This is a genomic window from Pseudomonas sp. AC169 (assembly GCF_979258515.1).
Genome location: NZ_OZ409866.1, coordinates 5,929,807 through 5,986,524, shown reverse-complemented (window position 1 = coordinate 5,986,524; position 56,718 = coordinate 5,929,807). Strand labels below are relative to the sequence as shown.

Here is a 56,718-nt window from a genome sequence, read left to right as displayed (position 1 = left end):
TGATGCCGGTCATGAAGTGGGTTTGCATGCGTGGGATCACCACGGCTGGCAAGCCAATGCCGGGCGCTGGAGCAACGCGCAATTGATCGAGCAGATCCGTCAGGGCGTCGACACCTTGAGCGACATACTCGGCGAAAAAGTCGACTGCTCGGCCGCCGCCGGTTGGCGTGCCGATGAACGGGTGATCGAGGCCAAGCAAGCCTTCGGTTTCCGCTACAACAGCGATTGCCGAGGTACGCGGCTGTTTCGTCCACTGCTGGCTGACGGTACGCCGGGCACCCCGCAGATTCCGGTGGACCTGCCGACTTTCGACGAAGTCGTCGGCCCCATCGTCGCGGCGCGGGACTACAACGCGTTCCTCCTCGATCACTTTCGCCCGCAGCAGCTCAACGTCTACACCATTCATGCCGAAGTGGAAGGGATTCTCATGGCCGAGGACTTTCGCCAACTGCTCGCCGACGCGCGAAAGCGCAACATCGACTTCACACCGCTGGGCGATTTGCTACCCGAGTTCTTCAACACCTTGCCCGTGGGTCGCGTGCAACGCGGCGCCCTCGACGGCCGTGAAGGCTGGCTGGGAGTGCAAGGCGCATGACTAAACGCTGGACGCTGCCGCTGCTGTTGCTGGGCATTTGTCTGCTGGCCTATCTGCTGCCGCTGGGCACGCACGGCTTGTGGATTCCCGATGAAACCCGTTACGCGCAGATCAGCCAGGACATGCTGCTCAGTGGCAACTGGGTGTCGCCGCACTTCATGAGCCTGCGCTATTTCGAGAAACCGATTGCTGGCTATTGGATGATCGCGTTGGGTCAGGAACTGTTTGGGCAGAATCTGTTCGGCGTGCGTTTTGCCTCGGCGCTGAGCACCGGGTTAAGCGTGGTGCTCTGCTACTTGATCGCCCGGCGTTTGTGGAACGAGCCGCGCAAAAGCTTTGCCTGCGCCCTGCTCTACATGAGTTTCACGATTGTTGCCGGTCAGGCCGGGTACGCCAACCTCGATCCGCAGTTCACTTTCTGGGTCAACCTGAGCCTGGTGGCGCTGTGGTTTGCGGTCGACACCCAGACCACGGGTAACCGCATGGCCGCGTGGGCCGTGTTGGGACTGGCTTGCGGCATGGGTTTCATGACCAAGGGGTTTCTTGCCTGGCTGCTGCCAGTGTTGATCGCGGTGCCGTGGATGCTCTGGCAAAAGCGCTGGCGTGAGCTGCTGATGTTCGGCCCGGTGGCGATTGCCATCGCGATCATCATCAGTTTGCCGTGGGTGCTCTCGGTGCATGCACAGGAACCCGACTACTGGCGATTCTTCTTCTGGCACGAACACATCCGCCGTTTTGCCGGTGACGACGCCCAGCATGATGCGCCGTGGTGGTTCTACCTGCCGCTGCTGATCGCATTCAGCCTGCCGTGGGCCGGATTGTTGCCCGCCGCATTCAAACAGGCGTGGCAGACCCGCGCGCAGCCGAAAGTGATTTATCTGCTGCTGTGGCTGCTGCTGCCGTTGCTGTTCTTCAGCCTGAGCAACGGCAAGTTGCCGACCTACATCCTGCCGTGTCTGCTGCCACTGGCGTTACTACTCGGCAACGCGCTGGCCGATCGCTTGCGGCTGGAACAAGGCCGGGCACTGGCCCTCAACGGCATGCTCAATCTGCTCCTCGGCGCCGTCGCCCTGTTCGTCGTGGTTTACCTGCAATTGAACCGGCCGCTGTACGACCACGAACTGCACAGTCTGGTGTTGGTATTTATCGGTTTGATCGGCTGGATCATCGCCAACCTGCTGCAAACCATGCTGCCGCTGCAATGCTGGGCGGCGCCGGCGTTCGGCAGCCTGTTGCTGATCGCGGTGCTCCCGGCGGCACTGCCCAAATCGGTGGTCGCCAACAAGATGCCCGACCAATTCATCCGGCATCACGTCACCGAACTGGCGCAGACCAGCCATCTGCTGAGCAACGACCTCGGCGCTGCTTCAGCGCTGGCCTGGCGCCTGAAAACCCCGCAAGTCGCGTTGTACAACACGATAGGCGAATTGAAATATGGCCTTGCCTATCCTGACGGCATTCAACAGCGGGTCGATCCCGATCACGTGCAACAGTGGATGCGCGAGGCACGCCGCAGCGGTGCGGTCGGCGTGGTGATGCGCGTCAAGGGGCAGGACGAACTGGACGAAATCGACAAGTTGCCAAAGGACGGCGTCCGTTATGAGCAGGGCAACCTGGTGATCATGATCCTGCCCAAGGAGGCGTCATGAGCCTGGTGCTGCTGTTGGCCGCGTGCCTGCTGACCTGTCTGGGCCAGATCGCACAGAAGTACGCCGTGGAGAGCTGGCGCGGGGTCGACTCTTCGCTGACCGCCAAACTGCGTTCGCCGTGGTTGTGGCTGGCCCTGTTCGCCCTCGGTTCCGGTCTGTTGGTCTGGTTGCTGGTGCTGCAACGTCTGGAAGTCGGCATCGCGTATCCGATGCTCAGCCTCAACTTTGTCCTGATCACGCTGATCGCGCGCTTCGTCTTCCGTGAACCCATCGACCGCCAGCATTGGCTCGGTGTGGCGTTGGTGATCGCTGGCGTGGTTTTGCTGGGGCAGCAGTCATGAACCGGCGCCGTGGAATGACCTTCGCACTGGGCAGCGTGTTGTTGGCCAGCGCGGCGCAACTGGGCATGCGCTGGAGCATGACCCGTCTGCCCGTGCCGGAACAATGGCTGACGCTGGACAGCCTCGACCTGCGCGCATTGGCCGTGGTCGTTACGGCGATCTTCGCCTACGCCCTGTCCATGCTCTGCTGGCTCGCCGCCCTGCGCGATGTGCCGCTGGGCCGCGCTTACTCGCTGCTGAGCATCAGCTACGCGCTGGTGTACCTGTTGGCGGCCAGTCTGCCGCTGTTCAACGAATCCTTCAGTTTCACCAAATCGCTGGGCGTGGCGCTGGTCATGCTCGGGGTCATCACCATCAACACGCGTCCGGCTCGTGCGCCCGCATTCAGGAGTGCTCCATGAAAATCACAGTGTTTGGCAGCGGTTACGTCGGTCTGGTGCAAGCGGCGGTATTGGCCGAGGTCGGCCATGATGTCGTGTGCATGGACGTCGACCAGAAGAAGGTCGAGCTGTTGCGTCAGGGCCACGTCAGTATTTTCGAACCGGGGCTGGCCAGTCTGGTGCGCGAAGGGCTGGACTCGAAACGCCTGCAATTCACCACCGATGAGCAACTCGCGGTGCGGCACGCTCGGGTGGCGTTTATCGCGGTGGGTACGCCGTCGCGTGAGGACGGCTCGGCCGATCTGCGTTACGTGCTTTCGGTCGGCGACGCGATTGCCCGGCATCGTGAGCAGCCGTTGATCATCGTCGAGAAATCCACGGTGCCGGTGGGCACGGGCGATACCCTGCGCACGCACATTGAAAAAGCGCTGATCAAGGTCGGCCGCCTGCTGCAGTTCGATATCGTCTCCAACCCGGAATTTCTCAAGGAAGGCTCGGCGGTTGCCGACTGCCGTCGTCCAGACCGTATCGTCATCGGCTGCGAAGGCGATGAGGTGCGCGACGTGATGCGCGATCTGTACTCGCCGTTCAACCGCAACCATGACCGCATCATGTTCATGGACCTGCGCAGTGCCGAACTTACCAAGTACGCCGCCAACTGCATGCTGGCGACCAAGATCAGCTTCATCAACCAGATCGCCGAACTCGCTGAACACCTCGGCGCCGATATCGAATCGGTGCGCCAGGGCATCGGTGCCGACACGCGCATCGGTTACCACTTCATCTATCCAGGCTGCGGTTATGGCGGTTCGTGTTTCCCCAAAGACATGCGCGCGTTGATCCACAGTGCCGAAGAGGCGCATTGCTCCAGCGATTTGCTGCAAGCGGTCGAGGCGATCAACCAGCGGCAGAAACACAAACTGTTCGAGCGTATCAACGCGTTCTACCGCGGTGATCTGCGTGGCAAGACCTTCGCCCTGTGGGGCCTGGCGTTCAAACCCAACACCGACGACATGCGCGATGCGCCGAGCCGCGTGTTGCTGGAAGAGTTGTGGGCCGCCGGCGCCAGCGTGCGCGCCTTCGATCCGGAAGCCATGCAGGAAACCCAGAACCTCTACCCGGACGAATCGAAACTGATGCTGATGGGCACGCCGGAATCGGTCTTGCCCGGCGCTGATGCGTTGATCATCTGCACCGAGTGGCAGCAGTTCAAGGCGCCGGATTTCGACCTGATCAAACAACGCCTCAACAGCCCGGTGATCTTCGACGGCCGCAATCTGTACGACGCCGAGCGTCTGGCGCGCAATGGCTTCCAGTACTTTCCGATGGGCCGTGGCGAATCGCGTAGATTGCCGATCCCGCTACAACAGTGGCCACATGAATCTGACGTGGCTTGAAATCAGCCGATAGAAAACGCAGCCTGTGTACAGATTTTTACTGAGAGAACGGGATGATCTGCATACGTCAGGCCCACGCACGCGATGCCACAGCCCTGCCCGCTGTCGAGCGATCGGCTGCCGCGTTGTTTCGTCTGGACCCGCAATTGGCCTGGCTGGCGGATGCCGAAGTGGCGGAGGTTGCGCAACATTTGCGGGCTATCGAGGAGGCGCATGTGTGGGTCGCCGAAACTACCGAACTGGCGGGTTTTCTGCGCGCAGTCGAAATCGACCGGCACTTGCACATTGAAGAGCTGTCCGTCAGTCAAGCCTTTCAGGGGCAAGGCATCGGTCGACAGTTGGTTTCGGCGGCGATTGAACACGCGCGACAGCGGCACTTGAACGCCGTGACACTGACCACGTTTCGCGACCTGCCGTGGAATGCGCCGTTCTATCAGCGCATGGGGTTTATCGAGCTGACTCCTTCAGAAGTCGATCAGCATCTGCGCGAAGCACTGCAAGCCGAAATCGCCCACGGCTTTCCTGCTGACCGCCGTTGTGCCATGCGCCTGCTCCTGAGTTGAAAGCAATGAAAATCCCCTGTGGGAGCGAGCCTGCTCGCGAATGCGTTGTGTCAGATACATCAATGTTGACTGACACTGCGCTTTCGCGAGCAAGCTCGCTCCCACATGGGTTGTGGGTGTGATCGCTTGACCCGTGCTGCATGCGCAGGGAGGATAACGCACGCCCGCCAGGCATTTTCAAATAAGGACATTGACCCTTCGTGGCCACCTACTCGCGCCTCATCCGCCGGTTGATGATCAGCTCGCTGACCGTCGTTATCAGCCGCGCGCTGATCAGCCCGCTGTTGACGCTGTTCCTCAGCAACAAGCTCGGCCTCAACCCGCAAGACGTCGGTCTGCTGTTGGGCATCGCGGTATTCAGCGCCACGTTGCTGTCGCTGTACGGCGGTTACATCATCGATCGGCTCGACAAGCGCCGGTTGCTGATCCTGACCATGCTCTCCAGCGGCATCGGCCTGATTCTGCTGACCTTCGCGCAGAATCTGTATCTGGTCACGCTGGTGCTGATCATCAGCGAAACCGCGTCGGCGCTGTTCCTGATCTGCTCCAAAGCCATCCTCAGTGAAAACCTGCCGGTGGGCCAACGGGTCAAGGCGTTTTCCCTGAACTACACGCTGACCAACATCGGTTACGCCGTTGGCCCGATGATCGGTGTGGTGATCGCCGGGGTTCAGCCGTCAGCGCCGTTTATCGTCGCGGGCGCGATTGCCATCGGCAGCCTCTTTCTGCTGCTTGGTGCCGGGCGCGAAGTGAATCCGGTCGCAGCGGTCGCTCAGCCACAAAGCTTTCTGAAAACCCTGATCATCCTGAAAAACGACCGCACGATGATCCTGTTTACCTTCGGTTGCCTGCTCAGCACGCTGGTGCACGGACGTTTCACCCTGTACCTGTCGCAATACCTGCTGGTCACCCACACCCAGCAACAGACGCTGGACACCATGGCCGCCCTGCTCGCCTGCAATGCAATCACGGTGATTCTGTTGCAGTACCAGATCGGCCGTTTGCTCAGGCGCGAACACCTGCGCCACTGGATTGCTGGCGGCACCGCGTTGTTCATCATCGGCCTGATCGGCTTCAGTCTGGCCGACAGCCTGATCGGCTGGTGCGTGGCGATGTTCATCTTCACCTTGGGCGAGATGATCATTTACCCCGCCGACTTTCTGTTTGTCGACACCCTCGCGCCTGAAGAACTGCGTGGCAGCTATTACGGCGCGCAGAACCTGGCGGCCCTGGGCGGTGCGGCGAGTCCGGTGATGTGCGGGTTTCTACTGATGCACACGCCGGCGCCGAGCATGTTCTATGCCTTGAGCGCTCTGGCCGCTGTGGGCGGCTATTTGTGTTTCGTCAGTGGCCGTCGAGTCGCTTCAGTTCAAAATTAATGCACTAACTCTGCATTAATATGAATTTGTCAGCATCGAGTTTGCCCGGCACACTGTGCGCGTTCCTCCCCCAATGTTGGAACACTTCGAGGGCTTTCCGGATATGCCGGACAAGTCCTTTTTTTTGTCTTGAATTTGCTGCAAGGATCGGATTCACATGCTCGCTCGCTGGTTGCCCGCCGCCATCAATACCCGCCCGACCGAATGGAGCCGCGCCGCTATCGGCATGGCGCTGGGCACGTTGTTCAGCGTGTGGTTGTGCGCGCAGGTGTTCGGTCATGACGTCGCCTATCACCTGATCGGCCCGCTGGGTGCGTCGGCGGTGTTGCTGTTCGCCGTGTCGTCCGGTGCCCTCGCCCAGCCATGGTCGATTCTGGGGGGGTATTTGTGTGCCGGCGTCGTCGCGTTGCTGGTGGCCCATGTGCTCGGGCGCACGCTCGGCAGCGCCTGTCTGGCGGCGGGCATGGCGCTGATTCTGATGTGCTGGTTGCGTTGCCTGCATCCGCCAGCCGGGGCGTTGGCATTGACGCTCGTATTAGCCGATCCGGCGACCATCGCCATGGACTGGAAGGCCATGGAACCGGTGATGCTCGGCGCGGCGTGCATGCTGCTCAGTGCCTTGGCCTACAACAACCTGACGCGCATCCGTTACCCGAAACGCCCGGCAGAACCGGCGCCGGTCGTTGCACCCGTCGACAGTCAGGCGATCACCGCCGAAGACCTGAAACTGGCGCTGGCGGACATGGAGGCGTTCATTGATGTGACGCCCGAGGATCTCGAGCGGTTGATCCATGCCAGTGAAATGCACGCCAGACGCCGCAGTATCGGTGAGGTTTTTTCCAAGTAATCCTGTGCATATCGTCTAAGGTAAAAACGCAGACAGCGCCTGCACATATCCCGGTTGTACAGGGCAAATTTGCACTGTTACGATCCGGTAACGCTCGCGCGCGAGTTTTTCAAATAAAGACAATAAAAGCAGGGAGTTACTGATGACAGCTCAGGCTTCATCCCAGCGGACACCGTCCATGGATGCCACGCAGAACGAAGTGCTGGCCGACGTTCGCAACCACATCGGTCACCTGACCCTCAACCGCCCCGCCGGTCTCAATGCCATCACCCTCGACATGGTGCGCTTGCTGCAACAGCAACTCGATGCCTGGGCAACTGACGCCAATGTTCAAGCCGTGGTTCTGCGCGGAGCCGGTGAAAAAGCCTTCTGCGCCGGTGGCGACATTCGTTCGCTGTACGACAGTTTCAAAAGCGGCGACACGCTGCACGAAGATTTCTTCGTCGAGGAATACGCCCTCGACCTGACGATTCATCACTACCGCAAACCTGTATTGGCGCTGATGGACGGATTCGTCCTCGGCGGCGGCATGGGTCTGGTGCAAGGCGCCGATCTGCGCGTGGTCACCGAGAAGAGCCGACTGGCGATGCCGGAAGTGGCCATCGGTTATTTCCCGGATGTCGGTGGCAGTTATTTCCTGCCGCGCATTCCCGGTGAGCTGGGGATTTATCTGGGGGTCAGCGGCGTGCAGATCCGTGCCGCCGATGCGCTGTATTGCGGGCTGGCCGACTGGTATCTGGACAGCAGCAAACTGGCCCTGCTCGACGAAAAACTCGACGCGATGGAATGGCAGGACACGCCGCTGAAAGCCCTGCAAAACCTGCTGGCCAAACACGCCGTGCAAACCCTGCCTGATGCTCCGCTCGAGGCCTTGCGCCCGGCCATTGATCATTTCTTCGCCTTGCCGGATGTGCCGAGCATGGTCGAGCAACTGCGCGCGGTGACCGTCGCCGACAGCCACGAATGGGCGACCACCACGGCTGATCTGCTGGAAACCCGCTCGCCGCTGGCCATGGCGGTGACGCTGGAGATGCTTCGTCGTGGTCGTCATCTGAGCCTGGAGCACTGCTTCGCGCTGGAACTGCATCTGGATCGTCAGTGGTTCGAGCGCGGCGACCTGATCGAAGGCGTGCGCGCCTTGCTGATCGATAAAGACAAGACACCGCGCTGGAACCCGCCGACCCTCGCAGCGCTGGACGCAAAGCATGTCGCGAGTTTCTTCCACGGGTTTGCTGAGAGCGGGAGCTGAGCCATGCACGATCTCGAACTGACTGAAGAACAAGTGATGATCCGCGACATGGCCCGGGACTTTGCCCGTGGCGAAATCGCACCCCATGCGCAGGCGTGGGAAAAGGCTGGCTGGATTGACGATGCCCTTGTCGCGAAGATGGGTGAACTCGGTTTGCTCGGCATGGTGGTCCCCGAGGAATGGGGCGGCACTTACGTCGATTACGTTGCCTACGCCTTGGCCGTGGAAGAGATTTCCGCCGGTGACGGCGCGACCGGCGCCTTCATGAGCATCCACAACTCGGTGGGTTGCGGCCCGGTGCTCAATTACGGCAGCGAAGCACAGAAACAGACCTGGCTGGCGGATCTGGCCAGTGGTCAAACCATCGGCTGCTTCTGCCTGACCGAACCGCAGGCCGGTTCCGAAGCGCACAACCTGCGCACCCGTGCCGAACTGCGTGACGGCCAGTGGGTGATCAATGGCGCCAAGCAATTTGTCAGCAACGGCAAACGGGCGAAACTGGCGATCGTGTTTGCGGTGACGGATCCGGACCTGGGCAAGAAAGGTATTTCGGCGTTTCTGGTGCCGACCGATACCCCGGGTTTTATCGTTGATCGCACCGAGCACAAGATGGGCATCCGCGCCTCTGATACCTGCGCGGTGACGCTGAACAACTGCAGCATTGCCGAGGCCAATCTGCTTGGTGAGCGTGGCAAAGGTCTGGCGATCGCCCTGTCCAACCTTGAAGGCGGGCGCATCGGTATTGCCGCGCAAGCACTGGGCATCGCCCGTGCGGCATTTGAAGCGGCGCTGGTGTATTCGCGCGAGCGTATCCAGTTCGGCAAACCGATCAATGAGCACCAGAGCATCGCCAACCTGCTGGCTGACATGCACATGCAAATCAACGCCGCACGCTTGATGATCCTGCATGCGGCGCGACTGCGCACGGCGGGTAAACCGTGCTTGTCAGAGGCTTCGCAGGCCAAGCTGTTTGCGTCGGAAATGGCCGAGAAGGTCTGTTCTTCGGCGATTCAGATTCATGGCGGGTATGGGTATCTGGAGGATTATCCGGTCGAGAAGTACTACCGCGATGCGCGGATTACCCAGATCTATGAAGGGTCGAGCGAGATTCAGCGGATGGTGATTGCGCGCGAACTGAAGAACTATCAGCTGTGATTGTGGTGGCCCCTTTTCCCTCACCCCAGCCCTCTCCCGGAGGGAGAGGGAGCCGACCGAGGTGTCTGGCGTGATGCATCGACGTGAAAGATTGAGTCGATTATGGACTGGATAAAACCAAGTCGATTATGGATTCAGTAAAGCTCTTTCAGGACGGCGTACATCTAAAACATCCCGCAAACAGCCTCCTCGCCCTCCGGGAGAGGGAGCCGACCGAGGTGTCTGGCGTTATACATCGACCTGAAAGATTGAGTCGATTATGGACTGGATAAAACTAAGTCGATTATGGATTCAGTAAAGCTCTTTCAGGTCGGCGTACATCTAAAACATCCCCCAATCAGCCCCCTCGCCCTCCGGGAGAGGGAGCCGACCGAGGTGTCTGGCGTTATGCATCGACGTGAAAGATTGAGTCGATTATGGATTTACTAATGCTCTTTCAGGTCGGCGTACATCTAAAGCATCCCCCGATCAGTCCCCTCTCCCTCCGGGAGAGGGTTAGGGTGAGGGGCTTTTCGCTCTGGACGCGTTACTTGCCTTTAAACTCAGCCTCACGCTTGGCAATAAACGCCGCCATCCCCTCCTTCTGATCCTGCGTGGCAAACGCCGCATGGAACACCCGACGCTCAAAACGCACGCCCTCAGTCAGGTTCACTTCAAAGGCACGGTTCACACTTTCCTTGACCATCATCGCAATCGGCAACGACTTGCTGGCAATCAGCGCAGCAACCTTCAGCGCTTCATCCAACAACTCATCACTCGGCACAATCCGCGCAACGATGCCGCAACGCTCAGCCTCCACCGCATCAATCAAACGCCCGCTCAGGCACATTTCCATGGCCTTGGCCTTACCGACGGCGCGAGTCAGGCGTTGAGTGCCACCCATGCCCGGCAACACACCAAGATTGATTTCCGGTTGGCCAAATTTGGCGTTGTCACCGGCCAGAATGAAGTCGCACATCAACGCCAGTTCACAGCCACCGCCAAGGGCGAAACCGTTGACTGCCGCGATGATCGGCTTGCGGCGGTTGGCCACACGATCACTGTCGCTGAACAGGTCGTCCATGTAGATCTGCGGGTAAGTCAGCTCGGCCATTTCCTTGATATCGGCACCGGCAGCAAAAGCCTTTTTCGAACCGGTGAGGACGATGCAACCGATGTTCGCGTCTGCTTCCAGCGCATCGAGTGCCTGGTTCACTTCGCTGACCAGTTGCGCGTTCAGCGCGTTCAGCGCCTGCGGCCGATTGAGGGTGATCAGACCAACGCGGCCGTGGGTTTCCAGCAGAATGGTTTGGTAAGTCATGAATAAAATTCCTTGTTAAAGATTGCGCGAAATAACCATGCGCTGAATATCGCTGGTGCCTTCGTAAATCTGGCAGACGCGCACGTCGCGGTAGATGCGCTCCAGCGGGAAGTCGTTGAGGTAACCGTAACCGCCGAGGGTTTGCAACGCCATCGAGCAGACCTTTTCGGCCATTTCCGAAGCAAACAGTTTGGCCATCGACGCCTCGACCAGTGCCGGTTGCCCACTGTCACGCAGGGCCGCCGCGTAATGCACCATCTGCCGGGCGACGGCGATTTGCGTGGCCATATCGGCCAAGCGAAACGCCACGGCCTGGTGCTCGATGATCGGCTTGCCGAAGGTGTCGCGCTCTCGGGCGTAATCACGCGCAGCTTCGAATGCCGCGCGGGCCATGCCCACCGACTGCGAAGCGATGCCGACGCGGCCGCCTTCAAGGTTGGCCAAGGCGATCTTGTAACCCTCGCCCTCTTCGCCCAAGCGATTGGCCACCGGCACTTTGACGTCTTCGAAGAGAATCTGGCAGGTGTCGGACGCGTGCTGGCCGAGCTTGTCTTCAACGCGAGCGACTTTGTAACCCGGTGAATCGGTCGGCACGATAAACGCAGTGATGCCGCGTTTGCCTGCACTCGGATCGGTCACCGCAAACACAATCACGATCCCGGCGTTTTGCCCGGAGGTGATGAACTGCTTGCAGCCGTTCAGCACATAGTGATCGCCTTCCAGCCGTGCGCGGGTTTTCAGGCTGCTGGCGTCGGAACCGGCTTGCGGTTCGGTCAGCGCAAACGCGCCGAGCATGGCGCCGCTGGCCAGCGGCTTGAGGAAACGTTCGCGCTGGTCGTCGTTGCCGAACTTGAGGATCGGCACGCAGCCGACCGAGTTGTGCACGCTCATGATCGTCGAGCAGGCGCCATCGCCGGCGGCGATTTCTTCCAGGGCCATGGCGTAGGCCAGGTAGCCGGTGTCGCAACCGCCCCACTGCTCCGGCACGAGCATGCCGAAGAAGCCCAACTCAGCCATCTCGCCGATGGCTTCCTTGGGGAAACGGTGCTCGCGATCCCACTCGGCGGCGAACGGCTTGAGGCGTTCCTCGGCAAACTGCCGGGCCATGTCACGGATCTGGGTTTGGTCTTCGTTGGGAATCATGGTGAATCCTTAAAATCCGGTTTACCACAACCCCCTGTAGGAGCTGCCGCAGGCTGCGATCTTTTGATCTTGATCTTAAATACAAGATCAAAAGATCGCAGCCTCGTTGCACTCGTCAGCTCCTACAGGGGGAGTGAGTTTAGTAGAGGCATTCCACGGCCATGGCCGTGGCTTCACCGCCGCCGATGCAGATCGCCGCGATGCCGCGTTTGAGCTTCTTCTGGCGCAGCGCCGAGAGCAATGTCACCAGAATCCGCGCACCCGAAGCGCCGATCGGATGGCCCAGCGCACAGGCACCGCCATGCACATTAAGCTTGTCATGGGGAATTTCCAGGTGAGTCATCGCCGCCATGCCCACCACGGCAAACGCTTCGTTCACTTCGAACAGATCGACGTCACCCAGCGACCAACCGGTTTTCTTGATCAACTTCTTGATCGCACCTATCGGCGCCACCGGGAACAGGCCCGGGGTATCAGCGAACGCGGCATGCCCATGAATCACCGCCAACGGTTTCAGCCCGAGTTTCTGTGCCTGCGACTGACGCATCAGCACCAGCGCCGCCGCACCGTCGGAGATTGAACTGGAGTTCGCTGCTGTCACCGTGCCGCCTTCGCGGAACGCCGGTTTCAGCGAGGCGATCTTGTCCAGTTTGGCTTTCGGCGGCTGCTCGTCGTGGCTGATCAGCACCTGCTCTTTGCCGACAGTCACGGTCAGCGGGACGATTTCGTCCTTGAAGCTGCCGTCCTTGATCGCCTGCTGCGCGCGGGTGGTCGAGGCGATGGCAAAGGCGTCCTGCGCCTCACGGCTGAAGTCATTGGTTTCGGCGCAATCCTCGGCGAAGGTGCCCATCAGGCGGCCCTTGTCGTAGGCGTCTTCGAGGCCGTCGAGGAACATCGAGTCAAGCACGCGGCCGTGGCCCATGCGGTAACCGGCGCGGGCACGATCGAGCAGATACGGCGAGTTGGACATGCTTTCCATACCGCCGGCGATCACCACATCGGCGCTGCCCGCAACCAGCATGTCGTGGGCCAGAATGGTGGTTTCCATACCCGAGCCGCACATCTTGTTGACGGTGGTGCAACGGGTCGACTTATCCAGCCCGGCACCCAGCGCAGCCTGGCGCGCAGGTGCCTGACCGAGACCGGCGGGCAACACGCAACCGAACAGCACCTCGTCGACGGAGTCACTGGCAACACCGGCGCGTTCAACCGCAGCCTTGATCGCCGCAGCACCGAGTTGCGGCGCGGTGAGGCTTTTCAGTTCGCCCTGGAAGCCGCCCATGGGCGTGCGCACAGCGCTGACGATAACAATCGGATCGTTGGAAATAGTCATGACAAATCCTCTTACTTGGCGGCCATGCGCAAGGCGCCGTCGAGACGGATCACCTCGCCGTTGAGCATGCTGTTTTCGATGATATGCCGAACCAGTGCAGCGTATTCGGCGGGCTTGCCCAGGCGCGGCGGGAACGGTACGCCGGCGGCCAGCGAGTCACGGACTTCCGGGGTCATGCCGGCCATCATCGGCGTTTCGAAAATACCTGGAGCGATGGTCATTACGCGGATGCCGAAACGCGCCAGTTCACGGGCGGCTGGCAAGGTCAGGCTGGCAATCGCGCCTTTGGAGGCAGAGTAAGCCGCTTGGCCGATCTGACCGTCGAACGCCGCGACAGATGCAGTGTTGATGATCACACCGCGTTCGCCATCGGCATTTGCCTCGGATTCGGCAATCGCGGCTGCGGCCAGACGCAGCATGTTGAAGCTGCCGATCAGGTTGACGTTGATCACCTGGGCAAAACTGCTCAGCGCATGCGGGCCGTTCTTGCCGAGGATCTTCTCGCCACGCACGATGCCGGCGCAGTTGACCAGACCGTTGACGCTGCCAAACGCGGCGACGGTCGCTTGCACGGCGGCTTCGGCGGCGGCTTCGTTGCTGATATCCGCGACCACGCTTTGTGCGCCGAGACGCTGAGCCTGCGCGGCGACCGCTTCGGCGTTCATGTCCACCAGCATCACTTTGGCGCCGGCACTCACCAGCAATTCAGCGGTGGCCGCACCGAGGCCGGATGCGCCGCCAGTGACGATAAAAACCTTGTTCTCGATCTGCATGACTGTAGTTCCTGATCTTCAAGCTGAAACGTTATGCGCCGCGGCCTCTTGAGCCTTGGCGATTTCCTGGTTGCGCAAGATAAAGCGCTGCAATTTGCCACTCGGGGTCTTGGGCAACTCGCTGACAAATTCGATTTCACGCGGGTACGAATGCGCGGCCAGACGCTTGCGCACCTGTTGACGCAGCTCCTCCGCGAGTTCTGGGGCAGCGCGGTATTGCGCACTGAGCACGACAAAGGCTTTGACCAGTTCGGTGCGCTCCGGATCGGGTTTGCCGACGACCGCCGCCTCGACCACCGCAGGGTGTTCGATAAGTGCGCTTTCCACGTCGAACGGGCCGACGCGGTAGCCGGAGGTGGTGATCACGTCATCGCTGCGGCCGACGAAACTGATGCTGCCGTCCGGATTCCATTCCACGGTGTCGCCGCTGAGGTAGTAGTCGCCGACGAAGGCCTTGGTCGGCGCGCCTTCGTAACCACCGAACCAGCACATCGGTGATTGCGGTCGGTCGATGGCAAGAATGCCGGGCTGGCCGACACCGAGTTCTTTGTACTGATCATCGAGCACAACGATGCGGTGGCCCGGCGAGGCGAAACCGGCGGCGCCGACGTGAACCGCGTGGTCGAGGCCATGGTGGTTGCACAGGACCATGCCCAGTTCGGTCTGGCCGTAATGGTCGTGGATGACCACGTCGAGGTTGTCGGCGAACCAGCGAATCACTTCCGGGTTCAGCGGCTCGCCGGCGCTGCTGACGATGCGCAGCTTGCCTTTGATCGACTTGGCGAACTCGTCACCGCCGGCAATCAGCAAACGATAAGCCGTCGGCGAACCGGTGAGGTTGGTGATGCCGTACTTGTTGATCACCCGACAGGTGCTTTCGAGGGTAAACGGGCCATCGTAGAAGGTGATCGGGTGGCCCATCGACAACGGCCCGGTGACGCCGAAATAGATGCCGTAGGCCCAGCCCGGATCGGCAACGTTCCAGAATGAATCTTCCGGGCGCAGATCAACGGCGTCGCGGGTATAACTCTGGAAGGCGACGATGGCTTTCAGCGGTACCGACAGCGCTTTCGACGGGCCGGTGGTGCCCGAGGTGAACATCAACAGAAACGGGTCTTCGCCGGTCAGCAGCACCGGTTCGCAAACGTTGGAATAATTGGCCAGTTCGGCCCAGAAACTGAAATCGCCACGGACGATGCCCTGACCTTTGGCGCCGCCGACGGTGACGAGGGTCGGGCAATCGGCGATTTCAGCGAGTTTCGGCCGGTTGACCGCGTCTGTGACCACGACTTTGGCGCCGGAGCTGTTCAGGCGATGTTCGAGGGCTTTGGGGCCAAACGCGGTGAACAGCGGCTGATACACCGCGCCGATGCGCCAGGTGGCGAGCACGGTGATGAGCAATTCGATATTGCGTGGCAGCAGGCCGGCGACTTTGTCGCCCTTCTGCACGCCCTGGGCGAGAAGGAAATTGGCGAAACGCGCGGCTTTGTCCTGCAGATCGCTGAAGGTGTACGTCGCACTGGCGCCATCGCGACCTTCCCAGAACAGCGCGATGCGCCCGGGCAAGGCGTGGCGGTCGCAGCATTCGACGCAGGCGTTAAGCGCCTCCAGCGTGCCGCTGAGCGCGGCTTCCACGGTGTGCTGATAGTTGAACTGTTTGGTGGCAGACAAGTAATCGCGCATTGCCAGAATCCCTCTGTGTTTTTATTAGGCTGGGAACCGTAAACAACAGAGGGATAGTCGCGCTGTGGGGCAGCGCCGGCAATGGTCAAAGCCATCAACATGGCTGACTGGTTTGGCCAAGGTTCAAGTTTTGCCGATCGTTCCCACGCTCCGCGTGGGAATGCAGCCCCGGACGCTCTGCGTCCACTTAAGAATTGGAACGCGGAGCGTCCCATGAGGCATTCCCACGCGGAGCGTGGGAACGATCAAGCGGCGGGATGTGTTGGGTCAGACAACCTCATTCAAAATCAGCGTCCGGTAATGCCCCGGATTCGACCCCGACCACTTGCGAAACGCCTTGTAAAACGAGCTCGCATCGGCAAACCCCAACCGCGCCGCAATCTCGACAAAACTGATCGAAGGCTCCGCCAGCCAGACGATCGCCAACTCCTTACGCACGCTGTCCTTGAGGCCTTGATACGTCTGCCCTTCTTCCGCCAAGCGTCGGCGCAAAGTCGAGGCCGACATGCACAACTGCTGCGCCAACGCCTCGGTTTCCGGCCACTGCTCGGCAGGCAGTTGCCGCAAATCCTGCTTGATCCGACTGGCCAGGCTTTCCGGGTCGCGGTACTTGACCAGAATGTTGGCCGGGGCGTGGGCGAGAAAGCGTTTCAATTCCTCGGCGGTGCGCTTGATCGGCAAATCGAGGCAATCGGCAGAAAAGATCATCCGCGTGCGTGGCCGATCGAACCGCAGGTTCTCGGAAAACATCACCCGGTAGTCATCGGTGAAGTCCGGTTCAGGGCAGCGCAATTCAATCGCCAGAATCGGAATCCGCCGCCCCGCCAGCCAGCAGGCGACGCCGTGGACGATCATCCAATAGGTGAAATAGGTGAAGGCGCGGCGCGGTTCCGCGTCGTCCTCCAGCAGCACGATTTCCGCCAGACTTTGCTGGTGCACCAACTGCGCCGGCATGCGCTCCAGCATCAACGACAGAAAGCTCAGGCCAGTACTCAAAGCCGCCGCCAGCGTCGGTTGCGCCATTGCGCTGCGACAGAGGAATTCGAGGCTGCCGGACTTGAGCTTGCGCGGGTCCATGCCAAAGAACTCGTCATCGCCCCGTCGAGCCAACAGCCGCCAGAGCTTGGCGTACTGCGAGGCCGGCACCCGGCCCTGCGCGGTTTGCAGCAGCGCCGGCGCAATGCCGACCTTGCTCAAGACTTCGTCCGTGGCCACGCCCGGCGCGCAACTTTGCAACAGCGCTTCACGCACCAGTTGAACGGCGATGGTGTCTTTTTCCGACATGGAGCGCGGTGAACCTTGTTGTTTTTTAATTGGCAGGCATCTTACCTCAAACACCACAAATCCCATGTAGGAGCTGCCGAAGGCTGCGATCTTTTGATTCCAAAAAACCAGGATCAAGAGATCGCAGCCTTCGGCAGCTCCTACAGAGTTCCGGTGTCACCCGCATGAGAATGGTTGTTCTTTAACTTGTTCAGCTTCTGTTCAGGTTTGTGTCAATGATTGTCATGTGAGAATGGTTGTCATTATGTTACAACTTGTAACCTCTACAAATGACTTACTGGACACCGAATGCTCGTTCCCTTTCTGATCATGCTGCGCGAAGGCATTGAAGCCGCGCTGATCGTTGGCATCATCGCCAGTTACCTTCAGCAAACCGGCCGTGGCCAGTGGATGCCTGCGGTGTGGATCGGGGTTTTCCTCGCCGCTGCCCTCGCCCTGCTGGTCGGTGGTGGCCTGGAACTGGTCAGTGCCGAATTCCCGCAAAAACAGCAGGAGCTGTTCGAAGGCATCGTCGGTCTGGTCGCCGTGGCCATTCTCAGTTCCATGGTGTTCTGGATGCGCAAGGTCGCGCGTTCAATCAAGCATTCGCTGCAAGCCTCGCTGGATCATGCGCTGACTTCTTCGAAACATCAGGTCATCGCACTGATCGCCATGGTCTTTTTCGCCGTCGCCCGTGAAGGCCTGGAAACGGTGTTCTTCCTGCTCGCGGTGTTCCAGCAAAGCGAAGGCCCGGGCGCGCCGATCGGTGCCCTGCTCGGGCTGATTCTGGCGATCATCGTCGGCTTCCTGATCTACAGCGGCAGCATGCGCCTCAACCTTTCGGCGTTCTTCAAGTGGACCGGCCTGTTCATTCTGGTGGTCGCCGCCGGGATTCTCGCCAATTCCGTGCAGGCCCTGCATGAAGCCGGGCTGTGGAATCACCTGCAAACGGTGCTCTTCGACTTCAGCGCGACGCTGCCGATGGATGGCCCGTTGGGCTCGGTGCTAGCCGGCATGTTCGGTTATCAGGATGCGCCGACCGTCAGCACCCTAGGCGCGTATCTGCTTTATCTGCTGGTGGCACTGGTGATGCTCTTCATCCCAGCGCCCAAGCCTTCCACGCAAACGTCTTCCGTTTCCAGCCAATAAGGGCATTCATGTCAAAGCCTAATACTCCTCAGGCCTCCCCTCCCCGCGCCTTGCGCTGGGCGGTGGCCGGTTCGGTGGTGGTGATGATCGCCGCCGGCGGTCTGTTTTATTACGCCTCGAAAATGGCCGCAGCCAAGCGTCAGCACAACCACGATGAAGTGGTGGTGAATATTCATCCGGGCAGCTGCGAGCCGAATGCCCTGACGGTGCCGGCCGGCCGCGCCAGTTTCCGCATCGTCAACCGCTCCGAGCGCGCCGTGGAATGGGAAATTCTCGATGGTGTGCTCGTCGTCGAAGAGCGCGAAAACATCGCGCCGGGCCTGAGCCAGGTGATCAACGCCAATCTGCAACCGGGCGACTACGCGATCACTTGCGGTTTGCTGAGCAACCCGCGCGGCACCTTGCATGTGACGCCAACTGCCGCGTCTGACGCAGCGGCCAAAGCCAAACCATCGATGGTCGCCTTCGTCGGGCCGCTGTCGGAATTCCGAGTGTACCTGGCCAGCCAGAGCAGCGCGCTGATCAAAGCCGTGACCGCTCTGAATCAAGCCATTGAAAGCGGTGACTTGAGTCAAGCTCAGGCGCTGTACCTGCCGGCCCGCGCGGCGTATCAGCGTCTGGCCCCGGCTGCCCAGCGTCTGGCTGAACTGGACAACAACATCAACGCCCGCGCCGATTACTTCGAAAAACGCGAGCAGGATCCGGCCTTCGTTGGTTTCCACCGCATTGAGTACGCACTGTTCCAGCAGCGCAAACTCGACGAACTGACACCGGTCGCCCAGCGCCTGCTCAGCGACGTAACCGCGCTCAAACAGCAACTGCTCGCGCAGAGTCTGCCGCCAGAGCAACTGGTCAACATCGTCGTGCGCAACCTCAACACCTTGGCCGACGTGCGCGCCGCCAGTGGTGAAGAAGAACGCTACAGCCACAGCGACCTCAACGGTTTCGCCGCCAACGCGCAAACCGCACACAAAGTCGTCGATCTGCTACGGCCAATGCTGACCAAGTCGGCCGCCGATCTGTTGCCGAAAATCGACGCCGCGCTGACCGATTTCGATACCACGCTGGATAGCTTCAAGAACCAGGACGGCTACGCCAGCTACGACGCCATCAGCGGCGCACAACGCAAGCAGATTGCCGACAAGGCGCAGGCTCTGGCCGACGCACTGGATGGCATCGATCCCGCCCTCGGCCTCTCCGGCCTGTAAGCAGAAGACCCGTTCCCGATGAAAGATACCGAATCCCTCAACCTGCAACGCCGCCGTGTCCTGATGGGCATGGGCGCCGCCGGTGTCGCCCTCGCCGGTTCCGCGCTGAGCTGCCCGGCGATGGCCGCCGCGCCGGCGCAAGTCACCGAAGCACCGAGCAGTGACAAGACCGAAGACCGTCACGATTTCCACGGCGTCCACCAGACTGGCATCGTCACCCCGCGCCCGGCCTCGGGCATGCTGGTTTCGTTCGACGTATTGGCCGGTGATCGGGAAGACCTGGAGCGGCTGTTCCGCACCCTCAACGAGCGCATCGCGTTCTTGATGAAGGGCGGCCCGGTCGCGCAGATCGATCCGAAACTGCCACCGCCGGATTCCGGCATTCTCGGCCCGAACGTGACGCCGGACAACCTGACCATCACCGTTTCCGTTGGTGAGTCGCTGTTCGACGAACGCTTCGGTCTGGCCGACGCCAAGCCCAAACGCCTGCAACGCATGGTCGGTTTTCCTAATGACGCGCTGGAAGCCGACTGCTGCCACGGCGACCTGAGTTTGCAGTTCTGCTCGAACACCGCCGACACCAACATCCACGCCCTGCGCGACATCGTCAAAAACCTCCCCGACCTGCTGCTGGTGCGCTGGAAGCAGGAAGGCAGCGTACCGCCGCAAGCCCCGGCGAAACCGGGTGTGCCAGCGCAATCGGCGCGCAATTTCCTGGGGTTCCGCGATGGTTCGGCCAACCCCGACTCCAACGACAGCAAAGCCATGGATCGTTTGGTCTGGGTACAACCGGGCAGCGATGAACCGGCCTGGGCTGCCCACGGCAGCTATCAAGCGGTGCGGATCATCCGCAACTTCGTCGAGCGCTGGGACCGCACGCCGCTGCAGGAACAGGAAGGCATCCTCGGTCGGGTGAAAACCTCCGGTGCGCCTATCGGCGGCAGCCACGAAAGCGAAGTCCCGGATTACAGCAAGGACCCGGCGGGCAAGCTGACCAAACTCGACGCGCACATACGTCTGGCTAATCCGCGCACCGCCGCGAGCCAGGCCAATCTGATCCTGCGCCGGCCATTCAACTATTCGAATGGCGTGAACAAGAACGGCCAGCTCGACATGGGCCTGCTGTTCATCTGTTACCAGGCCGATCTGGAAAAAGGCTTCATCACCGTGCAGACCCGCCTCAACGGCGAACCGCTTGAGGAATACCTCAAACCGGTCGGCGGCGGGTACTTCTTCACCCTGCCGGGTGTCACCGGCGACAAGGATTTCATCGGTCGCTCGCTGCTCAACGCCACACAACCGAAAACAGCCGCATAAAACAACATCCCAACACTGGAGCCGCCCCCATGAAAAAGACGCCACTCGCGCTATTGCTGACCCTTGGTTTGCTCAACACCCCGCTGTCGGCGTTCGCCGCGACAGCACCGCTGGATCTGGTGGGGCCGGTTTCGGACTACAAGATTTACGTCACCGAGCAATTGGACGAACTGGGCAGCCACACCCAGCAATTCACCGATGCGGTGAAAAAAGGCGATCTGGCCACCGCGCAAAAGCTCTACGCACCGACCCGCGTTTACTACGAGTCGATCGAGCCGATTGCCGAGCTGTTCAGTGACCTCGATGCGTCCATCGATTCGCGCGTCGACGACCACGAGAAAGGCGTGAAGGCTGAAGACTTCACCGGTTTCCACCGCATCGAATACTCGCTGTTCTCGGAGAAAAGCACCCAGGGTTTGAACGAGTTGGCGGACAAACTCAACAGCGACGTCAAAGACCTGCAAACCCGCGTTGCCGGCCTGACCTTCCCGCCGGAGAAAGTCGTCGGTGGTGCTGCTGCACTGTTGGAAGAAGTCGCCGCGACCAAGATCTCCGGCGAAGAAGATCGCTACAGCCACACCGACCTGTACGACTTCCAGGGCAACATCGACGGCGCGAAGAAAATCGTAGATTTGTTCCGTCCGCAGATCGAAAAGCAGGACAAGGCGTTTGTAGCGAAGGTCGACAAGAACTTTGCCTCGGTCGACAAGATTCTGGCCAAGTACAAGACCAAGGACGGTGGGTTTGAGACCTATGACAAGGTGAAGGATAACGACCGTAAAGCGCTGGTCGGGCCGGTGAATACACTGGCGGAAGACCTGTCCACGTTGCGTGGCAAGCTGGGTCTGAATTAAGTTTTTTAGCGTCTGGCCTGGCCCCTTCGCGAGCAAGCTCGCTCCCACATTTGGAATGCATTTCCCTGTGGGAGCGAGCTTGCTCGCGAAGGCATTTTCAGCCACACAAAATAATCTGAAGGTTTACAAAATCCGGTAGAGCAACCGCTCAATCCGCACCCGACTCACCCGCTTGAGAAACTTGGCCACCCCGGCCGGGTACTCCGGCAACGTCTCCAGACTCTGAAAGCTGTCGATCCGCGTCGTATGGCGGAAAATCTCCTCCAGTTCCTTCGCCCGCGGCTCCAGCCATTCCCCTTTCGGGTCATCGATCAACAACGCATTTTCCAGATCCAGACGGAACGCCCGTGGATTGAGGTTGTTGCCGGTCAGCAGCGTATAGCGCTGATCGACCCACATGCCCTTGAGGTGATAGGTGTTGTCACCATCACGCCACAGGTGCAGGTTCAACTGGCCGCTGTCGATGTTGCGCTGATGCCGTTTGGCGAAGCGGCGCAGGCTAATCTCGTACAGATACGGAAGCGCGGCGATCACCTTGAACGGCTCGCTCGGCGGGATATAGAAGTCGTTGGCGGTCTTGTCGCCAACAACGATATCGATCTTCACGCCACGGGCCAGCGCGCGGTTGATCTCGCGGATCACGCCGAGCGGAAGATTGAAATACGGCGTGCAGATGGTCAGCTGCTTTTGCGCGCTGGCGATCAGTTCGAGAATCGCACGGTTCAACGGGTTGTTCTTGCCGACGCCGAGCAACGGCGTAACTGACAGGCCATCTCGGGCAGTGCTGCCCGTGGCGGTGTCGTAGGTCGCGTATTTCAGGCGGCTGCGCAGGTCGCCGATGTCGTTGCGCAGGCTGCGCGTGGTCGGCAGGTCCGGCAGATCGAGGCGGTGCACCGCTTTCGATTCGATCAGACCGTGCTTGACCAGGTGATGCATCGAGTCGGCCAGCTCATGGCTTTGCAGCACGTGGTAGCGGTCGAATCGGTACTTGTCGAACTTGTGCAGGTAGACGTTGTTCAGGCTCGCGCCGCTGTAGACCACGCAATCGTCGATCACAAAGCCCTTCAAATGCAGCACACCGAACAACTCGCGGGTCTGCACCGGCACGCCATACACCGGCACTTCGCTCTGGTGCGTGCGGGTCATTTCCTGGTACCACGCCGAGTTGCCCGGCTGCTTGCCGGCGCCGATCAGCCCGCGCTGGGCGCGTAACCAGTCGACGACCACGGCGATTTCCAGCTCGGGACGCTTGAGCTTGGCGGCGTGGAGTGCATCGAGAATTTCCTGACCGGCTTCGTCTTGCTGCAGATACAGCGCAACGATGTAGATACGCTGGGTCGCTGCAGCGATTTTCTCGAGCAGGCAACGACGGAATTCAGCGGCGCCGGACAGAATGGTCACGGCCTCGGCGGTCAGTGCAAAGCTGCGCAGTTTGGGCAGCAAGGAACGTTTGAAAAGCAACGGCATAGGGCTCGCAATGGGTCGAATCCGAAGAACCCGAGAGCTTACACCATCACACCCTTCGGGTCTTGTCAGTGTCTGTAATGGCCCCTTCGCGAGCGGGCTCGCTCCCACCTTTACAATGCATCCCCCTGTGGGAGCGAGCCTGCTCGCGAAGACGATTTCACCGCTGACAAAAATACCCGCTTGACCAAGGAGAACAATCGTTCTACTGTTCGCCACATGAACGAAATCACTAGCAACGACACACGCGACATCATTCTGGATGTCACCGAAAAGTTGATCTACAAAAGTGGCATCGCTGCCACCAGCATGGATCTTCTGGTGAAAACCGCGGGCGTCTCGAGAAAAAGCATCTACCGTTACTTTGCCGACAAGGACGCACTGACCGTCGCCGCTCTGCAACGCCGCGATGTGCGCTGGATGCACTGGTACAGAAGCGCTGTCGATCAGGCCGAAACCCCGGCCGATCGCCTGCTCAACCTGTTTACCGTGCTCAAGAGCTGGTTTGCCTCGGAAGGTTTTCGCGGCTGCGCGTTCATCAACACCAGCGGTGAAACCGGCGACCCTGAGGACCCGGTGCGGCTAGTGGCCAAAGAACACAAACAGAAGCTGCTCGACTACGTGTGCGAGCTGTGTACCGAACATGGTGCCGAGGATCCGCAACTGCTGGCCAAACAGCTGCTGATCCTGATTGACGGTGCCATTACCGTAGCGCTTGTGATGGGTGATCACAGTGCCGCCGATAATGCGCAATGCATGGCGCGAAAGTTATTGGACCTGTAACGCCTTAATAAGCCGGACTTGTTGTTCAATTATTAATTAGATCGGGAGACTGAACATGTCTACTGCAGCCCAGGTACGTCCGCCATTGCCGCCCTTCAACCGCGAATCGGCGATCGAGAAAGTTAGACTGGCCGAGGATGGCTGGAACTCCCGCGACCCGGAACGGGTATCGCTGGCTTACACCCTCGACACCCAGTGGCGCAACCGCGCCGAATTCGCCAACAACCGCGAAGAAGCCAAGGCCTTTCTGACCCGCAAATGGGCGAAAGAGCTGGATTACCGTTTGATCAAGGAGCTGTGGGCTTACTCGGATACCCGCATCGCCGTGCGCTACGCCTATGAATGGCACGATGACTCAGGTAACTGGTTCCGCTCGTACGGCAACGAAAACTGGGAATTCGACGAGCAAGGCCTGATGTTCCAGCGCTATGCATGCATCAACGACATGCCGATCAAGGAAAGCGAACGCAAGTTCCACTGGCCGTTGGGCCGGCGCCCGGATGATCATCCGGGGCTGTCTGACCTCGGCCTGTAAAACCGGGACCTGTGAGCCTGTTGAATCTGCCGACCGTAGGACAACTGTAGGAGCAGCCTTCACTGCGCCTACAGTTGTTGCCTCACCGTTTTAAACACGAAAACCGTCCGGCCACTTGAGCTGCCACGCCAGAGGATAGAATCAAAACCTCCTCTTTGGTGGAACATAATCAGGGTCCGGCTCGAGTTCGTATGTAACAGTTGCGGAATGCTTGGACGGGTTTAGCACCACGTCTGAAATCTTCACTAACGACCCCGGTTTGTTTAGCAACCTCACAGCCTTTGCATTAGCGTCTTCTTTGGTTTCAGAAGTTCCGTGCAAATCAACGATAAACTCCATTGCTCATGCTCCTGCGTGACCTCCACCAAGTCGGAATAACCGGGCGTAGTGAAGTCTGCCATCAGATTCAAAATGGATAACCTGTCAAACTTGACAGGTATCGAGCTTGATTTGGAATAGCTTTCAGCAGTTTGATATCCAAATGTGTTGAATGCTCAGTCGGCTTTGCCGGTAGGCTGGCTCCCACAGGTTCGCATAAGTTTCAAGCGACGGCGGAGGTCTTCCCCGTCTCCAGTTCGCGAACGAGGGGCAACACTCGCCGCCCGAAATATTCCACCTCTTCCTGAAAGTGCAGAAACCCCGCCAGCACCAAATCCACCCCCACCGCCTTCAACGCCACAATCCGCTCGGCAATCTGCAACGGCGTACCAATCAAATTAGTCTTGAAACCATCGTTGTACTGCACCAGATCCTCGAACGTCGATTTCGCCCAGTTGCCCTCACCTTCCGGCGATGCCCTGCCCGCCTGCTTCGCCGCATCGCCAAAAGCATTCACTGCCTCTGGATCGGCCTGATCGATGATCTGCGCCAGTACGGCTCTGGCCTCTTCTTCGGTGTCACGGGCGATGACAAACGCGTTTACGCCAACTTTCACCGAATGATTATTCGCCCCTGCTTTGGCACGAATATCGTCGACCTGCGCCTTGATCCCCTCGACGCTGTTGCCATTGGTGAAATACCAGTCCGAAACCCGCGCGGCCATGTCCCGCGCTGCACGGGAACTGCCGCCCTGGAAAATCTCCGGACGGCCCAGTGGTTTCGGTTTCAGGCTGTAATTGTCGAAGCGATAGAAGTCGCCGCGAAAGGTGAAGTTGTCCTGACTCCACACCCCTCGCAATGAGCGAATGAACTCTTCGGAACGACGATAACGCTCGTCGTGCTCCAGCCAATGCTCGCCGATGGCCTGGAACTCGCCTTTGAACCAGCCGCTGACGATGTTCACCGCGATGCGGCCGTTGGTGAGTTGATCGATCGTCGCCAGTTGTTTGGCCGCCAGCGCTGGTTGCCATGGCCCGGGCAGGATTGCTGCAATCACCTTGAGTTTGCTGGTGGCCGCCAGCAACGCGTGACTGAACGCGACTGACTCATGCTGGAACTCGGCGCCATAACCGGCGGTGAAGCGAATCTGCGTCAACGCATATTCGAACCCGGCGGCCTCGGCGATTTGCGCCAGTTTGCGGTTGTAGTCGATGCCCCAATCGGTGCGCTGTTCGATCTTGCTGACCACCAGCCCACCGCTGACGTTCGGCACCCAGTAGGCAAATTTAACGGCTTGCTGACTCATTGGCGTGTCCTCGGGACATTTGCGGATATGGGAGTGGTAGAGCAGCAAGCGTGCCAGGGCTGGAATGCCCGGTTTTGTTGGGCTTCCCTGTTATTCAGATGTCTTTTTAAGTGAGATTTGTTGGCTGGATGTTGAGTAGGCAACAGTAGGTTTTGGACTAGCTGGGAAGCCGCCCTCGCGAGCAAGCTCGCTCCCACAGGGGATTTGTAGTGAATATTGATTTTGTGAACACCCCAAAAAACTGTGGGAGCGAGCTTGCTCGCGAAGGCGTCAACCGGGTCGCCGCAACACTTGGAAATGAGTAACATGAGCGCCCTCCCCGCAGCTCACGTTCTGCGCCCTGCCGAATAAGCCGATTCCATGCCTTTCGAACTCAGCGTTGACCTCACCACCCTCGCCATCCTGGCCCTCGTCGCTTTCATTGCCGGTTTCATCGATGCCATCGCCGGCGGTGGCGGTCTGTTGACCACGCCAGCCCTGCTCACCGCAGGCCTGCCGCCACATCTGGTGCTCGGCACCAACAAACTGAGCTCGACCTTCGGCTCGGCCACCGCCAGTTTCACCTTCTACAAACGCAAGCTGTTCCACCCAAGGCAATGGACCCACGCCATCGTCGGCACGCTGGTCGGCGCACTGACCGGCGCTGTCGTTGCTCATTACCTGCCGGCGGAATGGCTGAACAAAATGCTCCCGGTGATCGTGTTCGGCTGCGGTCTGTATCTGTTGTTCGGCGGCACACCGAAAGCGCCGCTGGACAGCAATGCACCGATCAAAAAGAAATGGCAGTCGACCCAAGGCTTCAGCCTCGGTTTCTACGACGGTGTCGCCGGCCCCGGCACCGGCGCCTTCTGGACAGTCAGCAGTCTTCTGCTTTACCCGATCGACCTGGTCAAGGCCAGCGGCGTGGCGCGCAGCATGAACTTCGTCAGCAACATTGCGGCGCTGTCGGTGTTCGTGTTTTCGGGGCAAGTGGACTGGATCATCGGCCTGAGCATGGGCCTGTCGGTGATGGTCGGCGCGTTCTTTGGCGCGCGCACCGCGATCAGCGGCGGCGCCAAGTTCATTCGCCCGGTGTTCATCACCGTGGTCCTGGGTTTGACCGTGCGCCTAGCCTGGCAGCACTGGTTCAGCGTGGCCTAAGCGCCGCGCCACGTAGACGTCGATCAGGTAACGGGCAATCGACTTGGACGCCGGCAGTGGCGGCAGGTCGTGCACGTCGAACCACTGGGCATCTTCGATCTCGTCTTCCTGACAGACAATCTCGCCACCGGCATATTCGGCATGGAAGCCGAGCATCATCGAATGCGGAAACGGCCAGCACTGGCTGCCCATGTACTGAATGTTCTGCACCTCGATCTGCACTTCTTCGCGCACTTCACGAATCAGGCAATCCTCAGCGGACTCGCCCGGCTCGGCGAACCCGGCCAGCGTGCTGTAAACCCCGGTGACGAAGCGTGGTGAACGCGCCAGCAGAATCTCGTCACCGCGAGTGATCAGCACGATCATGCTCGGCGAAATACGCGGATAACTGCGCAGGTCGCACGACTGGCAATACATCGCCCGCTCGCGCGGCACTTGCGTCATCGCCTGGCCGCAGTTACCGCAAAAACGGTGCTCGCGGGCCCACGTGCCAATCTGCGCGGCGTAACCGAGCACTTTGTAAATCGTGTGATCGCCATCGAGCATGAACGCCCGCAGGCCTTTCCAGTTGCAACCCTGCACCTCACTGGCACTGCGCAGTTCCAGCAAGTACACCGGCTCGCCATCGAGATGGCCAATGCCGTGCTCGGCGAGGATCGACAAGTCCTGACGCTTGAGCCATTCCCGCGGGAACAACGCGCCGTTGTCATCGAACAGAAAACCGTCCGGGCTGCGCGCCACGGCCCAGCCGCCGGGTTGATCGGTGTCCAGTACTGCAGTGGTCCAGCGAGATGTCATGGTTTCTCAGTCCAGAAATTCGGGTTTCTGTTTGCTCATATGGGCGGCCATGGCCACGCGCAAGTCGGTGGATTGCAACATGGCGGCGTTCCAGGTGGCAACGTATTCGAGGCCGTCATCGATGCGATGGTCGCGCATGTAGCTGATCATTTCCTTGGTGCCGGTGACCGCGATCGGCGATTTCGAAGCGATCTCGCGAGCAATGTCGAACACGCCTTCGAGCAGCGCGTCTTTGTCGCTGTAGACGCGATTGACCAAGCCGATGTTGCGCGCCTCGTCAGCGCCGAAGGTACGACCGGTGTAAGCCAGCTCACGCAGCATGCCGTCACCGATGATCCGTGGCAACCGTTGCAAAGTGCCAACATCGGCGGCCATGCCGATATCGATTTCCTTGATCGAGAATTGCGCGTCTTCGGCGGCGTAGCGCATATCGCAAGCAGCGATCAGATCGATAGCGCCGCCCAAGCAATAACCCTGAATGGCCGCGAGTACCGGTTTGCGGCAATTGTCGACGGCGTTGAACGAGGCTTGCAGAGTGAGGATCTTGCGGCGCAGCAGGCGCGCGTTGCGGCCGACGTCCTTGCCCAATTCATTGGCGACGCCGGCGAGCATCATCAGGTCGATGCCGGAGGAAAAATGTTTACCGTTGCCGCTGAGCACCACCACACGCACTTCGTCGGTGTCGTCGATCCACTGGAAGACCTCGACGATCTCGCTCCAGAACGCCGCATTCATCGAGTTGATCTTTTCCGGGCGATTGATCTGCACATGGGCGATGTTGTCGGCCAGTTCGACGCTGAAGGCGGAGTATTGAGTCATGGCAGTGATCCTTTACCGGGCTGAAAATGAGGCCCGAACTATAACAAGGCATCACGGTGGCGGTTCGGCCAAATGCGGGACTGTCCTGAGTTTTGCTTCGCCTGTGCCGGCCCCTTCGCGAGCAGGCTCGCTCCCACAGGGGGAATGCATTTCAAAATGTGGGAGCGAGCCTGCTCGCGAAAGCGTCCGATCAATCACCAGAAATCATCGAGCCAAACGCCGAAGCCCAAACAACATACCCCCCGCCCCCAGCAACATCACCGCCAGAAACACCGGATAGGAAACCCACCACGGCGTCCCCGCCGTCATCATGCTGAACTCCGACATCCCGCCAATGCTCGCAATCAAATTCAACGGCAGGAACACCACGTTGATCAAGGTCAGCTTGCGCAGCAGGTTGTTCATGCTGTTGTTCATCAGATTGCCCCGCGCATCGATCAGCCCGGAAAACACTGTGGAGTAGATTTCCGCCTGCTTGTAGCACTGGTTGTTTTCGATGATCAGGTCGTCGATCAGGCCGAGCGCTTCGCTGCCGAAATGCTGTTTTTCCGCGTGATTGCGCAGGCGCGTCAGCACCGCGCCGTTGCTGTGCAGCGCGTTGATGTAATAGATCAGGCTTTCGCTGAGGTTGAACATCTGCACCAGATGCTGATTCTGCATCGAGGCGTTGAATTTTTGCTGCAGTTCGCGGGCGACCAATTTGATCACCTTGAGATGCCCGAGGTAGTGATGGATGTTGTTGAACAGCAGGTCGAGCAGCACATCCAGCGGTGTATTCAGCGGCTGGCGAGTGCCGAGGTCATGCAGCGGCGTCTCGTCGGTGGCGATCACCAGCAGTTGCCCGGGCGCGAACAACAGCCCGCAGGACGACACTTCGAACGCCAGACTGCCACCGCCGGAATAGTTTTCCGGGCGCTTCCAGATCAGGAACAGATGGTCGGGATGGAACTCGATGCGCGACACCTCGTCCGGGTCCAGCGCTGACGCCAGTGCATGCTCATCGACCTTGAAATGACTGTGTAGCAAGTCGCGCTCGGCGGCATCGGGGTTGCTGAACAGCATCACCTCAGCGTCCAATCGCTCGACCCGCTGCAAGGCGCCGTGGCTCAGTGCAAAGCTGTTGATCATCGGCGCTTCACCAGGCCTGACCACGACGCTTGAGTTCCAGGCGGCGCACGAATTCTTCCAGCACCAGTGAATACAGATCGTCGTGCAAATAGGCGTCTTCAATGCCGGCGTCGAGGTTGGGGTTGTCGTTGACTTCGATCACCACCACTTTGTCGCCGGCCTGCTTCAGATCGACGCCATAGAGACCGTCGCCGATCAGGTTGGCGGTCTTAACCGCCAGTTCTACCACCGCACGCGGCGCCTCGTGGATCGCCATGGTCCGGCACTCGCCATTGACGTCCTGGCCTTTGGCCTTGTGGTTGTAGATCTGCCAATGGCCCTTGGACATGAAGTACTGACAGGCAAAAATCGGCTTGCGGTTGAGCACGCCAATGCGCCAGTCGTACTCGGTGTAGAAAAACTCCTGAGCCAGCAGCAACACCGAGTGTTCAAACAATTCGGCGGTGGCTTCGAGCAACGCCTGCTGGCTTTCGACCTTGATCACACCCCGCGAGAAACAGCCGTCGGGAATCTTCAGCACCAACGGAAAACCGAGGCGTTCGCCGACTCGTTCGAAGTCTTCGGGTCGTTCCTTGTAGAGAATTTCGGTGGCGGGCATACCCAGTTGATGGCTGTTGAGCAGATCGGTCAGATAAACCTTGTTGGTGCAGCGCAGAATCGATGTCGGGTCATCCATCACCACCAGCCCTTCGCTCTCGGCCTTCTTGGCGAATCGGTAAGTGTGATTGTCGACGCTGGTGGTTTCGCGGATCAGCAAACCGTCGTACTCGGCCAGGCGTGCGTAATCCTTGCGTTCGATCAGTTCGACATCGATGCCCATGCCCTTGCCGACCCGGACAAAGTTCGCCAGCGCCTTACTGTTGGACGGCGGCAAGGCTTCCTGCGGATCATGCAGAATCGCCAGGTCGTAGCGCGCTACTTGTGGCGAGCGCGGCACTCGCCAGACTTTACGGTTGAAACCGTCGAGTGCATTGGCAAACTGATCTTCCTGATCATCGCGCAACTTGTGCAAGGCACCCGACTTTATCCCTTCAATGTGCCAACCGTTAGTTCGGCGAAACTCAACTAACAGAATCGGACAGGGAAATACTTCAAACAATTGCCGGGCCAGATCCTGTAATGGCTCGATATGTGTCCGGCCAAAATACAGAGTCAGCGTGAAACCTTCGGTATCACTGTAGAGATGATGACTGAGGGCTTTCTCCAGGGTTTTATCGAGATCATCCAGTGCCAGGCCGTACAGTGATTTTTTCGTCAGCTCGCTGATGGTGCGCACCGACGGAATCACCTTGTGCCCCCGTGCCTCGGCAAGCAGCGAGCAGTAGTACCCGTGGCCCAGGTACTTGTAGCTGCGGCACAGATTGATCACCTGCACGCGTTTGCCCGGCTCGCTGTCGCAGCTGTGCTCGAGGTACTCCTGAGCCGTCACGATGTCTTCACTGGGGAAGTATGAAGCCCAGTCTTCCTTGCGCTCGACAATGATTACAACCTGGCTGGATGTTTTGATCGCCGAACTTAAATAAGTTGCCGCCGGCAAACTTTGCTCGGATACTTCGCGCCAATGACCCTGTACCGCTGACATAGAGATTGATCCGTTGGAGAACAAGACCTTTTCTATTAAGCACGAAGTTTTTCGAAAGTCTCGTTTCGTTACGCAACTTTTACGGTGGTCATATGAAGGCTGTTTTTCGTTTGGCGGTAGTTGAAGACTTGCCGGCATTGCTGGCACTGGAAATGCAATGTTTCACCACGGACCGGCTCACCAGTCGCAGCTTTCAATGGATGATCACCCGCGCTCACGGGCAGTTGCTGGTGGCCGAATGCGAAGGTCGACTGCTGGGCTACGCACTGGTGTTGTTTCATCGCGGCACTTCGCTTGCGCGGCTGTATTCGATTGCGCTAGCGGTCGAGGCGCGCGGTACGGGCCTGAGCAAACAACTGCTGCAACGCATAGAAGTGTTGGCGCTGGAGCACGACTGCGCGTACCTGCGCCTGGAGGTGCGCATCGACAACCCTGCGGCCATCGCGCTGTACGAACGTAGTGGCTACCGGCGTTTTGCGCTGATCCACGATTACTACGAAGACCACGCCGACGCGCTGCGCCTGGAAAAACGCATCCTCCAGCACCGCGACTCGCGCAACATCAAAGTGCCCTACTACCAACAAACCACCGATTTCACCTGTGGCCCGGCGTGTCTGTTGATGGCCATGGGCGCACTGCAATCGGAGCGATCACTGGAGCGGCGCGAAGAATTGCAGATATGGCGTGAGGCGACCACGGTGTTCATGACCTCCGGCCATGGCGGTTGCAGCCCGCAGGGATTGGCGTTGGCGGCGTGGCGCCGGGGTTACAGGGTGGGCTTGCAACTGAGTCTGACCGGGCCATTGTTTCTCGATGGTGTGCGTGATGCGCATAAAAAAGACGTTATGCGTTTGGTTCATGATGAGTTCTCGGCGCAATTGCAGGAGACCGATGTCGAGTGTGTGATCGGTGCGCCGCTGGATCTGCCGCGTTTACTCGATGCCGGTGGGCAGCCGCTGGTGTTGATCAGCAGCTATCGACTGACCCGCTCCAAGTCGCCGCACTGGGTAGTCGTGACCGATTGCGACGAGGATTTCGTTTACCTCCATGACCCGGATGTCGACCACAGCCAGCATCGACAGCCCATGGATTGCCAGCATGTGCCGGTGAGTCATGGCGAGTTCGAGAAAATGTGCCGGTTTGGCCGGGAAAAGCTGCGCGCGGCGGTGGTGCTGTATTCCCGGGATGAGTCCGCCAGGTAACAGCGACCGTTGCGGCGAGGGCGCTTGCTCCCTCGCCGCAGGATTTGTCTGTACCCGACAAACTCTATTTCAGGCCGATTTTGTACAAAGAGCCTTTTTCCTCATCCGTCAGCACATACAAATATCCATCCGGCCCTTGTCGCACATCGCGAATCCGCTGCTTGAGTTCACCGAGCAAACGCTCCTCGTGCACCACCTTGTCACCATCGAACTGCAAGCGAATCAGTTCCTGAGTCACCAGCGCGCCGATAAACGCATTGTGTTGCCACGGTTTAAAGCGATCACCATCGTAAAACGCCATACCGGTAACGCCCGGCGACTTCTCCCACACATGGTGCGGCGCGACAGTGCCTTCGGCGGTTTTACCCTGGGCTTCCGGGATCGGCTGCATCGAATAATTGATACCGTGGGTTGCCAGCGGCCAACCGTAATTCTTGCCGCGTTCGATGATGTTCACTTCGTCGCCACCGCGCGGGCCGTGCTCGTTCTCCCACAGGGTGCCGGTCCATGGGTTGAGTGCCGCGCCTTGCGGGTTGCGCAGCCCGTAGGCCCATATCTCGGGGCGTACGCCGGACTGGCCGACAAAGGGATTGTCATCCGGCACCTTGCCGTCCGGATAGATGCGTACGACCTTGCCTTGCAGCTTGTCGAGATCCTGCGCGGTAGGTCGGTCGTTGTTTTCACCCAGGGTAATGAACAGATAGCCGTCGCGGTCGAACACCAGTCGCGAGCCGAAATGGTTGCCAACCGAAAGTTTGGGCTCCTGGCGGAAGATCACTTTGAAGTCCTTCAGCGTCTTCAAGTCATCCGAAAGCCGTCCGCGCCCGACGGCAGTCCCGGCCTTGTCGCCGGCACCGCCACCTTCGGCATAGGACAGATAGACCAGACGATCCTGTTTGAAATCCGGCGACAGCGCGACATCCAGCAACCCGCCTTGCCCCTTGGCCCAGACCTGCGGCACACCGGAGATCGGCGCCGACAGTTTGCCATCGGCCGCCACCACGCGCAGATTGCCCGGCCGTTCGGTCACCAGCATGCCTTGGCGGTCCGGCAGAAATGCCAGCGCCCACGGATGCTCAAGGCCTGCGCTGATGGTCGTGACTTCGAGGGTGCCCTGCTCGCTTTGCAGCTCTTTGGGGGCGGCGGCAAATGCCGGAGCGCTGATCAGCGCACCGGCACACAGTGTGGCTAGAAGGGTTTTACGCAACATGCACGATTCCTTTTGTTCGTTTGTGGGGCCGGCAGAACTTCAGTTCTGCTGTTCAACGATTGTTGTCTCCGCTGCGCGAAGGTGGATTGGGGATGAACGTGGGCGGTGTACTCGGCACCGAACGGATCGGCTGGCCGTTGCCAATGCCCCGGTTTTCGACGGTGGGCTGACGCGGCATCGGTACCGTGTTCGGCCCGCGAATGGGCGGAGCGCTGGGCTGGGTGCCCTGCATGCTGTTGGGGTTGGCCCGGCGGATCGGGCTGTTGTAGGGGTTGTTGCTGTTGCCGGTCGGGCTTTGCGCCAGCAAGACGTCGGCATGCACCAGACCGCCACTGAGGGTCAGGACGACGATGCCAAGCAGAATTCGGTTCATGACGCTGCCTCTCGGTGGGGCGGGAATAGAGCCTTCGAGTCCACGCTACGCCGAGGGTTCGGATTTGTTAACCCGTCAGCCTTAAACAACATGTAACACGGCTTGACCAAGTCACGGCAAACCCGCTCATCCCGGGGAAACTTTCCGCCAGGGCTGCAGGTCATCCGATCATCACTCGGAGAACTCACCATGGCTCGGGCAATCTGGAAAGGCGCAATCAGTTTCGGACTGGTGCACATCCCTGTCGCATTGGTCTCGGCGACCTCGTCGCAGGGCGTCGATTTCGATTGGCTCGACAGCCGCAGCATGGATCCGGTGGGTTATAAACGGGTCAACAAGGTCACCGGCAAGGAGGTCACCAAGGAGCATATCGTCAAAGGCGTGGCTTATGAAAAAGGCCGATACGTGGTGCTCAGCGAAGAGGAAATCCGCTCGGCGCACCCTGTTTCAACGCAGACCATCGACATATTCTCCTTTGTCGACGCCGAACAGATTCCCCTGCAAAACATCGACACGCCGTACTATCTGGCGCCAGACAAACGCGGCGGCAAGGTCTACGCGTTGCTGCGCGAAACCCTGAGCAAAACCAATAAAGTCGCCCTCGCCCGCGTGGTGCTGCATACGCGGCAGTACCTCGCCGCGCTGATGCCGCTGGAATCTGCGCTGGTGCTGGTGAAATTGCGTTGGCCGCAGGAAGTTCGCAGCCTCGATGCGCTGGAACTGGGCAGCGAAGTGACCAAGCCGCAGTTGGCCAAGGGTGAGCTGGACATGGCCAAGCGGCTGGTGCAGGACATGAGCGCGGACTGGAAGCCAGAAGACTACAAGGATGAGTTTGAAGACAAGATCATGGCCCTGGTCGAGAAAAAGGCCCATGAAGGCAAGATCGAGGATGTTGAGTCGGTGGGCGGCGAGGAAGAGCGCAAAACAGCCGATGTGATCGACCTGACCGAGCTGCTTAAACGCAGTCTGGGTGGCAAAGCGCCGGCGAAGCCAAAAGCGAAGGCCGCCAGCAAGGCTGCGCCAACCAAGAGGACAAAAAAGGCCTCCGGAGAATGACAATCCAGAGATCGTCAGGCAACTGACAGGTTGTATTTGAGAGAGTCATCGCTAGCAGGCTCGCTCCCACACCGTTCTGAGTCGAGTGCGAAATCCGCATTCACCCAATTGAATTGTGGGAGCGAGCTTGCTCGCGAAGGCGTAAGTTAATTCACTACATTGATCAGATCAGAATGAAGATCGCCAGCAAACCGCCGAAGATCGCCCACTTTTCCATGTAGTAACGCTTGCGATTGCGTTTTTTCAGTTCTTTGCCACGCAGACGAATCTTGTAGATCCGGGTAAACAATCGGTTGATCCCGCCAGTACGGTCGCCAGCATCGTTCGGCGCGCCCGCCGCCGACATCACCGTACGGCTGAACCAACTGTTGAACGCCGCCGCCCAGCGATATTTCATCGGCCGCTCGATGTCGCAGAACAGGATGATGCGGTTCTTGTCGGTGGTGTTTTCGGCGTAATGAATAAACGTCTCGTCGAACATCACCGCTTCGCCATCACGCCAGTGATAGTTCTCACCATCGACGTTGATGTAGCAACCGGCATCGTTCGGCGTGTCCAAGCCCAAGTGATAGCGATAGGAGCCTGCGTACGGGTCGCGGTGACGCACCAGTTTCGAACCCGGTGGCAGTTCGGCAAACATCGCTGCCTTGATCGAGCCGATGCTCTGCACCAGTTCGGTGGTGCGCGGGCACAGCTTCATCGCCGACGGATGGCTTTCGCCGTACCACTTCAGGTAGAACCGTTTCCAGCCACTTTTGAAAAAGGAGTTGAAACCAACATCGTCGTACTGATTAGAGCGCTTGATCTCGCCGGCACGCAGCAGGTTCTGCCCTTCTTCGCGGATTTCTTCCCAGTGCGCCTGCAACGGGCTCAAGTCCGGAAACTCGCTCGGGTCGAGGTACGGCTGGTTGGGCTTTTTCGAGAACAGATACAGAAAGCAGTTGATCGGCGCGAGGAACGTCGAATGGTCGCTCAATTGACGACCGAGTTTGTGCCGCACACGGCCCCGCAGGTGAACGTATGCAATCGAAATGACATAAATAGCAGCAATGATGAGTTTCACGGAAATCGTCACACGTCAGAAGTGAACAAACTGCGCGCCTGGCGGCCTGAGGCTCAGCGTCTTATGCAGTGGTCTGAATACAAATGGCACGTCCTTGGCCCGCGCCGTTTCCGGACGCTCGGTGAAAGGTGGCATTTTAGCCACAGTTTGTAACCGATAGTGAACCTTCATCTGTGAAAAACTGTCCGGCGTTTGCGCCAATCGGCGATCGTGGCGTCATCGCCCTATCGTTTAAAGAGCCAGACCAGTACAATCGCCGCCAAACTTTACGCGCCCCCCTTGGTTGATGACGGGACCTCCCCGCCTCAGCGCACTTTGACTCGGGCCAAGCGCTCCAGCCGCACCCTCGCTTTTTAAGAATGCTTCGCAGGAATAACTCTTGATCTCTACAGCTAACATCACGATGCAGTTCGGCGCCAAGCCGCTCTTCGAAAACGTTTCGGTCAAATTCGGCGCGGGCAACCGCTACGGCCTCATCGGCGCCAACGGTTGCGGCAAGTCGACCTTCATGAAAATCCTCGGCGGCGATCTCGATCCGTCCGGCGGTCAGGTCATGCTCGAGCCGAACGTGCGTCTGGGTAAATTGCGCCAGGACCAGTTCGCCTACGAAGAATTCACCGTGATCGACACCGTGATCATGGGTCACGAAGAGCTGTGGAAGGTCAAGGCCGAGCGCGATCGCATCTACTCGCTGCCGGAAATGAGCGAAGAAGACGGCATGGCCGTGGCCGAGCTGGAAACCGAATTCGCCGAGATGGACGGTTACACCGCCGAGTCCCGTGCCGGTGAACTGCTGCTGGGCCTGGGTATCGGCATCGAGCAACACTTCGGCCCGATGAGCGAAGTGTCGCCAGGCTGGAAACTGCGCGTATTGCTGGCGCAGGCGCTGTTCTCCGATCCGGAAGTGCTGTTGCTCGACGAACCGACCAACCACTTGGACATCAACACCATTCGCTGGCTGGAAAACGTTCTGACCCAGCGTAACAGCCTGATGATCATCATCTCCCACGACCGTCACTTCCTGAACAGCGTGTGCACGCACATGGCTGACCTGGATTACGGCGAGCTGCGCCTGTTCCCGGGCAACTACGACGAGTACATGACCGTGGCGACCCAGTCCCGCGAGCAACTGCTGTCGGACAACGCCAAGAAGAAAGCGCAGATTTCCGAGCTGCAATCGTTCGTTAGCCGCTTCTCGGCCAACGCCTCGAAAGCCAAGCAGGCCACCTCCCGCGCCAAGGCGATCGACAAGATCCAGCTGGCCGAGGTCAAGCCTTCGAGCCGCGTGAGCCCGTTCATTCGCTTCGATCAGAACAAAAAGCTGCACCGCCAGGCGGTCATCGTCGAAAAAATGGCCAAAGGCTTCGACGGCAAGCCGTTGTTCAAAGACTTCAGCTTCCAGGTTGAAGCCGGCGAGCGCGTGGCGATCATCGGCCCGAACGGTATCGGTAAAACCACCCTGCTGCGCACCCTGGTCAACGAACTGACCCCGGACGCCGGCAGCATCAAGTGGACCGACGCCGCCGAACTGGGCTATTACGCCCAGGACCACGCGCACGACTTCGAAGACGACGTTACGCTGTTCGACTGGATGGGTCAGTGGACTCAGGGCGAACAGATGATTCGCGGCACTTTGGGCCGCATGCTGTTCTCCAACGACGAGATCCTCAAGTCGGTCAAAGTGATTTCCGGTGGTGAGCAGGGTCGCATGCTGTTCGGCAAGCTGATTCTGCAAAAGCCGAACGTGCTGATCATGGACGAACCGACCAACCACTTGGACATGGAATCGATCGAGGCGCTGAACCTGGCGCTGGAAAACTACCCGGGCACGCTGATCTTCGTCAGCCACGACCGTGAGTTCGTATCGTCCCTGGCCACGCGCATCATCGAGCTGAGCCCGGATGGCGTGACCGACTTCAGCGGCACTTACGATGACTACCTGCGTAGTCAGGGCGTAGTGTTCTAAAAAAGCAGCTTCGAGTTTCGAGCGGCTAGCTGCAAGTTGAAAGCCCTGTCCATGTGACAGGGCTTTTTGCATTTCAGGGTGAGGGATTTGCGGGTGCGGCTACCTTCGCGAGCAGGCTCGCTCCCACATTTTGAAATGCATTCCCCTGTGGGAGCGAGCCTGCTCGCGAAGGGGCCAGTAGCGGCGAGATCAATCCTCAGGAAAAATAGATAGCCTGCTTTCTTTTATCGCAAGCCCAAGCCATGATGCGAACTCTCCCACCGCCGCCCGCGAACGAGTCCTCATGTCTGCGCAGCAACTGCCACCGCAAAGCTCCATGGCGATCACCCTGCAGATCGTCTCCATCGTGTTCTATACCTTTATTGCCTTCCTCTGCATCGGTTTGCCGATTGCGGTGTTGCCCGGTTATGTACATGAGCAGCTGGGTTTCAGCGCAGTCATTGCCGGGCTGGTGATTGGCTCGCAGTATCTGGCAACCCTGCTCAGCCGGCCAATGGCCGGGCGCATGTCGGATACGGTCGGGACCAAACGGGCGATCATTTATGGCTTGTGGGGCATCGTCCTCAGCGGCTTGTTGACGCTGGTATCCACGCTACTACAAGACTTTCCGCTGACCAGCCTGATCATTCTGATTATCGGGCGTTTGCTGCTCGGCATCGCCCAAGGGCTGATCGGGGTCGGCACCATCAGTTGGTGCATGGGCCAGGTCGGTGTCGAACACACGGCAAAATCCATCGGCTGGAACGGCATCGCCTCCTATGGCGCGATTGCCATTGGTGCGCCGCTGGGTGTGGTCATGGTCGCCGATTACGGTTTCACCAGCCTCGGTATCGCGTTGGCAGTACTGGCGGCGGGCGCGCTGCTGCTGATCCGCAACAAACCCTCCGTGCCGGTGATCCGTGGCGAACGGCTGCCATTCTGGGCAGTGTTCGGGCGGATTGCCCCGTATGGCGCCAGCCTGACCCTGGCCTCGATCGGTTACGGCACGCTGACCACGTTTATCACGCTGTATTACCTCAACCGTGGCTGGACCGGTGCGGCGTACTGCCTGACGGTGTTTGGCGTGTGCTTCATCCTGTCGCGTCTGCTGTTTATCTCGGCGATCGGTCGCTTTGGCGGGTTCAGGTCCGCTATCGCCTGCATGACCATCGAAACCGTGGGGTTGGTGCTGCTGTGGCTGGCGCCGTCGACCGCGTTCGCCTTGCTCGGCGCCGGGCTGGCGGGGTTTGGTCTGTCGCTGGTGTATCCGGCGCTGGGTGTTGAGGCGATCAAACAAGTGCCGAGTTCCAGTCGCGGCTCAGGGCTGGGGGCGTATGCGGTGTTCTTCGATCTGGCACTGGCGATTGCCGGACCGTTGATGGGCGCGGTGGCGTTGAATCTGGGGTATTCGTGGATTTTCTTCAGTGCGGCGCTGTTGTCAGTGATCGGGCTCGGCCTGACCTTGCTGCTCAAGAGCCGGGCATCGACCTGAATCATCGACGCAAAACCACAGTGGGAGCGAGCTTGCTCGCGAAGGCGGTGAATCAGTCAGCACATGTATTGACTGACACTACGCTTTCGCGAGCAAGCTCGCTCCCACAGTGGTTCTGTGGCTGACTATTGATCTGCGGTTTGCATCCCGGCCCGGGTCGGTTTGCCCAAGGCATGGGAGAAAAACCGCCCCGCCTCCGAGATCAGATTGCGATGGATATCCTCGCGATCGACACCATCAGCATCGGTACACAACGCTGGCATGGCGCGAATCTGCTCTTCATTACACGGCGCCATGAACACGAAGTGCCCTGCCCCAGCCAATAATTTGAAATCCGGCGCCGTCGGCAGTTTGCGCGCCAAGGCAGCAGCGTTTTTATCGAACGCGACCAGTTTGTCGCCATCGCCGCTGTAAAGCAGCACCGGCACATGCACATCGGCGAGGGTGTGCCGGCCGAATTTCAGACTCAGCGGTGCCATTAACAACAGCGCATGAACGCGCGGATCGGCCACCGGTTGCAGGTCATCGCGATCGACGATCAGCTCACCCTGCGTATTGCAGGCGTCACGATCATCCGGACGTTCCTGGCAATAGCGGCGCAGACGATCCAGGTCCGGTTGCGCGCCCGACAGAATCAAAGCAGTTTCGCCACCTGCGGAATAACCGATCACGCCGACCTGCTCAGCGTTGACATACGGCGCGAGCATGCGATCGCCAAGGGTTGCGGTGATGGCTTCGGAAATCTGGATCGGCCGTCCGTAGAGATTGCTCAGGGTGCCCAGTCGGCTGTGATCTTTGGAGTTGTCGCCGGGATGAATCACCGCCACCACCACGAAGCCTTTGCGCGCCAGGGACGTCGCAAGGTCGTGCAGCGCCAGCGGTGTGCCAGTGTTGCCGTGAGAGAGCATCAGCATGGGAAAGCGGCCGATGGCAACCTTGGTGTCTTCGCCGGCCTCGACCGAATAGCCTTCGAGCAGGCTCAAGTGTTCGCGGTCGCTGGACGGATAGAAGGCGATGGCGCGCATCGGTTGCAGATCCAGCGGATCGAGGAAGGTCATTTCGTGATAACCAACGCTCCACACAGGATGACGTCCAGGCGCAGCTTGCACTGAATTCAGGCTGCCTAGCAGGCAAATCAGTAACGTTGCACAAAGACGCATCATGGGATGCCCACCCTGTTGTTACTCAATCGAAAGATCCGTTGCGTTGCGGGCCTGAAACCCCGGGGATTCGGTGTTTCGGTACGGCAATGCATTCAGACGCTGATTGTGTGACTGCATAACCCGGGCCAGATTATGTAACAACCAGAAACAAAAAACTCCGTATTCGCCCCTTGCGGAACCAGAATACAGAGTTTTTTGCGTGTTACCTGAACATCAGCTGTTCTTTACGCAAGCCTTACGCGGCGGCGAACAGTTGCTCGCTGATTTTTGCCTGGGCAGCAGTCATGGCGTTGTTACGCACTTCTTCGCCATAGGCCAGGCCTTCGGCACGAACAATTTCGATGTCGGTGATGCCGAGGAAGCCCAGCACCAGCTTCAGGTACTCTTCGTGAGCGATACCGCTGGCCTGACCGGCGTGGATGCCGCCGGAAGTGGATACGATTACCACTTTCTTGCCGTCGCACAGGCCTTCAGGGCCGGCTTCGGTGTAACGGAAGGTTTGACCGGCAACGGCAACGCGGTCGATCCACGCCTTGAGTTGGGTCGGTACGGTGAAGTTGTACATCGGTGCAGCGATGACGACGGCGTCGGCAGCGATGAACTCGGCCAGGGTCGAAGCACTCAGTTCGGCTTCGTGCTGTTGTGCGGCGTTGCGCAGTTCAGCGGTGGTGCCGGCGGCCACCAGAGTGGTCGACGAGAAATGGCTGATGGCGTCGGCGGCCAGGTCGCGGTAGGTCACCACGGCACTTGAATCAGCAGCCTGCCAGGCTTTGACAACTTCGCTACTCAACTGACGGGAAGCCGAGTTGTCGCCCAGAATGCTCGAATCGATATGCAGCAGTTTCATGTGGAATCTCCTGGAAGGAATCGCCGGTGGCGATGGAATGGAGACAATCCTACGCAAGAAACCAATGGATGATTAGCCGCCTGAAATGCGATAGTTTGTCCCACTGATAGAACAGTTGGATTTATCTATGCAAGACCTCAACGATCTCTACTATTTCGCCAAAGTCGTCGAGGCCGGCGGGTTTGCCGCGGCCGGGCGATTGCTCGGGATTCCCAAGTCAAGGTTGTCGCGGCGTATAGCCGAACTGGAAGAACGCCTCGGTGCGCGTTTGTTGCAACGCACCACCCGGCAACTCAATCTCACGGCGGTGGGCGAACGCTATCTGCGTCATTGCCAGGCAATGTTGCTGGAAGCGGAAATGGCCGATGAGGCGGTGGCGAGCATGTCCAGTGAGCCGCGCGGGCGACTGCGCGTCTCCTGCCCGACCGGTCTGGCCCGGGAAATGTTGCCGTGGGTCATCAGCGAATTTCTTGGCAAATTTCCGCAGGTGCAACTGGAAGTCGTCCTGCTTAATCGCCGCGTCGATCTGGTTGGCGAAGGTTTTGATGTCGCGCTGCGTGTGCGTGAACACGGTGATGAGGATCCGTTGCTGGTCACTCGGCGCTTGCGTCAGGCGCAAATGGTGGTGGTGGCCAGTCCGGCATTCTTGCAGGATCTGACGATCAACCATCCGCAAGACTTGAAGAACCTTCCTGTACTCGGTGCGCTGGAGGCCGATCGCATGGTGCATGTGCGCCTGCTCGACCAAAAGGGCAACAGTTTCGAACTGAATATGGAAGCCCGCCTGGGCATCGATGACTTTGTCGTGCGCAAGGCCTGCGTTCTGGCCGGTCAGGGTTTTACGTTGTTGCCGATGATGTATTGCGAGGCCGAGCTGGAAAACGGCACGCTGGTGCAAATGCTGCCCGAGTGGTCACTGCCCGGCGGCTGGCTGCAAGCGGTGTATCCGCATCGACGCGGGGTGATGCCGGCTGTGCGCGCATGGATCGATCATCTGGTCGAATCGTTCAATGCCTGTGGGGAGCGGTTGTTATGAGCAAGGGAAAGATGAGCGAAGCCGGCGTGGCGGCGTTCTGCCTGGCATTGCCGGGCGCTCGGGAAGATTACAAGTGGGGCGGCGTGCGGGTGTTTTCGATTGCCGGCAACAAGATGTTCGCCTTGCAAGGACTGCGTGGCGACTCACTGGCGTTCAAGGTCGACAAGGATCTGTTTCTCGGCCATTGCGACCGTCCGGGCATACACCCGGCACCGTATCTGGCGCGGGCGCAGTGGATCATCATGCATCCGCCCTACCCGCTGAGTGCCGAGGAGTTGCGCGGGTTGTTGCAGCGCTCGCATCAATTGGTGGTGAGCAAGTTGCCGAAGAAAACCCAAATCGGATTATTACTTTAACTTCCCCTGTGGGAGCGAGCCTGCTCGCGAAAGCGGACTTTCATTCAACGATGATGTCGTCTGACACGACCTCTTCGCGAGCAGGCTCGCTCCCACATTGGTTTTTTGCAGTTCTTTAGAACAGCGCCAGCAAGTTCGAGCCAAGAAACAGCTGGTCGATCCAGAACACCTGATGCAGCAGCACAATCACCCAGAACAGAATCTGAAACGACACCTTGCGCGTCTTGTGCCGGAACACCTGCTGGGCGATCAACGCGCCCGGCCAGCCACCGGCCAGTTCCACGGCATGAAGGATGTTCTCCGGCGTGCGCCAGGCATCCGCGCGCGCCTTGCGCTTGTCGGCCCAATACATGAAGAACGCGAGCACACTGACCACGCCATAAGCGGTCAGCGGCACCAGCGAGATCCCGCGCAGCCACATCGACACCGAGCCGAACAACGGCAACGCGCAGACGATCAGCAGAATGACCAGTTTAAGCTTCAGGTTCTGGATGCTGTTGCCACCCGATGGTCGCCCTTCGGGGCGGCGTGCGCGGGAATCACTCATGGCTTGGCCGCCGCCCAATCGATCCAGCCAAACTGCCACGTTGCCAGGATGACCAGACCAAACACGATCCGATACCAGGCAAACGCCGCATAACTGTGGCTGGCAATGAACTTGAGCAAGCCGCGCACGGCAATCATGGCGAAGATAAACGCGGTGACAAAACCGATGGCAAACACCGGGAAGTCCGCCGGCACAAACAGGTCGCGGTATTTGTAGCCCGAGTAGACCGCCGCACCGACCATGGTCGGCATCGCGAGGAAGAATGAAAACTCGGTGGCAGTCTTGCGCGACAGGCCGAACAGCAAGCCGCCAATGATCGTCGAGCCGGAGCGCGAAGTGCCAGGGATCATCGCCAGACACTGGGCGAAGCCGACTTTCAATGCATCCTTCCAGGTGATCTCGTCGACCGTCTCGGCGTGCACTTCATGCTGACGTTTTTCCGCCCACAACATGATGATGCCGCCCACCACCAGCGCAGCCGCGACGGTAACCGGATTGAACAGGTATTCGTGGATCAGGTCGGCGAAGATCACACCCAGCACCACGGCGGGCAAGAAAGCGATCAGCAGGTTGGCGGTAAAACGTCGTGCGCTCGGCTGGGTCGGCAAGCCGATGACCACGTCGAGAATCTTGCGTCGAAACTCCCAGACCACCGCGAGGATCGCGCCGAGCTGGATGATGATATTGAACGCCATGGCTCGTTCGCCGCCGAAATCGAGCAAGTCGGCAACGATGATCTGGTGTCCGGTACTGGAAATGGGCAAAAACTCCGTCAGCCCCTCTACAACTCCTAGTATCAGTGCCTGCAAGGCCGTCCAAAGATCCATCAATCCCCCAAAGAGCGATGCACGCGGGCATGCCCCGATAGTATTTTTTTTTCGTTCACTGCGATCAGCGTAGCTGGTTATGGCTGTACCGATTCCGCACGCACAGGATCCACACGAAACGGTCAAAATTCCGTGAAATATCAATTTGGATTCAGGTTTTCACGCGCGGGGCCGAAATCCTAACAGACAAGCCTTAATAGCGCTGCCGCGTTATACGACTTGGGTCGCGTATGCCCGCTCACAAATTCGTGGTTGGATGCTGGCGGTCGTTTATTACAAGAAAAAGAATCCGGAGTGACAGCGTTATGAACAGCTTGCGCAGTGTGTCGATCAGCCGACGCTTGTGGCTCATCTTGATTGTGGCGGTGGTCATGTTGCTGACCTTGGGCGCGTTGATGCTCAAGCAGATCCACGACGATCTCTATCACGCCAAAGCCCAGAAAACCCAGCACGTGGTGCAGACGGCCAGCGGCCTGCTGACCTATTACCACGACCTCGAAACCGCCGGCACCCTGACCAAAGAAGCGGCGCAGAAACAGGCGCTGACGGCAATTCGTGGTTTGCGTTATGACCAGAGCGATTATTTCTGGATCAACGACCTCACGCCTGTGATGGTCATGCACCCGACCAACCCGAAACTCGAAGGCCAAAACCTCTCGGCGATCCGCGACCCGGACGGTTTTGCGGTGTTCAACGAGATGGTCGCCATCGCCCGATCCAAAGGCGCCGGCATGGTCGACTACCGTTGGCCAAAACCGGGCGCCAGTGAGCCGGTGGCCAAGACCTCCTACGTCAAACTGTTCGAGCCGTGGGGCTGGGTGCTCGGCTCCGGGGTTTACGTTGACGACGTTCAAGCGGAATTCCAGGGTCAGGTGATCAAGGCTACGGTCATCGGCCTGGCGATTGCGCTGATCATGGCGTTGCTGGTGATCCTGATCGCGCGCAGCATCGTCCGTCCATTGCAGGAAACCGTGAACGCGATGGCCAACATCGCCAGCGGTGAAAGCGACCTGACCCGCAGCCTCGATACTCATGGCAAGGATGAAGTCACTGAACTGGCGCATCACTTCAATGCCTTTACCGCCAAACTGCGCCGGGTGATCGGTGACTTGCAGGTGTCAGCCAGCGCCCTGGGCCAGTCGTCCAGCGAACTGGGCAATGACGCCTCGCAGGCCCAGCAGCGCAGCCAGCAGCAATCGCAGCAGATGGAACTGGTGGCCACGGCGATCAACGAAGTGACCTATGGCGTGCAGGACGTGGCGAAGAACGCCGAGCACGCCGCCGCCGAAATGCGCGACGCCGAAGCGCAGGCGCAACAGGGCCAGATCAACATCGATGGCAGCTTGCAGCAGATCGACAAGCTGTCAGGCACCATTGATCAAGCGGTTGAAGTGATTCGCACCCTGGCTGCCGAAAGCACCCAGATCGGCAGCGTGCTGGAAGTGATCCGCTCGATTGCCGAGCAGACCAACCTGCTCGCGCTCAACGCGGCAATTGAAGCGGCCCGCGCCGGTGAGCAAGGGCGCGGCTTTGCCGTGGTCGCCGATGAAGTGCGCTTGTTGGCGCAGCGTACGCAGAAATCGACGGCGGAAATCCAGTCGATGATCGAACGTCTGCAGAACCATTCCGAGGCGGCCGTGAAGGTCATCGGCGACAGCAGCAAGGCGTCGCAATTGACCATCGAACAAGCAGGACTGGCCGGGGCGAGCCTGAATGCCATTGGCCAGGCGTTGCGCAACCTCAATGGTCTGAATGCGTCGATTGCCAGCGCTACGCTGCAACAGGCGCATGTGGTCGAGGACATCAATCAGAACGTCACCCAGGCCGCTGGCCTCTCGCACAGCACGGCGATCGCAGCCGAACAGTCGAGCGCAGCCAGCCTGCGCCTCGGCCAATTGAGCGAACAACTGAACGCCCTGTTACGCCAGTTCCGCGTCTGACCCGTATGACTCTGGTGAGCCCACCCCTCACCCCAGCCCTCTCCCCGAGGAGAGGGGGCCGACCGAGGTGTCTCAAGCTATACGTCGACCTGAAAAATCGATTCGATTATGGATTCAACACAGAAAGATCAGGTCGGCGTATCTCGAACATCCAACTCGGTCAGTCCCCTCTCCCTCTGGGAGAGGGTTAGGGTGAGGGGTTTGGGCGAATGCAGTACAATCCGCCTCCTTCTTTCACTTCACCAAGGAACCCCCATGTCCGGGCTTGAACTGTTTGCTGCCGCCCTCGGTGTGATCGCCGTATGGCTGACGGTCAAACAGAATCCGTGGTGCTGGCCGATCGGTCTGGTCATGGTGCTGCTCTATAGCTGGATCTTCTTTGAAGTGAAGCTGTACTCGGACATGTTGCTGCAAGTGATTTACGCCGCGTTGCAAGTCTATGGCTGGTGGCAATGGACCCGCGCCGGGACGATGCACGACGGCCGCGAAGTCACGCGCCTCGATCGTCGTTCGCTGTTGCTCGGTCTCAGCGCAGGCGCCATCGGCAGCGTATTGCTCGGCGCGGCCATGGCCCATTGGACCGACGCAGCGCAGCCGTGGCTCGACGCGGCGTTGACCGGTTTCAGCTTGGTGGCGCAGTTGTGGATGGCGCAGAAACGCCTGCAATGCTGGGCGCTGTGGTTCGTGCTCGACGTGATCTTTGTCGGGCTGTTCATCTATAAGGGTTTGTACCTCACCGCTGCGCTGTACGGGCTGTTCACCTTACTGGCGATTCAAGGCTTTCGTGAATGGCGCGCCGACCCGGCGTTGCGCACATGAAGGTCGTGGTCCTCACCGGCCCCGAATCCACCGGCAAGAGCTGGCTGGCGGCGGGCCTGCAACAACGCTTTGGCGGCGTGCGCGTGGACGAGTACGTGCGCCGTTTTATCGAACTCAATCCCCGTGACACCTGCCTGGCCGACATCCCTGCAATCGCTCGGGGCCAGTTGCGGTGGGAAGATGAAGCGCGAGCGCAACAGCCGTCGTTGCTGATTCTCGACACTCACTTGCTGAGCAATATTCTGTGGAGCCAGACGCTGTTCGGTGACTGCCCGGACTGGCTGGAATCCGAGTTGCTGAAACGGCATTACGACCTGCATCTTTTACTCTCGCCAGAGCAGATCGACTGGACCGATGACGGTCAGCGTTGCCAACCGGACCTGCGCGAGCGACTGGCGTTTTACCGGGCCTCGCAAAACTGGCTGGAAAACCACCACATGCGTTTTCAGATCGTCCAGGGCAATTGGGCCGAACGCCAGTTGAGCGCCTTTGCCGCCGTCGAGCAATTGCTCGCCGAGTGACCGGTTCAACGGGGCAAATTCCCCGGCGGTTTCCCCTGTTTTGGGGGCAAAGTGTCCGTTCCTGAAACACTCCCCCCCGTGCAAAGCGCCCGTTTCAACACTGTTCATGGCTTTGTCATCGACGTTGTTACACCGCTGAAACACAGTCGCGCAAACCCTTGTTCCAGAGCATTGTTCAGCCAATAGACAGGTTGTTGCGAGGGTGCGTGTCTCACTGATGAAACAGCGTCTGTATCACTCAGCCGTGAATTTTGGTTAAGCCATTGAAATACGGATGATTTTAAAAAGCGGCACAGCTTTCGCTCTCTCCTTCACAACGCTGACTAGGGCCAGCCCACTGAAGAAGGAATTGCAGCCGTGGGGAATTTCAATAAAAGCTTGACCTGCCTCCTGCTGATCGGATCAGCAGCCAGCACATTGCTCAGTTTGAATGTTCACGCGGAAGGCAATGGCGTCATCGTCCTCAACCGCGATGTCCAGCCGATCCCGATCGGTCGCAATGGCGGCAAAGACCCCTACCCGACCACCGTCAATGCCAACCCGTCCGCACGCATCAACTCCACCATGAACAGCACCGAATTGAGCGACGGCGACTTCGCCGGTGTCGCCAGCGGCAGCGCGTTCCGCACCGTCAACAATGTCCAGGCTGGCTCCAACCTGCCAGGCCTCAATACCGTCACCAATCCCAACGGGATGCCCGGTATGAGCGCTGGCCATGGCGGCGGTTCCGGTGGTGCGATTTCCGGCACGATCAATCGCGCCATGAGTTCCGGCCTTGCTCCCCTGACCCGCATGGCCGGAGGCCAATGAAATGAATCGTTCCCTCCTGCTCATTGCCTTGCTGGCCTGCTCGAGTGTCATGGCCGCCGATCCCGCTTCTGTGAACAAAGCCAATATTCAAGACTCCGGCGTCCAGTATCGCGGCAACTTCAACGTCAACCAGGCCGCTGGCGATCAAATGCAGCAGACCAACGTCAAGGCCGTGGCGATTGGCACCGAGTCCCATGCCACGACCAGCGTCATGCAGAAAATCGACACACCTGCCTCACGCGCCATGGATGCCAGCGCAAACATCGGCGGCACTTCTTTCAGCAACGGCAACGGGATCCTGGGCGTCAACCAGGGCGCCGGGGCCAACAACCAGATGGCCAACGTCACGCGCGTCAGCATCAGTGCTGCCCCGCAGAGCGTTGACGACAGTGCCCTTTCACAACAGAACGTGGCGCTTTTACCGAGCTCAGGAGCAACTGGTACCTCACCCGGCAGTCGCCAGGTCACGACAAGTGATCAGGCCTTCACCGGCAGCCGCGGGGTAATCCAGGTGAACCAGAGTGCCGGGGTGGGGAACCGAATGGCTAACACCCTGAGCATCCGGGTCGCTGACTGACCCAAACAACAAAAGCAGTGCAATTAGAAAGTACCAACACTTAACCAACTAATAAGCACGATGGAGAAACACCATGAAACCTACAATGGCTCTCAAACCACTGGTTTTCGCACTTGCAGCAGTGATGGCAATCGCAGCACAGGCAGGCGGTCGTGATGACGATCATGGTAATGGCCACGGCAACGGGCACGGTAATAACCAGCCAAAAGGCCCTTCCCTGGAACAACTTCTGCAAATCACCGCCGGCGCCGGGGCTGCAGTTCTCGACGAACAAAACAGCGACGGCAACGTGGTAAAAAACCAGGGCACCCTCAATAACGCCAACGCCAGCGACTCGCTCAATGGCTCCAACGGCAATATGGGCGCCAACGTTGCAGCCGGCGACGGCAACCAACAAGACAACGCCGCCGCCCTGGCGACTGCCGACGAAAGCTTTATCTTCGGCACCGCTGTTGCTGCCTCGAGTGCAACTCAAGTCAACAACAATAACTACGTTAAAAACTCGTCCACCTTCAATAACGCTACGCTCAACAATGCAGGCAACAATGGTTCCGGCAACATCGGTATCAACGTGTCTGCAGGTAGCTTCAACCAACAGAAAAACAACCTGGCGATCGCCGTATCCGGTGGCCGTGTAGCCACTGCCGCCGCCTCTGCCAATCAGTCCTCCACTGGCCTGGTTGTAGAAAACAAAGGCGTGCAGACCTACAAAACAGACACCCTTACCGGTACTTACGCGGCCGCTGGCGTGTTTAAAGCCAAAGGCACTGCAACCATCGAAGATGATGACCACGGCGGTTATGGCAATCGTGGCGGCGGCCACGGTGGCAACGATGACCAGAAAGCCAAATTCGAAGCCGTCGGTACTTTTGGCCTCGCTGGCGTAACCACCCAACAAGTGATGACCAAAGATGGCTGGAAAGCCCCTGTCGTCAACAATGCCAACATGACCAACTCGATGAACAACTTCTCCGGCAACGGCGGAGCCAACGTCTCGGCGGGTGTGGGCAACCAACAAAGCAACTCGCTGTCCATCGCTGCTGGCTGCAGAGCCTGCCTGTAATCGCGATCGAAACGAAAGCCCCGGAAACGGGGCTTTTCCTCAGTCCGCAAAGGCGTATCGATCATGCGTAAGACTGCCCTCCTCACTCTGCTTTTCGTCTGTGGCCTGACTCAGGCCGGTCAGATGCCCGTGGCTGCCCTGCCGGGTGGCACGCTCGTCTACAAAAACGTGCAGAGCATCCGTGAGCGCAAGTTTGCCGACATCGTCGAACAGAAAACCGATTTCAGCTGCGGCGCTGCTGCACTGGCCACGGTGTTACGCCAGGCCTATTGGCTCGACGTCGATGAGGAGCACATCATCAAAGGCATGCTGGTCAACGCTGACCAGGACCTTGTTCGTACTCAAGGGTTTTCCATGCTCGACATGAAGCGCTACATAGAAAGCATCGGCATGCGCGCCAGGGGTTACAAGATTCCACCGGAGAAGCTCGAAGCGGTAACGATCCCGGTGGTGGTACTGATGGAAATTCGCGGCTACAAGCATTTCGTCGTGCTACAGCGTTCGGACAAGGATTGGGTTTACATCGGAGACCCGGTTCTCGGCCATAAACGCTACAAACATGATGACTTTGTCAAAGGTTGGAACGGCATTGTCTTTGCCATCGTCGGTCCCGGATACGACAAGGCCAATGCCTTGCGCAGCCCGCCCGTACCGTTGACGGCCAAGAACAAGCTGGATGGCTTCAACCCTGTCAGAGATGCGGAATTGATGGATTTCGGGTTCATACAGAGCGACTTCTTTTAATCGCCGATTATAGAAAATGGGACTGGATGTCCCGGGAGCAGCAGATGAAAACCTCATACTGGCTGGCCGCCGCCTGCCTGGCAGCGAGCGCATCGGGCTATGCCAATGCAGGATTCAAACCCATAGAAATCAAGGACCAGGAGCTCGCCGAGCTGCGTGGTCGGTATGTGATGCCGGGGCGGATCATCAGCTTCGGCATTGTCATGAGCAGTACCTGGCGCAACGCCAGCGGAGACATGATCGGGGCGTCTGCATCAATGCAGGTGCAACAATCCATCGTCAAACCGGAATTTTACGTGTCGACCATCAAGGAGATGGGCAACGGCAATACGCCGGAACTGGGCACTGGATCGATCATCGGCGGTGCCGGCCTCAACACATCGTCGGGCGTGACGCAGAGCGTGCGCGCAGCGGGTGACGGCAACACCGCGAACAACAACGTTGCCATCAACGTCAAAGAAGCCAGTCAGGCGCCAGCACTCGCCCCCACACAGGGTCAAGCCCTCACGCCCGGCCAGACTATTTCCAGCAGCAATGCCGCCGGCAATGTCGCGGTGTCGTCAACCGGTACGGGTGGCGTGCAAATGGCAATACAAGCCAGTGGCAATCAAGGCACGGCACTGCAACAGGTCGCTTCGAGCGGTCTGCTGCAGAATACCCGTCTGCTCGGGAGTGCCAACGTGGTCAACAACCTGACTCAACTTAACGTCGTACTCAATAATAACGGCAGAAGCGCCGGCGCACTGGATTGCAACCTGACTCAACTCGGGGCCCTACGCAGTATTGGATATTGAACTACGCTGAGTCTCGATCATTGGGCTTAAAGGGACGGCTTATTCATGTATCGATCAGTATCACTGCGTGCCGCAGTGTGTTTGAGCGCTCTTCTCCCGTCCGCGATGCTGCAAGCGGCACCGGACGCGGATGTAGAGGCCCTGAAACAGGAACTTCTGGAGCTGAAACAACGATACGAAGTGCAACAAAAAGCCCTTGCGGTACTTGAACAACGAGTCCGCCAGGTTGAAGAGCAACCCGCCGCCCCTGCGCCAAAACGACTGGCCAAATCGCCATCGGACATGAAAGGCAACCGCGTCGCCACCGGCACCGGTGCGGCAGCAGCATCAGGAGGCGCCGCCGGGGGCAGTGGCGCTTCTTACGGGCAATCACTGGCGGACGATTCGCAACCGGCGCAGAGCGTTTCCAACCTGTATGACGAGGCCAGCGGCTTCTTTGGCGGCGGCAAGTTCAGCGTTGAAACCGGCATTACCTATTCGCGTTATGACACCCGTCAGCTGATTCTCAACGGCTTCCTCGCGCTGGATTCGATTTTCCTCGGCAACATCAATCTCGACCGGATCAAGGCCGACACCTGGACCCTCGACCTGACGGGCCGCTACAACTTCGATAACCGCTGGCAGTTCGACCTGAATGTGCCCGTGGTCTATCGCGAATCGACTTATCAGTCGGGCGGCGGCAATCAGGGCGCGGCGGGTGTCACCACCGAAGAAACCGTGACCAAGGATCCGACCATTGGCGACGTCAACTTCGGCATCGCTTACAAGTTCCTGGATGAGTCGGTCAATACGCCGGACGCGGTGGTCACCTTGCGGGTCAAGGCGCCAACCGGCAAGGATCCGTTCGGGATCAAACTGCGCCAGACCGATGCCAACTCCAACCTGTTCGTGCCTGACACCCTGCCCACCGGCAACGGCGTCTGGTCGATCACGCCGGGCATCTCGCTGGTCAAGACATTTGACCCCGCCGTACTGTTCGGCAGTTTGTCCTACACCCATAACCTCGAGGAGTCGTTCGACGACATCAGTTCCACCGTCAACCAGAAGACCCCGGGCAAGGTGCGTATCGGCGACAGCTTCCAGATCGGCGCCGGTATTGCCTTTGCGCTGAACGAGAAGATGAGTATGTCGTTCTCGGTATCTGACCTGGTGCAACGCAAGAGCAAGCTGAAACAGGATGGCGGTGACTGGGAATCGGTGGTGTCCAGCGACGCCAACGCCGGTTACTTCAACGTCGGCATGACCATTGCGGCCACTGACAACCTGACCATCGTGCCCAACCTGTCCATCGGCATGACGGACGATGCCCCGGACTTTTCCTTCAGCCTGAAATTCCCGTACTACTTCTAACCGTTCGGAAAACGCAAAGGCCCGTTGCGATCATCTCGCAACGGGCCTTTGGCGTTTTGCGCCTAGCGGATCTGGTGCTTGTGAAGCAAACGGTAAAACGTTGGCCGGGACACGCCAAGGACCTTGGCCGCAACACTGAGGTTATCGCTGTGCCGGTTCAACACATCGCACAGCGCCTGGCGTTCGGCGCGAGTCTTGTAATCTTCCAGCGTGCCCATGGGCGTGGCGATCGAATGCTGGCTTATCAACCCCAAATCACGGGCCTCGATCTGCCGGCCCTCGGCCAACACCAGCCCACGGCGCACACGGTTGGCCAGTTCCCGCACGTTGCCGGGCCAGTCATGTTTGCCCATGGCAATCAGCGCATCTTCACTGAAGCTACGTGGGCGGCGGCCGGTTTCGTGGCTGTAAAAGTGGGAAAAGTGATTGGCCAGCATCGACAGGTCACCGTGGCGCTCGCGCAACGGCGCGGTGACCACTTGCAGCACATTGAGCCGGTAATACAGATCTTCGCGAAAACGCTTTTTCTCAATGGCGGCTTCAAGGTCGACGTGGGTCGCCGCCAGGACACGAACATCCACCGGGATCGGCTGACTGCCACCGACGCGCTCGATGTGCTTTTCCTGCAGAAAACGCAGCAGATTGGCCTGCAGTTCCAGCGGCAGATCACCGATCTCATCGAGAAACAGCGTGCCGCCATTGGCCGCTTCAATGCGCCCGACCTTGCGTTGATGCGCGCCGGTGAACGCACCTTTTTCGTGACCGAACAGCTCGGATTGAATCAAATGCTCGGGAATCGCCCCGCAGTTGATCGCCACAAACGGTTTGCTGTGACGCTGGGATTGCCGGTGCAGGGTGCGCGCGACCAGTTCTTTACCGGTACCGCTTTCGCCACGGATCAGCACTGGCGATTCGGTCGGCGCCAGTTTGCTGAGCAATTTGCGCAGTTCTCGGATCGGTTTGCTGTCGCCAAGCAGTTCATGTTCGGGCTGATCCACGTGAATCGTGCCCTGCCCGCGCAAACGCGCCATACCGAACGCCCGGCCGAGGGTGACCTGCACCCGCGAAACGTCGAACGGCAAGGTATGAAAATCGAAAAACCATTCACAGACGAAGTCACCGACGTTTTGCAGACGCAGGACTTCCTGGTTGAGTACAGCAATCCATTCCGTGCCGCTGCGGCTGATCAGTTCCTTGACGGCTTCGGGGCGTTCGAGGTGAAACGGCTGCAATCGCAGCAAGCCAACGTCACAACTTCGATCGGCGGCATTTTCCAGGGTACAGCTATCAACATCCCAACCTACGGCGCGTAATCCGGGCAATAAGCGGTGGCAATCGTCGCAGGGATCGACCACCAATAAACGTCGTAACGCAGGCGCTTCGCTCATGACTGTTCCTTGGCGCCAAATTATTAGAAATGATTGTAAAAACAGTCATTTGGCAGACCCGACTGTAACATTAGCAAGATTTTGACAGGGCCTTGTATCGATTGCTTATAGGTGTACAAGCAAACACGTTATAAGAACCCAAGTTGTTAGTTAGCTATCGACTAATTCCCGCCCAAACCTTTCAGTGAGCTTTCAAAAACGCTGCAAAAAAGCAATGTCATGAAAGAAAGTTGAAATTTCTTTGTTTCCTGTGTGACCTGCCTGCGGGTTCGGTGCATCAGTACAAGTACCAGCCGAACGGTAAGCCCAACCGACGGCATATCACTTGATTGGGCACGACAGAGAGAAAACCCATGACCGCCCCGCTCCGTATCAACGAAGCTCTTCTGATTGCCAACCACGCGTTCAAACCGTTCCAGTGCGTGGCCTGGGCGCCACAAGACGGCAATGGCGAACTGAGCCTGACCGTCGTCGACCGGACCAATTCGCATATCGGTCGCAAACAGATCCCAAGCAGCGCCTACTCCGATCCAGCGCAACTCGAGCAACTGCTGCAGCAAGCTCGCGCTGAACTCAGCGAAGAAGGTTACAGCCTGCAATCCTGGTCGATGCCACACTAACAGCCGGGCGATGCGGATGACGTTCAGGTCATCCGCCCTACTCTGTTAGTTGCAATCTTTTTAACTCCTCGTAATTTTGTACAACTATTTGCAAGTTATTCAGGCTTAACTGCTTGGCCGGCTTGCTATTGGTTCAAAAAGACACTGTTCTGGCACAGTGCGACCCTCCACCTGTTAGTTCTTACAGTTGTACTTCTCCCGGTTCAGGGATTGAATGTTTCGCTCATGCAGTTACCCCTCCGGTTTCCGGTACAGGTCAACTCGCAAGGAGATGCGTGCATGTCCACCCTGAACACTTTTGCCCTGCCGGCATTACCGACGGCGTTGTCGAATCCGGCCGGTCAACTCGACAAGACATTTGCCGCCAACGGCGTCGCCCAAGTGTATTTCGCGGGCAGCGTCTCCAGCCTGACGGAAGATATCGCGCTCGATGCGCAGGGGCGGATCCTCGTCGCCGCCAAAGTCGGCATCGCGGCCGGCAGCCGATTCGGACTGGCGCGGATGCTCGCCGATGGCTCGGCCGATCTGGCCTTTGGTGAACAAGGCAGCGTCATCGATACCTTTGCTCCAGGCTTCGAAGCCACTGCTGGCAAAGTCCAGGTGCTGCCCGACGGGCGCATTCTGCTGGCGGGCCTGCATTATGAAAACGCCCATCGCACCTTGCCGGCGCTGGCCTTGTTCGACGCACAAGGAAAGCCGGACCTGAGTTTTGGTGACAACGGTCGTCAGGTGGTACACCTGCCCGGCGATCTGTCCATGGGCAGCCGTGATTGCTGGCTGCCACCGGGCGTACCGGGTGCCGAAGCCTGCGACTTCGTCGTGCAGGACGACGGACATATTCTGTTGATCGCCAATCATCACTTCGAACTCGCCGACCATGCCGGCATGCTGATTCGCCTCAAGCGCGACGGCAGCCTCGATGAAACCTTCAACGGCCGCGGCTTCGTGATGATTCGCCACTTGCTGCTCAATACCTGGCTCAGCAGTCTGCTGGTGCAGGAGGATGGGCGGATTGTGGTGGCAGGCTCCATCGACTTTCCGCAGGAGGGTTTGTTGGCGCGCTACCTGCCCAATGGTCGCCTCGATGAACGCTTTGCCGTGGACGGCTTTATGGCGTTCAAGGCGCACGGGCAAAGCGCCCAGGTCTGTCAGGTCATTGAATCCAGCGACGCGCTGCACTGCTTCGGCAGCAGTCGCGACCCGATTCGCTGCATGGCCTACAGCGTGCACATCAATGGGCGGCCGAACTTGCACAACCACGGCGGCCAGCCACAACTACTGGAAATCGGCCCCAGCGGCTGCCAATGGAGCGCCGCGCAACGCATGGCGGACGGCCGCGTCATCGCGGTCGGCGCGACCATTGGCGGAATCGAGGCGGATTTTATCGTTGCCCGCTACTTGAGTGATGGCTGCCTGGACCACAGCTTCGGCGACGGCAAAGGCTGGTTGCGCACGCGTCTGGGGCGCAGCCTCGACACGGCCAATTCGCTGGCTGTGCAATCGGACAACGCCATTCTCGTGGGC

Annotated in this window: 55 protein-coding genes (2 of these 55 cut by a window edge); 34 read left to right on the top strand and 21 right to left on the bottom strand. The window is 59.1% G+C overall.

Annotated features, from left to right (window positions below):
* The 10 genes from arnD to ACZZ0G_RS26645 form a co-directional block, all read left to right on the top strand.
* A protein-coding gene (arnD, locus tag ACZZ0G_RS26690) for a 4-deoxy-4-formamido-L-arabinose-phosphoundecaprenol deformylase (protein ID WP_463558206.1) crosses the window boundary here: on the top strand, positions 1–595 show its 3' portion. 290 nt of this gene lie to the left of the window's left edge; 595 of the gene's 885 nt are visible here — the last part of the coding sequence; its start codon lies off the left edge, out of view; the stop codon is at positions 593–595.
* On the top strand, positions 592–2,244 hold the full coding sequence (gene arnT, locus ACZZ0G_RS26685) for a lipid IV(A) 4-amino-4-deoxy-L-arabinosyltransferase (RefSeq protein ID WP_463558205.1): 1,653 nt from the start codon (positions 592–594) through the stop codon (positions 2,242–2,244). The genes arnD and arnT overlap by 4 nt, the downstream gene beginning before the upstream one ends.
* Entirely contained in the window at positions 2,241–2,585 is a 345-nt protein-coding gene (gene arnE, locus ACZZ0G_RS26680) for a 4-amino-4-deoxy-L-arabinose-phosphoundecaprenol flippase subunit ArnE (RefSeq protein WP_463558203.1), read from the top strand. Before arnT ends, arnE begins: the two co-directional genes overlap by 4 nt.
* The gene (arnF, locus tag ACZZ0G_RS26675; RefSeq protein ID WP_463558202.1) at positions 2,582–2,986 is read left to right on the top strand and encodes a 4-amino-4-deoxy-L-arabinose-phosphoundecaprenol flippase subunit ArnF; all 405 of its coding nucleotides are present in this window, start codon (positions 2,582–2,584) and stop codon (positions 2,984–2,986) included. Before arnE ends, arnF begins: the two co-directional genes overlap by 4 nt.
* Complete coding sequence (locus tag ACZZ0G_RS26670) at positions 2,983–4,362, top strand: UDP-glucose dehydrogenase family protein (RefSeq protein ID WP_463558201.1); 1,380 nt, start codon at positions 2,983–2,985, stop codon at positions 4,360–4,362. The genes arnF and ACZZ0G_RS26670 overlap by 4 nt, the downstream gene beginning before the upstream one ends.
* Positions 4,363–4,415: 53 nt before the next feature.
* The gene (locus ACZZ0G_RS26665) at positions 4,416–4,925 is read left to right on the top strand and encodes a GNAT family N-acetyltransferase (RefSeq protein WP_463558200.1); all 510 of its coding nucleotides are present in this window, start codon (positions 4,416–4,418) and stop codon (positions 4,923–4,925) included.
* Between the two features lie 200 nt (positions 4,926–5,125).
* Complete coding sequence (locus ACZZ0G_RS26660; RefSeq protein ID WP_463558199.1) at positions 5,126–6,304, top strand: MFS transporter; 1,179 nt, start codon at positions 5,126–5,128, stop codon at positions 6,302–6,304.
* Positions 6,305–6,461: 157 nt separating this feature from the next.
* Positions 6,462–7,151, top strand: a complete 690-nt coding sequence (locus tag ACZZ0G_RS26655) for an HPP family protein (RefSeq protein WP_463558198.1) — start codon at positions 6,462–6,464, stop codon at positions 7,149–7,151.
* Positions 7,152–7,293: 142 nt separating this feature from the next.
* A complete protein-coding gene (locus tag ACZZ0G_RS26650) occupies positions 7,294–8,400 on the top strand; it encodes an enoyl-CoA hydratase/isomerase family protein (RefSeq protein WP_463558197.1) in 1,107 nt (368 codons plus the stop codon).
* 3 nt (positions 8,401–8,403) lie between these two features.
* Complete coding sequence (locus ACZZ0G_RS26645) at positions 8,404–9,555, top strand: acyl-CoA dehydrogenase family protein (RefSeq protein WP_463558196.1); 1,152 nt, start codon at positions 8,404–8,406, stop codon at positions 9,553–9,555.
* Positions 9,556–10,081: 526 nt separating this feature from the next.
* On the opposite strand, the gene ACZZ0G_RS26640 is transcribed toward ACZZ0G_RS26645, so the two are convergent.
* From ACZZ0G_RS26640 to ACZZ0G_RS26615, 6 genes are all read right to left on the bottom strand, one after another.
* Positions 10,082–10,855 carry an enoyl-CoA hydratase gene (locus ACZZ0G_RS26640; protein ID WP_463558195.1) on the bottom strand — a complete coding sequence of 258 codons (774 nt, stop codon included), beginning with the start codon at positions 10,853–10,855 and terminating at the stop codon, positions 10,082–10,084.
* 15 nt (positions 10,856–10,870) lie between these two features.
* Entirely contained in the window at positions 10,871–11,998 is a 1,128-nt protein-coding gene (locus ACZZ0G_RS26635; RefSeq protein ID WP_007918873.1) for an acyl-CoA dehydrogenase, read from the bottom strand.
* A 139-nt stretch (positions 11,999–12,137) separates the two neighbouring features.
* Entirely contained in the window at positions 12,138–13,331 is a 1,194-nt protein-coding gene (locus ACZZ0G_RS26630) for an acetyl-CoA C-acyltransferase (RefSeq protein ID WP_463558194.1), read from the bottom strand.
* An 11-nt stretch (positions 13,332–13,342) separates the two neighbouring features.
* A complete protein-coding gene (locus ACZZ0G_RS26625) occupies positions 13,343–14,104 on the bottom strand; it encodes an SDR family NAD(P)-dependent oxidoreductase (protein WP_397480604.1) in 762 nt (253 codons plus the stop codon).
* A gap of 18 nt (positions 14,105–14,122) precedes the next feature.
* A complete protein-coding gene (locus tag ACZZ0G_RS26620; protein ID WP_463558193.1) occupies positions 14,123–15,787 on the bottom strand; it encodes an AMP-binding protein in 1,665 nt (554 codons plus the stop codon).
* Positions 15,788–16,054: 267 nt separating this feature from the next.
* Positions 16,055–17,071: an AraC family transcriptional regulator gene (locus tag ACZZ0G_RS26615; protein ID WP_463558192.1), complete on the bottom strand. Its 1,017-nt coding sequence runs from the start codon at positions 17,069–17,071 to the stop codon at positions 16,055–16,057.
* A 288-nt stretch (positions 17,072–17,359) separates the two neighbouring features.
* On the opposite strand from ACZZ0G_RS26615, the gene efeU reads away from it, so the two are divergent.
* From efeU to efeO (ACZZ0G_RS26595), 4 genes are read left to right on the top strand one after another with little or no spacing between them, the layout of a single operon-like run.
* Positions 17,360–18,199: an iron uptake transporter permease EfeU gene (gene efeU / locus ACZZ0G_RS26610; protein ID WP_463558191.1), complete on the top strand. Its 840-nt coding sequence runs from the start codon at positions 17,360–17,362 to the stop codon at positions 18,197–18,199.
* 8 nt (positions 18,200–18,207) lie between these two features.
* Positions 18,208–19,407: an iron uptake system protein EfeO gene (efeO, locus tag ACZZ0G_RS26605; protein WP_463558190.1), complete on the top strand. Its 1,200-nt coding sequence runs from the start codon at positions 18,208–18,210 to the stop codon at positions 19,405–19,407.
* 18 nt (positions 19,408–19,425) lie between these two features.
* Entirely contained in the window at positions 19,426–20,724 is a 1,299-nt protein-coding gene (gene efeB, locus ACZZ0G_RS26600; protein WP_463558189.1) for an iron uptake transporter deferrochelatase/peroxidase subunit, read from the top strand.
* A gap of 29 nt (positions 20,725–20,753) precedes the next feature.
* Positions 20,754–21,578, top strand: coding sequence for an iron uptake system protein EfeO (gene efeO / locus ACZZ0G_RS26595; protein ID WP_463558188.1), 825 nt, complete (start codon positions 20,754–20,756; stop codon positions 21,576–21,578).
* 123 nt (positions 21,579–21,701) lie between these two features.
* On the opposite strand, the gene pssA is transcribed toward efeO (ACZZ0G_RS26595), so the two are convergent.
* Positions 21,702–23,045 carry a CDP-diacylglycerol--serine O-phosphatidyltransferase gene (pssA, locus tag ACZZ0G_RS26590; RefSeq protein WP_463558187.1) on the bottom strand — a complete coding sequence of 448 codons (1,344 nt, stop codon included), beginning with the start codon at positions 23,043–23,045 and terminating at the stop codon, positions 21,702–21,704.
* Positions 23,046–23,261: 216 nt separating this feature from the next.
* Between pssA and ACZZ0G_RS26585 the strand changes: the two genes are divergently transcribed.
* Positions 23,262–23,825: a TetR/AcrR family transcriptional regulator gene (locus ACZZ0G_RS26585; protein WP_463558186.1), complete on the top strand. Its 564-nt coding sequence runs from the start codon at positions 23,262–23,264 to the stop codon at positions 23,823–23,825.
* 55 nt (positions 23,826–23,880) lie between these two features.
* Positions 23,881–24,360, top strand: coding sequence for a nuclear transport factor 2 family protein (locus ACZZ0G_RS26580; protein WP_123449987.1), 480 nt, complete (start codon positions 23,881–23,883; stop codon positions 24,358–24,360).
* A 141-nt stretch (positions 24,361–24,501) separates the two neighbouring features.
* On the opposite strand, the gene ACZZ0G_RS26575 is transcribed toward ACZZ0G_RS26580, so the two are convergent.
* Both ACZZ0G_RS26575 and sfnG read right to left on the bottom strand, forming a co-directional pair.
* Positions 24,502–24,699 carry a hypothetical protein gene (locus ACZZ0G_RS26575; RefSeq protein ID WP_463558185.1) on the bottom strand — a complete coding sequence of 66 codons (198 nt, stop codon included), beginning with the start codon at positions 24,697–24,699 and terminating at the stop codon, positions 24,502–24,504.
* Between the two features lie 202 nt (positions 24,700–24,901).
* Positions 24,902–25,984 carry a dimethylsulfone monooxygenase SfnG gene (sfnG, locus tag ACZZ0G_RS26570; protein WP_463558184.1) on the bottom strand — a complete coding sequence of 361 codons (1,083 nt, stop codon included), beginning with the start codon at positions 25,982–25,984 and terminating at the stop codon, positions 24,902–24,904.
* Between the two features lie 360 nt (positions 25,985–26,344).
* Here sfnG and ACZZ0G_RS26565 point away from each other — a divergent pair, with 360 nt between their 5' ends.
* Positions 26,345–27,124 carry a TSUP family transporter gene (locus tag ACZZ0G_RS26565; protein ID WP_463558183.1) on the top strand — a complete coding sequence of 260 codons (780 nt, stop codon included), beginning with the start codon at positions 26,345–26,347 and terminating at the stop codon, positions 27,122–27,124.
* Here the strand turns inward: ACZZ0G_RS26565 and nudC are convergent.
* The 4 genes from nudC to ACZZ0G_RS26545 all read right to left on the bottom strand — a co-directional run bounded on the left by nudC (position 27,092) and on the right by ACZZ0G_RS26545 (position 31,451).
* Positions 27,092–27,922, bottom strand: coding sequence for an NAD(+) diphosphatase (nudC, locus tag ACZZ0G_RS26560; RefSeq protein WP_463558182.1), 831 nt, complete (start codon positions 27,920–27,922; stop codon positions 27,092–27,094). The two genes, ACZZ0G_RS26565 and nudC, sit on opposite strands and share 33 nt — an antisense overlap.
* Before the next feature lie 6 nt (positions 27,923–27,928).
* The gene (locus tag ACZZ0G_RS26555; RefSeq protein WP_463558181.1) at positions 27,929–28,741 is read right to left on the bottom strand and encodes a crotonase/enoyl-CoA hydratase family protein; all 813 of its coding nucleotides are present in this window, start codon (positions 28,739–28,741) and stop codon (positions 27,929–27,931) included.
* A gap of 204 nt (positions 28,742–28,945) precedes the next feature.
* A complete protein-coding gene (locus tag ACZZ0G_RS26550; RefSeq protein WP_463558180.1) occupies positions 28,946–29,869 on the bottom strand; it encodes a magnesium transporter CorA family protein in 924 nt (307 codons plus the stop codon).
* 7 nt (positions 29,870–29,876) lie between these two features.
* Positions 29,877–31,451 (bottom strand): RimK family protein, encoded by a 1,575-nt coding sequence (locus tag ACZZ0G_RS26545; protein WP_463558179.1) that lies wholly within the window; start codon positions 31,449–31,451, stop codon positions 29,877–29,879.
* 92 nt (positions 31,452–31,543) lie between these two features.
* On the opposite strand from ACZZ0G_RS26545, the gene ACZZ0G_RS26540 reads away from it, so the two are divergent.
* Positions 31,544–32,653 (top strand): peptidase C39 family protein, encoded by a 1,110-nt coding sequence (locus tag ACZZ0G_RS26540; protein ID WP_463558178.1) that lies wholly within the window; start codon positions 31,544–31,546, stop codon positions 32,651–32,653.
* 64 nt (positions 32,654–32,717) lie between these two features.
* Here ACZZ0G_RS26540 and ACZZ0G_RS26535 read toward each other — a convergent pair whose 3' ends face one another.
* A complete protein-coding gene (locus tag ACZZ0G_RS26535) occupies positions 32,718–33,863 on the bottom strand; it encodes a PQQ-dependent sugar dehydrogenase (protein ID WP_463558177.1) in 1,146 nt (381 codons plus the stop codon).
* 52 nt (positions 33,864–33,915) lie between these two features.
* Positions 33,916–34,236, bottom strand: a complete 321-nt coding sequence (locus ACZZ0G_RS26530) for a hypothetical protein (protein WP_463558176.1) — start codon at positions 34,234–34,236, stop codon at positions 33,916–33,918.
* A 189-nt stretch (positions 34,237–34,425) separates the two neighbouring features.
* Between ACZZ0G_RS26530 and ku the strand changes: the two genes are divergently transcribed.
* A complete protein-coding gene (gene ku, locus ACZZ0G_RS26525; RefSeq protein WP_463558175.1) occupies positions 34,426–35,292 on the top strand; it encodes a non-homologous end joining protein Ku in 867 nt (288 codons plus the stop codon).
* Positions 35,293–35,455: 163 nt separating this feature from the next.
* On the opposite strand, the gene lpxO is transcribed toward ku, so the two are convergent.
* The gene (lpxO, locus tag ACZZ0G_RS26520) at positions 35,456–36,355 is read right to left on the bottom strand and encodes a lipid A hydroxylase LpxO (protein ID WP_463558174.1); all 900 of its coding nucleotides are present in this window, start codon (positions 36,353–36,355) and stop codon (positions 35,456–35,458) included.
* 379 nt (positions 36,356–36,734) lie between these two features.
* Between lpxO and ACZZ0G_RS26515 the strand changes: the two genes are divergently transcribed.
* Positions 36,735–38,321: an ABC-F family ATPase gene (locus ACZZ0G_RS26515; protein ID WP_007914779.1), complete on the top strand. Its 1,587-nt coding sequence runs from the start codon at positions 36,735–36,737 to the stop codon at positions 38,319–38,321.
* 283 nt (positions 38,322–38,604) lie between these two features.
* Positions 38,605–39,792, top strand: coding sequence for an MFS transporter (locus ACZZ0G_RS26510; protein ID WP_463558173.1), 1,188 nt, complete (start codon positions 38,605–38,607; stop codon positions 39,790–39,792).
* Positions 39,793–39,917: 125 nt separating this feature from the next.
* Here the strand turns inward: ACZZ0G_RS26510 and ACZZ0G_RS26505 are convergent, their stop codons facing one another.
* Entirely contained in the window at positions 39,918–40,955 is a 1,038-nt protein-coding gene (locus tag ACZZ0G_RS26505; protein WP_463558172.1) for an alpha/beta hydrolase family protein, read from the bottom strand.
* 235 nt (positions 40,956–41,190) lie between these two features.
* Complete coding sequence (locus ACZZ0G_RS26500) at positions 41,191–41,802, bottom strand: FMN-dependent NADH-azoreductase (RefSeq protein WP_463558171.1); 612 nt, start codon at positions 41,800–41,802, stop codon at positions 41,191–41,193.
* Positions 41,803–41,929: 127 nt separating this feature from the next.
* Between ACZZ0G_RS26500 and ACZZ0G_RS26495 the strand changes: the two genes are divergently transcribed.
* Positions 41,930–42,838, top strand: a complete 909-nt coding sequence (locus tag ACZZ0G_RS26495; protein WP_463558170.1) for a LysR substrate-binding domain-containing protein — start codon at positions 41,930–41,932, stop codon at positions 42,836–42,838.
* On the top strand, positions 42,835–43,194 hold the full coding sequence (locus ACZZ0G_RS26490) for an MmcQ/YjbR family DNA-binding protein (protein WP_463558169.1): 360 nt from the start codon (positions 42,835–42,837) through the stop codon (positions 43,192–43,194). Before ACZZ0G_RS26495 ends, ACZZ0G_RS26490 begins: the two co-directional genes overlap by 4 nt.
* Positions 43,195–43,309: 115 nt before the next feature.
* Here ACZZ0G_RS26490 and ACZZ0G_RS26485 read toward each other — a convergent pair whose 3' ends face one another.
* Positions 43,310–43,741, bottom strand: a complete 432-nt coding sequence (locus ACZZ0G_RS26485; RefSeq protein WP_463558168.1) for a DUF1294 domain-containing protein — start codon at positions 43,739–43,741, stop codon at positions 43,310–43,312.
* Positions 43,738–44,568: an undecaprenyl-diphosphate phosphatase gene (locus tag ACZZ0G_RS26480; RefSeq protein ID WP_463558167.1), complete on the bottom strand. Its 831-nt coding sequence runs from the start codon at positions 44,566–44,568 to the stop codon at positions 43,738–43,740. The genes ACZZ0G_RS26485 and ACZZ0G_RS26480 overlap by 4 nt, the downstream gene beginning before the upstream one ends.
* 305 nt (positions 44,569–44,873) lie before the next feature.
* Here ACZZ0G_RS26480 and ACZZ0G_RS26475 point away from each other — a divergent pair, with 305 nt between their 5' ends.
* The 9 genes from ACZZ0G_RS26475 (at position 44,874) to ACZZ0G_RS26435 (ending at position 53,186) form a co-directional block, all read left to right on the top strand.
* Positions 44,874–46,508, top strand: a complete 1,635-nt coding sequence (locus tag ACZZ0G_RS26475) for a methyl-accepting chemotaxis protein (protein WP_463558166.1) — start codon at positions 44,874–44,876, stop codon at positions 46,506–46,508.
* Positions 46,509–46,763: 255 nt separating this feature from the next.
* The gene (gene pnuC, locus ACZZ0G_RS26470; protein ID WP_463396325.1) at positions 46,764–47,327 is read left to right on the top strand and encodes a nicotinamide riboside transporter PnuC; all 564 of its coding nucleotides are present in this window, start codon (positions 46,764–46,766) and stop codon (positions 47,325–47,327) included.
* Positions 47,324–47,848: an AAA family ATPase gene (locus tag ACZZ0G_RS26465; RefSeq protein WP_463558902.1), complete on the top strand. Its 525-nt coding sequence runs from the start codon at positions 47,324–47,326 to the stop codon at positions 47,846–47,848. The genes pnuC and ACZZ0G_RS26465 overlap by 4 nt, the downstream gene beginning before the upstream one ends.
* A gap of 357 nt (positions 47,849–48,205) precedes the next feature.
* Positions 48,206–48,658 (top strand): hypothetical protein, encoded by a 453-nt coding sequence (locus tag ACZZ0G_RS26460; protein ID WP_463558165.1) that lies wholly within the window; start codon positions 48,206–48,208, stop codon positions 48,656–48,658.
* A gap of 1 nt (position 48,659) precedes the next feature.
* Entirely contained in the window at positions 48,660–49,235 is a 576-nt protein-coding gene (locus ACZZ0G_RS26455) for an adhesin (RefSeq protein ID WP_463558164.1), read from the top strand.
* Between the two features lie 73 nt (positions 49,236–49,308).
* Positions 49,309–50,298, top strand: coding sequence for a heme utilization protein (locus ACZZ0G_RS26450; protein ID WP_463558163.1), 990 nt, complete (start codon positions 49,309–49,311; stop codon positions 50,296–50,298).
* A gap of 63 nt (positions 50,299–50,361) precedes the next feature.
* Positions 50,362–51,042, top strand: coding sequence for a C39 family peptidase (locus ACZZ0G_RS26445; protein ID WP_463558162.1), 681 nt, complete (start codon positions 50,362–50,364; stop codon positions 51,040–51,042).
* Positions 51,043–51,086: 44 nt separating this feature from the next.
* Complete coding sequence (locus ACZZ0G_RS26440; protein WP_463558161.1) at positions 51,087–51,836, top strand: hypothetical protein; 750 nt, start codon at positions 51,087–51,089, stop codon at positions 51,834–51,836.
* A 45-nt stretch (positions 51,837–51,881) separates the two neighbouring features.
* Positions 51,882–53,186, top strand: a complete 1,305-nt coding sequence (locus ACZZ0G_RS26435) for a hypothetical protein (RefSeq protein ID WP_463558160.1) — start codon at positions 51,882–51,884, stop codon at positions 53,184–53,186.
* Between the two features lie 62 nt (positions 53,187–53,248).
* Here the strand turns inward: ACZZ0G_RS26435 and ACZZ0G_RS26430 are convergent, their stop codons facing one another.
* Positions 53,249–54,574: a sigma-54 dependent transcriptional regulator gene (locus tag ACZZ0G_RS26430; RefSeq protein ID WP_016983762.1), complete on the bottom strand. Its 1,326-nt coding sequence runs from the start codon at positions 54,572–54,574 to the stop codon at positions 53,249–53,251.
* Between the two features lie 353 nt (positions 54,575–54,927).
* Between ACZZ0G_RS26430 and ACZZ0G_RS26425 the strand changes: the two genes are divergently transcribed.
* Together ACZZ0G_RS26425 and ACZZ0G_RS26420 are read left to right on the top strand one after the other, a co-directional pair.
* Positions 54,928–55,194 (top strand): hypothetical protein, encoded by a 267-nt coding sequence (locus tag ACZZ0G_RS26425; RefSeq protein WP_116030401.1) that lies wholly within the window; start codon positions 54,928–54,930, stop codon positions 55,192–55,194.
* Positions 55,195–55,473: 279 nt separating this feature from the next.
* On the top strand, positions 55,474–56,718 hold the 5' portion of the coding sequence (locus tag ACZZ0G_RS26420) for an NHL repeat-containing protein (RefSeq protein ID WP_463558159.1). It continues 57 nt past the right edge of the window; the window shows 1,245 of its 1,302 coding nt (coding positions 1–1,245); its start codon is at positions 55,474–55,476; the stop codon falls past the right edge of the window.

Coding starts and splice junctions, on each gene's coding strand:
- ACZZ0G_RS26425 (WP_116030401.1), top strand. CDS start 54,928: ATGACCGCCCCGCTCCGTATCAACGAAGCTCTTCTGATTGCCAACCAC.
- ACZZ0G_RS26625 (WP_397480604.1), bottom strand. CDS start 14,104: ATGCAGATCGAGAACAAGGTTTTTATCGTCACTGGCGGCGCATCCGGC.
- ACZZ0G_RS26435 (WP_463558160.1), top strand. CDS start 51,882: ATGTATCGATCAGTATCACTGCGTGCCGCAGTGTGTTTGAGCGCTCTT.
- ACZZ0G_RS26620 (WP_463558193.1), bottom strand. CDS start 15,787: ATGCGCGATTACTTGTCTGCCACCAAACAGTTCAACTATCAGCACACC.
- ACZZ0G_RS26540 (WP_463558178.1), top strand. CDS start 31,544: ATGAAGGCTGTTTTTCGTTTGGCGGTAGTTGAAGACTTGCCGGCATTG.
- ACZZ0G_RS26480 (WP_463558167.1), bottom strand. CDS start 44,568: ATGGATCTTTGGACGGCCTTGCAGGCACTGATACTAGGAGTTGTAGAG.
- nudC (WP_463558182.1), bottom strand. CDS start 27,922: ATGACATCTCGCTGGACCACTGCAGTACTGGACACCGATCAACCCGGC.
- ACZZ0G_RS26430 (WP_016983762.1), bottom strand. CDS start 54,574: ATGAGCGAAGCGCCTGCGTTACGACGTTTATTGGTGGTCGATCCCTGC.
- arnE (WP_463558203.1), top strand. CDS start 2,241: ATGAGCCTGGTGCTGCTGTTGGCCGCGTGCCTGCTGACCTGTCTGGGC.
- ACZZ0G_RS26465 (WP_463558902.1), top strand. CDS start 47,324: ATGAAGGTCGTGGTCCTCACCGGCCCCGAATCCACCGGCAAGAGCTGG.
- ACZZ0G_RS26640 (WP_463558195.1), bottom strand. CDS start 10,855: ATGACTTACCAAACCATTCTGCTGGAAACCCACGGCCGCGTTGGTCTG.
- ACZZ0G_RS26665 (WP_463558200.1), top strand. CDS start 4,416: ATGATCTGCATACGTCAGGCCCACGCACGCGATGCCACAGCCCTGCCC.
- ACZZ0G_RS26440 (WP_463558161.1), top strand. CDS start 51,087: ATGAAAACCTCATACTGGCTGGCCGCCGCCTGCCTGGCAGCGAGCGCA.
- pssA (WP_463558187.1), bottom strand. CDS start 23,045: ATGCCGTTGCTTTTCAAACGTTCCTTGCTGCCCAAACTGCGCAGCTTT.
- ACZZ0G_RS26445 (WP_463558162.1), top strand. CDS start 50,362: ATGCGTAAGACTGCCCTCCTCACTCTGCTTTTCGTCTGTGGCCTGACT.
- ACZZ0G_RS26565 (WP_463558183.1), top strand. CDS start 26,345: ATGCCTTTCGAACTCAGCGTTGACCTCACCACCCTCGCCATCCTGGCC.
- ACZZ0G_RS26630 (WP_463558194.1), bottom strand. CDS start 13,331: ATGACTATTTCCAACGATCCGATTGTTATCGTCAGCGCTGTGCGCACG.
- ACZZ0G_RS26645 (WP_463558196.1), top strand. CDS start 8,404: ATGCACGATCTCGAACTGACTGAAGAACAAGTGATGATCCGCGACATG.
- ACZZ0G_RS26450 (WP_463558163.1), top strand. CDS start 49,309: ATGAAACCTACAATGGCTCTCAAACCACTGGTTTTCGCACTTGCAGCA.
- ACZZ0G_RS26650 (WP_463558197.1), top strand. CDS start 7,294: ATGACAGCTCAGGCTTCATCCCAGCGGACACCGTCCATGGATGCCACG.
- ACZZ0G_RS26510 (WP_463558173.1), top strand. CDS start 38,605: ATGTCTGCGCAGCAACTGCCACCGCAAAGCTCCATGGCGATCACCCTG.
- efeO (WP_463558190.1), top strand. CDS start 18,208: ATGTCAAAGCCTAATACTCCTCAGGCCTCCCCTCCCCGCGCCTTGCGC.
- ACZZ0G_RS26535 (WP_463558177.1), bottom strand. CDS start 33,863: ATGTTGCGTAAAACCCTTCTAGCCACACTGTGTGCCGGTGCGCTGATC.
- ACZZ0G_RS26475 (WP_463558166.1), top strand. CDS start 44,874: ATGAACAGCTTGCGCAGTGTGTCGATCAGCCGACGCTTGTGGCTCATC.
- ACZZ0G_RS26575 (WP_463558185.1), bottom strand. CDS start 24,699: ATGGAGTTTATCGTTGATTTGCACGGAACTTCTGAAACCAAAGAAGAC.
- ACZZ0G_RS26655 (WP_463558198.1), top strand. CDS start 6,462: ATGCTCGCTCGCTGGTTGCCCGCCGCCATCAATACCCGCCCGACCGAA.
- ACZZ0G_RS26555 (WP_463558181.1), bottom strand. CDS start 28,741: ATGACTCAATACTCCGCCTTCAGCGTCGAACTGGCCGACAACATCGCC.
- ACZZ0G_RS26455 (WP_463558164.1), top strand. CDS start 48,660: ATGAATCGTTCCCTCCTGCTCATTGCCTTGCTGGCCTGCTCGAGTGTC.
- efeB (WP_463558189.1), top strand. CDS start 19,426: ATGAAAGATACCGAATCCCTCAACCTGCAACGCCGCCGTGTCCTGATG.
- ACZZ0G_RS26580 (WP_123449987.1), top strand. CDS start 23,881: ATGTCTACTGCAGCCCAGGTACGTCCGCCATTGCCGCCCTTCAACCGC.
- efeO (WP_463558188.1), top strand. CDS start 20,754: ATGAAAAAGACGCCACTCGCGCTATTGCTGACCCTTGGTTTGCTCAAC.
- ACZZ0G_RS26485 (WP_463558168.1), bottom strand. CDS start 43,741: ATGAGTGATTCCCGCGCACGCCGCCCCGAAGGGCGACCATCGGGTGGC.
- ACZZ0G_RS26495 (WP_463558170.1), top strand. CDS start 41,930: ATGCAAGACCTCAACGATCTCTACTATTTCGCCAAAGTCGTCGAGGCC.
- pnuC (WP_463396325.1), top strand. CDS start 46,764: ATGTCCGGGCTTGAACTGTTTGCTGCCGCCCTCGGTGTGATCGCCGTA.
- ACZZ0G_RS26670 (WP_463558201.1), top strand. CDS start 2,983: ATGAAAATCACAGTGTTTGGCAGCGGTTACGTCGGTCTGGTGCAAGCG.
- ku (WP_463558175.1), top strand. CDS start 34,426: ATGGCTCGGGCAATCTGGAAAGGCGCAATCAGTTTCGGACTGGTGCAC.
- ACZZ0G_RS26505 (WP_463558172.1), bottom strand. CDS start 40,955: ATGATGCGTCTTTGTGCAACGTTACTGATTTGCCTGCTAGGCAGCCTG.
- ACZZ0G_RS26550 (WP_463558180.1), bottom strand. CDS start 29,869: ATGATCAACAGCTTTGCACTGAGCCACGGCGCCTTGCAGCGGGTCGAG.
- ACZZ0G_RS26615 (WP_463558192.1), bottom strand. CDS start 17,071: ATGTCGGAAAAAGACACCATCGCCGTTCAACTGGTGCGTGAAGCGCTG.
- arnF (WP_463558202.1), top strand. CDS start 2,582: ATGAACCGGCGCCGTGGAATGACCTTCGCACTGGGCAGCGTGTTGTTG.
- ACZZ0G_RS26500 (WP_463558171.1), bottom strand. CDS start 41,802: ATGAAACTGCTGCATATCGATTCGAGCATTCTGGGCGACAACTCGGCT.
- ACZZ0G_RS26635 (WP_007918873.1), bottom strand. CDS start 11,998: ATGATTCCCAACGAAGACCAAACCCAGATCCGTGACATGGCCCGGCAG.
- sfnG (WP_463558184.1), bottom strand. CDS start 25,984: ATGAGTCAGCAAGCCGTTAAATTTGCCTACTGGGTGCCGAACGTCAGC.
- ACZZ0G_RS26585 (WP_463558186.1), top strand. CDS start 23,262: ATGAACGAAATCACTAGCAACGACACACGCGACATCATTCTGGATGTC.
- ACZZ0G_RS26545 (WP_463558179.1), bottom strand. CDS start 31,451: ATGTCAGCGGTACAGGGTCATTGGCGCGAAGTATCCGAGCAAAGTTTG.
- efeU (WP_463558191.1), top strand. CDS start 17,360: ATGCTCGTTCCCTTTCTGATCATGCTGCGCGAAGGCATTGAAGCCGCG.
- arnT (WP_463558205.1), top strand. CDS start 592: ATGACTAAACGCTGGACGCTGCCGCTGCTGTTGCTGGGCATTTGTCTG.
- ACZZ0G_RS26530 (WP_463558176.1), bottom strand. CDS start 34,236: ATGAACCGAATTCTGCTTGGCATCGTCGTCCTGACCCTCAGTGGCGGT.
- ACZZ0G_RS26490 (WP_463558169.1), top strand. CDS start 42,835: ATGAGCAAGGGAAAGATGAGCGAAGCCGGCGTGGCGGCGTTCTGCCTG.